Annotated in this window: 48 protein-coding genes and 1 pseudogene; 17 read left to right on the forward strand and 32 right to left on the reverse strand. The window is 69.9% G+C overall.

The annotated features are described in order from the left end of the window. Positions 1-100: 100 nt before the first annotated feature. A complete protein-coding gene (locus ACZ7SW_RS40730) occupies positions 101-946 on the reverse strand; it encodes a LuxR C-terminal-related transcriptional regulator (RefSeq protein ID WP_470235702.1) in 846 nt (281 codons plus the stop codon). A 91-nt stretch (positions 947-1,037) separates the two neighbouring features. Here ACZ7SW_RS40730 and ACZ7SW_RS40735 point away from each other — a divergent pair, with 91 nt between their 5' ends. Together ACZ7SW_RS40735 and ACZ7SW_RS40740 are read left to right on the forward strand one after the other, a co-directional pair. Next, positions 1,038-2,666: an AMP-binding protein gene (locus tag ACZ7SW_RS40735; RefSeq protein ID WP_470235703.1), complete on the forward strand. Its 1,629-nt coding sequence runs from the start codon at positions 1,038-1,040 to the stop codon at positions 2,664-2,666. A 31-nt stretch (positions 2,667-2,697) separates the two neighbouring features. Continuing rightward, positions 2,698-3,582 carry an SDR family oxidoreductase gene (locus tag ACZ7SW_RS40740; RefSeq protein WP_470235704.1) on the forward strand — a complete coding sequence of 295 codons (885 nt, stop codon included), beginning with the start codon at positions 2,698-2,700 and terminating at the stop codon, positions 3,580-3,582. Here the strand turns inward: ACZ7SW_RS40740 and ACZ7SW_RS40745 are convergent. Genes ACZ7SW_RS40745 through ACZ7SW_RS40785 form a run of 9 tightly spaced genes read right to left on the reverse strand, consistent with a single transcriptional unit; the run spans position 3,579 to position 11,500 of the window. Beyond that, a complete protein-coding gene (locus ACZ7SW_RS40745) occupies positions 3,579-4,175 on the reverse strand; it encodes an SMI1/KNR4 family protein (protein WP_470235705.1) in 597 nt (198 codons plus the stop codon). The two genes, ACZ7SW_RS40740 and ACZ7SW_RS40745, sit on opposite strands and share 4 nt — an antisense overlap. Before the next feature lie 18 nt (positions 4,176-4,193). Next, the gene (locus ACZ7SW_RS40750; protein ID WP_470235706.1) at positions 4,194-4,778 is read right to left on the reverse strand and encodes an SMI1/KNR4 family protein; all 585 of its coding nucleotides are present in this window, start codon (positions 4,776-4,778) and stop codon (positions 4,194-4,196) included. A 53-nt stretch (positions 4,779-4,831) separates the two neighbouring features. Further along, positions 4,832-5,797 (reverse strand): NAD(P)H-dependent flavin oxidoreductase, encoded by a 966-nt coding sequence (locus ACZ7SW_RS40755; protein ID WP_470235707.1) that lies wholly within the window; start codon positions 5,795-5,797, stop codon positions 4,832-4,834. Beyond that, positions 5,794-7,371, reverse strand: coding sequence for an AMP-binding protein (locus ACZ7SW_RS40760; RefSeq protein ID WP_470235708.1), 1,578 nt, complete (start codon positions 7,369-7,371; stop codon positions 5,794-5,796). Before ACZ7SW_RS40760 ends, ACZ7SW_RS40755 begins: the two co-directional genes overlap by 4 nt. Then, on the reverse strand, positions 7,368-8,108 hold the full coding sequence (locus tag ACZ7SW_RS40765) for an enoyl-CoA hydratase/isomerase family protein (protein ID WP_470235709.1): 741 nt from the start codon (positions 8,106-8,108) through the stop codon (positions 7,368-7,370). Before ACZ7SW_RS40765 ends, ACZ7SW_RS40760 begins: the two co-directional genes overlap by 4 nt. Then, the gene (locus ACZ7SW_RS40770; RefSeq protein ID WP_470235710.1) at positions 8,108-9,298 is read right to left on the reverse strand and encodes a CaiB/BaiF CoA transferase family protein; all 1,191 of its coding nucleotides are present in this window, start codon (positions 9,296-9,298) and stop codon (positions 8,108-8,110) included. Before ACZ7SW_RS40770 ends, ACZ7SW_RS40765 begins: the two co-directional genes overlap by 1 nt. Beyond that, positions 9,295-10,011, reverse strand: a complete 717-nt coding sequence (locus ACZ7SW_RS40775; protein ID WP_470235711.1) for an enoyl-CoA hydratase/isomerase family protein — start codon at positions 10,009-10,011, stop codon at positions 9,295-9,297. Before ACZ7SW_RS40775 ends, ACZ7SW_RS40770 begins: the two co-directional genes overlap by 4 nt. A 21-nt stretch (positions 10,012-10,032) precedes the next feature. Continuing rightward, positions 10,033-10,953, reverse strand: a complete 921-nt coding sequence (locus ACZ7SW_RS40780; RefSeq protein ID WP_470235712.1) for a hydroxymethylglutaryl-CoA lyase — start codon at positions 10,951-10,953, stop codon at positions 10,033-10,035. Positions 10,954-11,008: 55 nt separating this feature from the next. Next, positions 11,009-11,500: a MarR family winged helix-turn-helix transcriptional regulator gene (locus ACZ7SW_RS40785; RefSeq protein ID WP_470235713.1), complete on the reverse strand. Its 492-nt coding sequence runs from the start codon at positions 11,498-11,500 to the stop codon at positions 11,009-11,011. 97 nt (positions 11,501-11,597) lie between these two features. Between ACZ7SW_RS40785 and ACZ7SW_RS40790 the strand changes: the two genes are divergently transcribed. The 4 genes from ACZ7SW_RS40790 to ACZ7SW_RS40805 all read left to right on the forward strand — a co-directional run bounded on the left by ACZ7SW_RS40790 (position 11,598) and on the right by ACZ7SW_RS40805 (position 19,025). Beyond that, positions 11,598-12,935: an MFS transporter gene (locus ACZ7SW_RS40790; RefSeq protein WP_470235714.1), complete on the forward strand. Its 1,338-nt coding sequence runs from the start codon at positions 11,598-11,600 to the stop codon at positions 12,933-12,935. A 134-nt stretch (positions 12,936-13,069) separates the two neighbouring features. After that, positions 13,070-14,506, forward strand: coding sequence for an LCP family protein (locus ACZ7SW_RS40795; RefSeq protein ID WP_470235715.1), 1,437 nt, complete (start codon positions 13,070-13,072; stop codon positions 14,504-14,506). Between the two features lie 271 nt (positions 14,507-14,777). Next, entirely contained in the window at positions 14,778-18,662 is a 3,885-nt protein-coding gene (locus ACZ7SW_RS40800; protein ID WP_470235716.1) for a Pls/PosA family non-ribosomal peptide synthetase, read from the forward strand. A gap of 57 nt (positions 18,663-18,719) precedes the next feature. After that, complete coding sequence (locus ACZ7SW_RS40805) at positions 18,720-19,025, forward strand: hypothetical protein (RefSeq protein ID WP_470235717.1); 306 nt, start codon at positions 18,720-18,722, stop codon at positions 19,023-19,025. A gap of 200 nt (positions 19,026-19,225) precedes the next feature. Here ACZ7SW_RS40805 and ACZ7SW_RS40810 read toward each other — a convergent pair whose 3' ends face one another. Next, the gene (locus ACZ7SW_RS40810) at positions 19,226-20,416 is read right to left on the reverse strand and encodes a CaiB/BaiF CoA transferase family protein (RefSeq protein ID WP_470235718.1); all 1,191 of its coding nucleotides are present in this window, start codon (positions 20,414-20,416) and stop codon (positions 19,226-19,228) included. After that, positions 20,416-21,606: an acyl-CoA dehydrogenase family protein gene (locus ACZ7SW_RS40815; RefSeq protein WP_470235719.1), complete on the reverse strand. Its 1,191-nt coding sequence runs from the start codon at positions 21,604-21,606 to the stop codon at positions 20,416-20,418. Before ACZ7SW_RS40815 ends, ACZ7SW_RS40810 begins: the two co-directional genes overlap by 1 nt. Before the next feature lie 118 nt (positions 21,607-21,724). Here ACZ7SW_RS40815 and ACZ7SW_RS40820 point away from each other — a divergent pair, with 118 nt between their 5' ends. Together ACZ7SW_RS40820 and ACZ7SW_RS40825 are read left to right on the forward strand one after the other, a co-directional pair. Beyond that, the gene (locus ACZ7SW_RS40820) at positions 21,725-22,465 is read left to right on the forward strand and encodes an IclR family transcriptional regulator (protein ID WP_470235720.1); all 741 of its coding nucleotides are present in this window, start codon (positions 21,725-21,727) and stop codon (positions 22,463-22,465) included. Between the two features lie 145 nt (positions 22,466-22,610). Continuing rightward, entirely contained in the window at positions 22,611-23,927 is a 1,317-nt protein-coding gene (locus tag ACZ7SW_RS40825; RefSeq protein ID WP_470235721.1) for an MFS transporter, read from the forward strand. Here ACZ7SW_RS40825 and ACZ7SW_RS40830 read toward each other — a convergent pair. Together ACZ7SW_RS40830 and ACZ7SW_RS40835 are read right to left on the reverse strand one after the other, a co-directional pair. Further along, positions 23,920-25,092 (reverse strand): polysaccharide pyruvyl transferase family protein, encoded by a 1,173-nt coding sequence (locus ACZ7SW_RS40830; RefSeq protein WP_470235722.1) that lies wholly within the window; start codon positions 25,090-25,092, stop codon positions 23,920-23,922. The two genes, ACZ7SW_RS40825 and ACZ7SW_RS40830, sit on opposite strands and share 8 nt — an antisense overlap. After that, positions 25,089-25,688: an OmpA family protein gene (locus ACZ7SW_RS40835; protein WP_470235723.1), complete on the reverse strand. Its 600-nt coding sequence runs from the start codon at positions 25,686-25,688 to the stop codon at positions 25,089-25,091. Before ACZ7SW_RS40835 ends, ACZ7SW_RS40830 begins: the two co-directional genes overlap by 4 nt. A gap of 394 nt (positions 25,689-26,082) precedes the next feature. Here ACZ7SW_RS40835 and ACZ7SW_RS40840 point away from each other — a divergent pair, with 394 nt between their 5' ends. Both ACZ7SW_RS40840 and ACZ7SW_RS40845 read left to right on the forward strand, forming a co-directional pair. Next, positions 26,083-26,715, forward strand: coding sequence for a DUF998 domain-containing protein (locus ACZ7SW_RS40840; protein ID WP_470235724.1), 633 nt, complete (start codon positions 26,083-26,085; stop codon positions 26,713-26,715). Continuing rightward, positions 26,712-28,727, forward strand: a complete 2,016-nt coding sequence (locus ACZ7SW_RS40845) for a glycosyltransferase (protein ID WP_470235725.1) — start codon at positions 26,712-26,714, stop codon at positions 28,725-28,727. The genes ACZ7SW_RS40840 and ACZ7SW_RS40845 overlap by 4 nt, the downstream gene beginning before the upstream one ends. Before the next feature lie 91 nt (positions 28,728-28,818). Here ACZ7SW_RS40845 and ACZ7SW_RS40850 read toward each other — a convergent pair whose 3' ends face one another. From ACZ7SW_RS40850 to ACZ7SW_RS40865, 4 genes are all read right to left on the reverse strand, one after another. Continuing rightward, positions 28,819-32,091 (reverse strand): GH92 family glycosyl hydrolase, encoded by a 3,273-nt coding sequence (locus ACZ7SW_RS40850; protein ID WP_470235726.1) that lies wholly within the window; start codon positions 32,089-32,091, stop codon positions 28,819-28,821. Between the two features lie 601 nt (positions 32,092-32,692). Beyond that, positions 32,693-33,895, reverse strand: coding sequence for an ATP-binding protein (locus tag ACZ7SW_RS40855; protein ID WP_470235727.1), 1,203 nt, complete (start codon positions 33,893-33,895; stop codon positions 32,693-32,695). Next, positions 33,892-34,563 carry a two-component system response regulator CseB gene (gene cseB, locus ACZ7SW_RS40860; RefSeq protein WP_470235728.1) on the reverse strand — a complete coding sequence of 224 codons (672 nt, stop codon included), beginning with the start codon at positions 34,561-34,563 and terminating at the stop codon, positions 33,892-33,894. The genes ACZ7SW_RS40855 and cseB overlap by 4 nt, the downstream gene beginning before the upstream one ends. An 8-nt stretch (positions 34,564-34,571) precedes the next feature. After that, positions 34,572-35,105 (reverse strand): hypothetical protein, encoded by a 534-nt coding sequence (locus ACZ7SW_RS40865; RefSeq protein ID WP_470235729.1) that lies wholly within the window; start codon positions 35,103-35,105, stop codon positions 34,572-34,574. A gap of 153 nt (positions 35,106-35,258) precedes the next feature. Here ACZ7SW_RS40865 and ACZ7SW_RS40870 point away from each other — a divergent pair, with 153 nt between their 5' ends. Continuing rightward, a complete protein-coding gene (locus ACZ7SW_RS40870) occupies positions 35,259-36,416 on the forward strand; it encodes a DUF418 domain-containing protein (RefSeq protein WP_470235730.1) in 1,158 nt (385 codons plus the stop codon). Positions 36,417-36,452: 36 nt separating this feature from the next. On the opposite strand, the gene ACZ7SW_RS40875 is transcribed toward ACZ7SW_RS40870, so the two are convergent. From ACZ7SW_RS40875 to iolC, 6 genes are read right to left on the reverse strand one after another with little or no spacing between them, the layout of a single operon-like run. Next, positions 36,453-36,914, reverse strand: coding sequence for an MFS transporter (locus tag ACZ7SW_RS40875; RefSeq protein ID WP_470235731.1), 462 nt, complete (start codon positions 36,912-36,914; stop codon positions 36,453-36,455). Further along, positions 36,908-37,813: an MFS transporter gene (locus ACZ7SW_RS40880; protein ID WP_470235732.1), complete on the reverse strand. Its 906-nt coding sequence runs from the start codon at positions 37,811-37,813 to the stop codon at positions 36,908-36,910. Before ACZ7SW_RS40880 ends, ACZ7SW_RS40875 begins: the two co-directional genes overlap by 7 nt. A 43-nt stretch (positions 37,814-37,856) precedes the next feature. After that, on the reverse strand, positions 37,857-39,716 hold the full coding sequence (gene iolD, locus ACZ7SW_RS40885) for a 3D-(3,5/4)-trihydroxycyclohexane-1,2-dione acylhydrolase (decyclizing) (protein WP_470235733.1): 1,860 nt from the start codon (positions 39,714-39,716) through the stop codon (positions 37,857-37,859). Next, complete coding sequence (iolB, locus tag ACZ7SW_RS40890) at positions 39,713-40,519, reverse strand: 5-deoxy-glucuronate isomerase (protein ID WP_470235734.1); 807 nt, start codon at positions 40,517-40,519, stop codon at positions 39,713-39,715. Before iolB ends, iolD begins: the two co-directional genes overlap by 4 nt. Then, positions 40,516-41,382 (reverse strand): Cgl0159 family (beta/alpha)8-fold protein, encoded by an 867-nt coding sequence (locus ACZ7SW_RS40895; RefSeq protein ID WP_470235735.1) that lies wholly within the window; start codon positions 41,380-41,382, stop codon positions 40,516-40,518. Before ACZ7SW_RS40895 ends, iolB begins: the two co-directional genes overlap by 4 nt. Further along, complete coding sequence (gene iolC / locus ACZ7SW_RS40900; RefSeq protein ID WP_470235736.1) at positions 41,379-42,326, reverse strand: 5-dehydro-2-deoxygluconokinase; 948 nt, start codon at positions 42,324-42,326, stop codon at positions 41,379-41,381. Before iolC ends, ACZ7SW_RS40895 begins: the two co-directional genes overlap by 4 nt. Before the next feature lie 90 nt (positions 42,327-42,416). Here iolC and ACZ7SW_RS40905 point away from each other — a divergent pair, with 90 nt between their 5' ends. Beyond that, positions 42,417-43,181, forward strand: coding sequence for a GntR family transcriptional regulator (locus tag ACZ7SW_RS40905; RefSeq protein ID WP_470235737.1), 765 nt, complete (start codon positions 42,417-42,419; stop codon positions 43,179-43,181). Positions 43,182-43,200: 19 nt separating this feature from the next. Here ACZ7SW_RS40905 and ACZ7SW_RS40910 read toward each other — a convergent pair whose 3' ends face one another. Then, complete coding sequence (locus ACZ7SW_RS40910) at positions 43,201-44,013, reverse strand: enoyl-CoA hydratase/isomerase family protein (RefSeq protein ID WP_470235738.1); 813 nt, start codon at positions 44,011-44,013, stop codon at positions 43,201-43,203. Positions 44,014-44,086: 73 nt separating this feature from the next. Next, a complete protein-coding gene (locus ACZ7SW_RS40915) occupies positions 44,087-44,962 on the reverse strand; it encodes an HTD2 family dehydratase (RefSeq protein WP_470235739.1) in 876 nt (291 codons plus the stop codon). 216 nt (positions 44,963-45,178) lie between these two features. Between ACZ7SW_RS40915 and ACZ7SW_RS40920 the strand changes: the two genes are divergently transcribed. Then, positions 45,179-45,856, forward strand: coding sequence for a GntR family transcriptional regulator (locus ACZ7SW_RS40920; RefSeq protein WP_470235740.1), 678 nt, complete (start codon positions 45,179-45,181; stop codon positions 45,854-45,856). A gap of 9 nt (positions 45,857-45,865) precedes the next feature. Here ACZ7SW_RS40920 and ACZ7SW_RS40925 read toward each other — a convergent pair whose 3' ends face one another. After that, positions 45,866-48,649: an FAD-binding and (Fe-S)-binding domain-containing protein gene (locus tag ACZ7SW_RS40925; protein ID WP_470235741.1), complete on the reverse strand. Its 2,784-nt coding sequence runs from the start codon at positions 48,647-48,649 to the stop codon at positions 45,866-45,868. A 54-nt stretch (positions 48,650-48,703) separates the two neighbouring features. Here ACZ7SW_RS40925 and ACZ7SW_RS40930 point away from each other — a divergent pair, with 54 nt between their 5' ends. Continuing rightward, the gene (locus ACZ7SW_RS40930; RefSeq protein WP_470235742.1) at positions 48,704-49,435 is read left to right on the forward strand and encodes a FadR/GntR family transcriptional regulator; all 732 of its coding nucleotides are present in this window, start codon (positions 48,704-48,706) and stop codon (positions 49,433-49,435) included. Between the two features lie 48 nt (positions 49,436-49,483). Then, positions 49,484-49,806 (forward strand): annotated as a pseudogene (locus tag ACZ7SW_RS40935) (DUF3140 domain-containing protein). 739 nt (positions 49,807-50,545) lie between these two features. Here the strand turns inward: ACZ7SW_RS40935 and ACZ7SW_RS40940 are convergent. The 5 genes from ACZ7SW_RS40940 to ACZ7SW_RS40960 form a co-directional block, all read right to left on the reverse strand. Beyond that, a complete protein-coding gene (locus ACZ7SW_RS40940) occupies positions 50,546-50,851 on the reverse strand; it encodes a MoaD/ThiS family protein (RefSeq protein WP_470235743.1) in 306 nt (101 codons plus the stop codon). Beyond that, positions 50,848-51,963 (reverse strand): WD40/YVTN/BNR-like repeat-containing protein, encoded by a 1,116-nt coding sequence (locus tag ACZ7SW_RS40945; RefSeq protein ID WP_470235744.1) that lies wholly within the window; start codon positions 51,961-51,963, stop codon positions 50,848-50,850. Before ACZ7SW_RS40945 ends, ACZ7SW_RS40940 begins: the two co-directional genes overlap by 4 nt. A gap of 32 nt (positions 51,964-51,995) precedes the next feature. Next, positions 51,996-52,793 carry a helix-turn-helix domain-containing protein gene (locus ACZ7SW_RS40950; protein ID WP_470235745.1) on the reverse strand — a complete coding sequence of 266 codons (798 nt, stop codon included), beginning with the start codon at positions 52,791-52,793 and terminating at the stop codon, positions 51,996-51,998. A gap of 162 nt (positions 52,794-52,955) precedes the next feature. Further along, positions 52,956-53,108 carry a 2Fe-2S iron-sulfur cluster-binding protein gene (locus ACZ7SW_RS40955; RefSeq protein WP_470235746.1) on the reverse strand — a complete coding sequence of 51 codons (153 nt, stop codon included), beginning with the start codon at positions 53,106-53,108 and terminating at the stop codon, positions 52,956-52,958. Positions 53,109-53,293: 185 nt separating this feature from the next. Next, entirely contained in the window at positions 53,294-53,869 is a 576-nt protein-coding gene (locus ACZ7SW_RS40960; RefSeq protein ID WP_470235747.1) for a CGNR zinc finger domain-containing protein, read from the reverse strand. A gap of 83 nt (positions 53,870-53,952) precedes the next feature. On the opposite strand from ACZ7SW_RS40960, the gene ACZ7SW_RS40965 reads away from it, so the two are divergent. Both ACZ7SW_RS40965 and ACZ7SW_RS40970 read left to right on the forward strand, forming a co-directional pair. Next, positions 53,953-55,107: an epoxide hydrolase family protein gene (locus ACZ7SW_RS40965; protein ID WP_470235748.1), complete on the forward strand. Its 1,155-nt coding sequence runs from the start codon at positions 53,953-53,955 to the stop codon at positions 55,105-55,107. Between the two features lie 211 nt (positions 55,108-55,318). Further along, positions 55,319-56,617, forward strand: a complete 1,299-nt coding sequence (locus ACZ7SW_RS40970; protein WP_470235749.1) for an alpha/beta hydrolase — start codon at positions 55,319-55,321, stop codon at positions 56,615-56,617. Positions 56,618-56,628 lie beyond the last annotated feature (11 nt).

The following is a 56,628-nucleotide window of genomic DNA, read 5'->3' on the forward strand; positions in this document are numbered from 1 at the left end:
GGCCCCATCGAAACCGAAGCAGCACGCCGCCCAGCCCAAGACCACGACGACTAACCACCCAGGTTCCGCAACACCCTCTCAGGGTTCCCCTCACGGACGGCTATGGCAGCAGGTTGGCCCGGCGGGCGGCGTTGACGGCTTGGAGGCGGGTCTTCGCGTCCAGCTTCCGCATCGCGTTGCGCAGGTAGCTCTTCACCGTTTCCGCCCCCAGCCCGAGCGCCTCGGCGATGTCCGCGTTGGTTTGCCCGGCTGCGGCTCCGGCCAGGACGTCCAGCTCACGCGCCGACAGCGTCGGTTGCGGACCTTCGGGAGTGCCGCCAGCGAGTGAGCGGCAGACGGCGTCCAGACGGTCGCGCAGGTCCGGGTCGTCGAGGGAGGAGACGATGCGACGGAGCTCGGCGTGGCTTTCCCGGACCGTCTCGCGGTCGGCCGGTTCGCCGGACGCGACGTCCGGGACGGGGGCGAGCAGCTCCAGCCGACGGCGCACCTCGGCCCGGATCGCCAGCTCCTGCTCCAGGTCACGGGCCACTTCGACCATCGCGGCGACCGAGCGGTCGCCGAAACGGACGTGTTCGCGGACCGCGCCGTAGAGGACTGCCCGGACGGTGCGGGACACGATCACCGGCACCGCCATTACCGAGCGCACACCCTCGGCCTGCACGGCGCGGTCGAAGTGGTGGCTGATCGCTTCGCTGGTGTAGTAGTCCGGCAGCACCACCGGTTTCCGCACGCCGATCGCGCGCCCGCCCAGGCCCTTGCCCTCCGCGACGACCAGGCCGAGCAGCGACGTCGTCGAGTTCCCGACCAGCTCGGTCATCCGCAGCCGGCGACCGTCGGCGACCACGCCGCCGAAGGACAGCGGGACCTGCGCGGCTCCGCGCAGCCGCACCAGCGCGCGACGGACCTCCGCGACGTCCTCGGCCGGGCCGGGATCGGTGACGGGCATCGGGGCGTCACCCCTTTTCGGGGGTAGTGGGCCTGCTGACGTGCGGTGATAGTACCGCCGACACCGGCCAACGACGACCGTGGAGCACGCTGTGAGCCCTGAGCGGACCACCTTCGACCTGCTGCAGACCTACGCCGCGCCGGACGCGGACGCGACCCATCTGCTGTGCGGACGCCATCCCGCCGACGCTGTCGCGTTCACCCTCGTAGAGGCCGACCTCAGCAGTCGCGACCTCACGTACGGCCAGCTGGAGGCCGCTTCCGCCCGGTTCGCCGCCGCGCTGGCCGCGCACGGCGTGCGTCCCGGCGACCGGGTCGCGACGCTCATGGGCAAATCGGCCGAACTGGTCACCGCGTTGCTCGCGATCTGGCGGCTCGGCGCGGTCCATGTGCCGTTGTTCACCGCGTTCGCGCCGCCCGCGATCGCGCAGCGGATCGTCGGCAACGGGACCCGCGTAGTCGTCGTCGACGCTGGTCAGCGCGCCAAGCTCGACGTCAGCGAGGACCTGCCCGCCGATCCGTCGCGGATCGTCGTGACGACCGGCGAAGCGTCCGGCGGCGATCTGTCGTTCGACGCGTTGCTGGACGAGCCGCATCCGCTGCCCGACCCGGTCGCGGTCGGCGGTGACGGCACGCTGGTCGAGATCTTCACCTCCGGCACGACCGGCACCCCGAAAGCGGTGCCGGTGCCGCTGCGCGGGCTCGCCGGGATCCACTCCTACCAGGAGTTCGGCCTCGACCAGACCGACGAGGACGTCTTCTGGAACGCCGCCGACCCGGGCTGGGCGTACGGGCTGTACTTCGCCTTGCTCGGCCCGCTCGCGACCGGACGGCGCAGCCTGCTGCTGCACGCCGGGTTCAGCCCCGAGCTGACCTGGCAGGTGCTCGAACGCTTCGGCGTCACCAACTTCACCGCCGGCCCGACCGTGTACCGCGCGCTGCGCAGCTCCGGCCTGCCGGTGCCGAACGGTCTGCGGCTGCGGCACTGCTCGTCGGCGGGGGAGCCGCTGACGCCGGACGTCGTGACCTGGGCCGAGGAGATGCTCGGCTGCCCGGTGCGCGACCACTACGGCCAGACCGAAACCGGCATGGTCGTCGGCAACGCCTGGCATCCGGCCCTGCTCGCACCGGTCAAAACCGGGTCGATGGGACGGCCGCTGCCCGGGTTCGCCGTCGAGGTCCTGAAGGCGGGCAGCGACGAGATCGCGGAGGTCGGCGAGACCGGCCGCGTCGCGATCGACGTGTCTGCCAGCCCGCTGATGCCGTTCTCCGGTTACCGCGACGCTCCCGAGCGGACCGCGGAACGCTTCAGCGCCGACGGCCGCTGGTACTACACCGGCGACATCGCCGCCCGCGACCGCGACGGCTACCTGGCTTTCGGCTCCCGCGACGACGACGTGATTCTGATGGCGGGCTACCGGATCGGCCCGTTCGAGGTGGAAAGCGCGCTGGCGCAGCACGAGTCCGTCGCGGAAGCCGCGGTGATCGGCGCGCCGGACGAACTGCGCGGGGAGCTGGTGGTGGCCTACGTCGTGCTGAACCCCGGCGTCGAGGGGTCGGACGAGCTGGTCGACGAGCTGAAGCAGACGGTCAAAACCCGTCTGGCGGCGCACGTCTACCCGCGGCGGATCCACTTCGTGGCGGAACTGCCGAAGACGCCGAGCGGCAAGATCCAGCGATTCGCGTTGCGGGGCCGGGAGCTGAGCACCGCTTCGAGCTGAGTTTTCCGACGGCCGGTGGCACACTGGCCCGATGCCGCCTGATCTGCACGGCCGGGTCGCCCTCGTCGCGGGGGCGACCCGCGGTGCCGGCCGGGGAATCGCCGCCGCGCTGGGCGAGGCCGGGGCGACCGTGATCTGTACCGGACGCAGCAGCCGCAGCGGACTTCGCCGTTCGGATTACGACCGGCCGGAGACCGTGGAGGAAACCGCTTCGCTGGTGTCCCAGCTCGGCGGAGCCGGCGTCCCGTTCGTCGCCGATCATCTGGACCACGACGACGTCCGGCGGCTGGCCGCTTTCGTCGAGTCCGAGTACGGGCGGCTTCACTTGCTGGTCAACGACATCTGGGGTGCGGAACGGCTCAAGGGCGGTCCGGCGGACTGGAACACGCCGGTGTGGGAGCACGACCTTGACGCGGGGTTGCGGATACTTCGGCTGGGCGTGGAGACGCATCTGGTCACGTCGCATTTCCTGCTGCCGCTGGTGATTCGCGAGCCGGGCGGGTTGGTGGTCGAGATTACAGACGGCACTTTGGCGCATAATGCGTCGCGCTATCGGATCTCGGTGTTTTACGACCTGGCCAAGGCTTCGGTGAATCGGCTGGCCTTTTCGCAGGGACATGAGCTTGCGGGTTATGGCGCTACGGCTGTCGCGGTGACGCCGGGGTGGCTGCGATCGGAGATGATGCTCGACGCCTACGGGGTGAGCGAGGAGAATTGGCGCTCGGCTTTGGAGGCTGGGGCTCCGGCGGGGTTCGCTGAGTCGGAATCGCCGCGGTACGTGGGGCGCGGGGTGGCGGCGGTGGCGGCTGATCCGGTGCGGGAGAGGTGGAATCAGCGGTCGGTGAGTTCGGCGGAGCTGGCGCGGGAGTATGGGGTGACGGATGTGGATGGGCGGCAGCCGGACAGCTGGCGTTAGCGGTATTCCTCGTGGGGCAGCCATTCGCCGTTTCCCAGATGGGTTGACGGGACCCGGAAGCTCGGCTCCTCGTAGCCGAGGTCCATGCAGAGGATGTTGTCCGCGCCGGTGCGGGTGAGGACTTCCCGGATGACCTCGACCATTCCGCCGGGGTGCTCGTTCCATTCGAACGAGCCGCGGTCCCAGAAGACCACGGGCCAGCGGTTGGGGTCTTCGGAGCTGGTCCGCCAGAAGAACACGCCTCCGCCGGTGTCGTTGGCCCAGGGGAGGAGGCCGCCCGGTTCGGGGAACAGCCGGTAGTTCGTGCCCTCCAGGAAGTCTCCCCACGGGGAGACGAAAGACTCGAGCACGCCGTGGATTCTGTCGCGGATGAATGTGCTCAGGTCGACGCGAGCGTCGATGGGGTTGGTGAAGTTCACGGCGTTGCGGAAGCAGCCGGACGGGAACCGGGACATCAGGGCCTTGCAGTCGTCGGGAAAGGCGACGCCGACGGCTTGTTCGACCTCGGCCCAGTCCCGGCCTTGGCGGATTCCCCCGGTCCAGCCGGAGATCCGGGCGAGTTCGTCGATCGAATGTCTCCGCAGGTGGTCCATGTCTTCTTCCCCGTGGGGTCAACGGTATTCGGCGGCGGGCAGCCATTGCCCGTTCCCCAGGAGCATCGACGGGACCCGGAAAACGCGCGGCAGTTCTTCGAGCGGCCAGTCGAAGATGTTGTCTTCTCCGGTGGAGGCCAGGACTTCCCGGAGGACCTCGGTGATCGGTCCCGGGTGCTCGCGCCACTGGCCCATGCCCCGACCGTAGTAAGCGACCCGCCAGCGGTTCGGATCCGCTGGCTCGGTGATCCAGCAGAGGAACCCGCCTTGCCCGTCGTGGCCCCACGGCAGGAGCCCGCCTTGCTCGGGGAAGAGCCGGTAGTCGGCGTTCTCCAGGTATCCGCACTCTTCATCGGCCAGGATGTCCAGGATTCCGAAGACTTGCTCCCGGACGAAATAGGGGTAGTCCGTGCGCGCGTCGATCGGATTGGTCACGACGATCGCGTCGCGGAAAGCGCCGGACGGAAACCGGGAGAACAATTCCTTGTAGTCGTCCGGAAGCACGGTGCCGATGTCCTGCTCGACGGTGCTCCAGTCCCGGCCCGGCTGAATGCCTCCGGTCCACCCGGTGATTTCGACGATCTCCTCGATCGGTTGGCTCACCTGTGCATCCTACCGGAATTCGATCACCGGCAGGATTGCGCTGAACGGAGCAATCAAGACCCTTCAAGCTGAGGCAATCGCCCCACTGCCGCCGCATACTCTGCGGTGATCCGCGAGACGATCTCCGCTGCCGGAAGGACTTCCGTGATCAGCCCAGCCGACTGACCGGCCTCCACCTTCCCCGTAGCGACATCACCGTGCAGAGCTGCGTCCTTCAACGACGATGCCTGGAAAACCTTCCGCCGCAAAGACTCCTCCGCGCCGGAAGTCTCCAGCTCCGTCATCCGAGCGGTGAAATCATTCGACAGTGCACGGATCACGCCCAACCCATGTCCCACCGTCCGGGTGTCATCGACGCCCGCGGCAACAACTGCCTCCTGATAGGAACGATGCACAGTCGCCTCGGAACTCGCCAGGAAGCGGGTCCCGAACTGGGCCGCACCAGCGCCAAGGGCCAGCATCGCGGCCAGTCCGGCGCCATCGGCGACCCCGCCGGAAGCGATTACCGGAACCGAAGGCGCTGCCGAGACCACGGCACGCACCAAAACCTGCGTGGTGACCATCCCGGGCGGCGGATGACCGCCAGCTTCGGCGCCGACTACCACCAATCCGTCGACACCGGCGGCAGCGGCTTTCACAGCATGCGAGACTCCGGCGACGACGTGCAGGCACCGGGTCCCGACGGCGTGGAATCGGTCCAGGTATCGGCGAGGGCCGCCTTGGGAGGCGATCAGTACCGGCGGGCGGTGGGAGAGCAGGAGGTCGATGACCTCGTCGGCACCGGCTCGGTACAGGGGCAGGTTCACTGCCCACGGACGGCCCGTCCCGGCGGCCATTTCGTCCAGTACCCGGGCCAGATCGGGCAGGCGCATCGGACCGGCGGCGACGACGCCCAGGCCGCCAGCATTCGACACCGCCAAGGGCAACGCCGAGGACGACGAAGCCCACGACATCCCGGCCTGGATGATCGGCAGGTCCAAGCCCAGCAGGTCGGTGACAGAAGTACGCAGCCGGCTCATGAGTTCTCCAGCAAAGCTCGGGCATAGCGAGCCAATTGGTTCTTCCGCACCTTCGCGCTGGCGGTCATGCCGATGGCCTCGAAACCGTCCACAATGCGCAGGTGTCGCGGGACTTTGAACCCGGCCAAGCGCTCTTTCGCCCACAAAAGCAGGTCGGCTTCCGAAATGTCCGGCGAGGTGAGGACGACAAACGCGAAAGGCACTTCGATCAATCGCTCGTCCGGAACTCCGACGACCGCGGCCTGGCGGACGGCGGGGTGGCGGTGCAGCACGTCCTCGACATCCGCGGGCGCGACGTTCTCCCCGCCGACCCGGATGATTTCCTTGGTGCGCCCGGTGAAATGGAACCGGCCGGAATCGTCGAGCAGGCCGACGTCCCCGGTGGACAGCCAGCCGTCGGCGTCGATGGTTTCGGCGGTGCGCACGGGGTCGTCCAGATAGCCTTGCATGACGTTCCAGCCCCGGACCAGGACGGAGCCGGGTTCGCCGGGGGCGCAGTCGCGGGTGTCGTCCAGGGCGCGGATGCGGATTTCCACGCCTGGTTCGGGGGCCATGGCTCCGGAGGCGCGGATCTCCTCCGGTTCCCACCAGGCGGATTGGGCGACGTTCGGGGAGGCTTCGGAAAGTCCGTACCCGGCAACGCATTCGCGCGCGCCGAGTTCGTCGATGACCCGGCGCACGACGGTCGGGGACGCGGCGACCCACGCGCCGCGCAGGGAAAGGCGGCGGTGCGGGCGGTCGGGGTGGTTGAGCAGGAGCAGGGCGATGGTGTCGTTGCCGGAGAAGTGCGTGCACCGCTCGGTTTCCAGCAGCCGCAACGCTTCCGCTGGTTCGAACTTCGGCATCGTCACTAAGGTGGTTGCGTGCTGGAGGGAAGCCAGCACAGAAAGGGTGCTTCCGGCGACGTGGAAGAACGGGCGCGCTGAGTGGAATCGGTCGCCGGGGCGCAGACCCAGGCGGGCACCGGAAAAGAAGGCGTCGGCGCACATGCTCCGGTGGGTCAGGAGGACGCCTTTGGGGCGCGAGGTCGTGCCGGAGGTGTATTGCACGAGAAGGAGATCGTCCGGAGTGGCAACGGGTTCCGCCGCGATTCCAGCGCCCGCGGCCAGGAAATCGGTCCAGCTGTCTTGGCCCAGGATGATGATCCGCTTCAAAGAAGGCAGAGACGCACAACCGGGTTCAATACCGGCGTCAGAGAACAGCGCAGGGAAGTCGACGTTCAAGACGCGCTCGGCGGCGAACAGAGTGCTGACGCCAGCATGGGCGAGCGTGTAGTGCACCTCGTCCGCGGTGAAGCGAGTGTTGACGGGCACGACCAGCGCGCCCAGGGAACCCAAAGCCAGGAACAGCGTGACCCACTCGGGCGTGTTGCCCAGGCAGAGCCCGACCCGGGTGCCCCGGCCGATTCCTGAAGCGGCCAAGGCACCGCGCACTCGGGCAACGTCAGAAGCCAGTTCCCGGTAGGTGATCCGGGCCTCGGCGGTGACGACGGCTTCGACATCGGGAGCCAGGAGCACGGCCCGCGCGAGGGCGTCCTGGACGGTGAGCGGGCAGGCGGTGCGCAGGTCGGTCATCGGGTCTCTCCAGTGAACCGGGCGACGCCGTCGCGCCAGCTGCCGTCGGCGAGGTTCTGTTCGATGGCGGACATTTCGATCCGGATGCCGCGGTCCAGGTCGGTCTCCGAACCCAGGTCGACGGCCCGTTTGGTCAGGGCGATCGCGCCGGACGGGGCGGCGGCGATGGCGGCGGCGACCTCGGCTCCGGCGGCGGCCAGATCGGGGACGACGCGGTTGACCAGGCCGAGCGAGGCGGCTTCCTCGGCGGACAACGGAGTATTGGTGAACAACAATTCCTTGGCCCGGCGTTTCCCGATAGCCCGCTGGAGCCGCTGCGTAGCGCCGACGGTGCCCCAATGCGGTTCAGGGAAGCGGAAAACGGTGCCCGAGGCGGCAAGCGCGAAGTCAGCGGCGAGGGTGATCTCACCGCCGGAGCCGACGACAGTCCCGTGCACCAGCGCGACAACGGGACAGCGGCAGGCCTCGATCGCCGCGTAGGCCGCGAAGGACGCGACTCGGCGGCGACGGACCCACGCGGCGTCCTTGCCGGTCCGTTCCTTCAGATCGGCACCGGCGCAGAAGACCGGGCCGGCACCGCTGAGCAGCACAACCCGGGCATCTGAGATATCAACGGCGTCGAAAGCGTCCTTCAGGGCATGGCACATCGCGAGATCCACGGCATTGCGCGCCGACGGACGGGCCAGTTCGACGCGGGCGATTCCGTCGGTGACGTCCAGCGTCACGCGTTCGTTCATCAGATCACTCCCGCGGCCCGCAGGCCCTCGATCTCGCCGTCCGACAGCCCCGCCAAGTCGCGCAGCACGACGTCAGTGTCCGCTCCGAGCACCGGCGGCGTTCCCGGTGCCGGGGCGTCTCCGGAAGTCTCGCGCAACGGCGTGCGCAGCGCTGGGAACGAGCCTTCGACAGGATGCGTGAACTCGCCGACGACGCCCCGCGCGACGGCATGCGGGTCGGCCAGCGCCTCGCGGACCGAACGCACCGCGCCAGCGGGGACATCCGCGGCCTGAAGTTCTTTGACCAGCTGATCCCGGTCGTGCTGGGCGATCGCCCCGCGCAGCGCCTTCATGACGCGCGCGCGGTGTTCGACCCGGCCCGCGTTGTGCTGCAACGAAGGATCAGCGGCCAAAGCGGACAATCCGAGCACTGTGCACAGTGGAGTCCAATGCTGGTCGCTGCCGCTGATGTGCAGCCATTCGCCGTCCCCGGCCTGGAACGCCGCCGACGGCACCCGCCCCGGATGTTCGGTCCCGGTGCGGACAGGGTCCTCGCCGAGCGCGAAAAGCCGGGCGGCGTTCAGGGCGTGCAGGCTCAGCTGGACGTCCATCATCGCCACGTCGAGGTGCCGGCCGCGACCGCCGGACGAGCGCCCGGCGAGCCCGGTCAGCACGGCGATCACCACCCACAGCCCGGACGTCAGATCCGCCACCGGCACGCCGGTTTTCGCGGGCGGACCAGCGGGATCGCCGGTCATCGCCATCACCCCGGACAGCGCCTGGAACACCGTGTCGTAGCCCTTGCGGTGCGCGTCCGGCCCGGTCTGGCCGAAGCCGGTCGCGGACACCAGCACGAGGCCGGGGTTGTCCGCGGCCAGTTCGGCGTAGCCGAGGCCGAGCCGGTCGAGCGTGCCGGGCAGGAAGTTCTCCACGACGACGTCGGCGCGCGCGGCCAGTTTCCGGACGACGTCGCGCCCGCGCGGGTCCTTCAGGTCCACAGTGACCGATTGCTTGCCGCGGTTGAAGGCGAAGAAGTACGCGCTTTCGCCGTGCGGCAGCCGGGGTTCGAAGCCGCGGGTTTCGTCGCCGGAGCCCGGGCGTTCGACCTTGATCACGGTCGCGCCGAGTTCGGCGAGGATCTGGGTGGCCAGCGGCGCGGCGAGGACCCGCGAAAGGTCCAGCACGGTGACCCCGGCGAGCGGGCCGGTCATGAGCGGAACCCGCGCATCAGCGCGTTGACGTCCTGGCCGGCGCGCATCGCGGCGTCCGTCGGCAGGTCGGCGACCCGGTAGAAAAGGTCTTTCGCGGCGGCGAGCGCGCGGGGTTCGACCGAGGCCCAGCGCTGCGCGATCGCGAGTGCGGCGGGCACGATCTCGGAAGGTTCGACCACCTGGTTCACCAGCCCATACGACGAGGCCTCCGCGGCGGTGAGCAACCTCCCGGTGCTGACCAGCTCGAACGCGAGCTTGCGGCCGAGATGCCGGACCAGCCCGGTCATCACCAGCGCGGGCACGATCGAATGCTTCAGCTCGGGATACCCGAACTTCAGGTCCGACCCGGCGACCACCAGGTCCGCCCCGATCGCCAGCCCGGCGCCGCCGCCGACAGCCGCCCCGCGGACCGCGCTGACCACCGGGACCGGCAGCTGCTGCATGCGCGTCTGCAGCCGGGCGGTGAGCGCGGCGCGTTCGAGAACGGCTTCCGGCTGACTCGGTGTGAGCGACGAGAACTCGTTCAGATCGGCACCGGCGCAGAAGCCCCGTCCGGCACCGGTCAGCACGACGGCGCGGACGCTGGGGTCCCGCCCGGCTTCGTCCAAAGCGGTGTCGAGCGCGCGGGTGAGAGCGGTGTCGAGGGCGTTGAGCTTGTCCGGCCGGTTCAGCGTGAGGACGCGGACGGCGTCGTGGTTTTCGGTCAGCAGCACAGGTTTCTCCCCAAAGAAAGGTCAGGCGGACGCGAAGCCGGCGCGCGCGACCATGCTGTGGAGCGGTCGGCCGAGCGCTTCTTCGCAGGCCGCGGACGCCGCGGCGAGCTGGTCGAGATCGAGGCCGGTGTCGACGCCCATCGCGGCGAACAGGCTGGCCAAGTCCTCTGTGCACACGTTGCCGGTGAGCCCGGCCCCGTAGCCGATCTTCGCCGGGTGCCCGCCGACGCCGCCCATCGCGGAATCGAAGTGCCGGCATCCGGCTTCCAACGCGGCGACGGCGTTCGCGATCCCGGTTCCGCGCGTGTTGTGCAGATGCGCGACCAGCGGCAGGCTCGGGTTTTCTCGCGACAACCGGGTATACAGCGCGCGCACCGAACCCGGGGTCGCGACCCCGGTGGTGTCGCCGAGGGTCACCAGGCTCGCGCCGAGATCGGCGAAACGCGCGACGTCTTCGGCCACCCGGCCCGGGTCGACCATGCCCCCGAACGGACAGCCGAACGCCACCGAAACCACTCCGACCAGGCGAAACCGTCCGTCGGCGAGCTTGACCATCTCGGTCACGCGCTCCCATTGCCCGGCGCGCGTGGTGCGCAGGTTCCGTTCGGTGTGCGCCTCGGTGGCCGACACCAGCAGGCTCAGTTCCTCGGCGCCGTGCCCGGCTTGGAGGTCGGCGAGCGCGCGTTCGACCGCACGCGGGTTCGGGCAGGTCGCCTTGAACGCGACACCCGGGCTCCGGTCGATCCCGGCGAGCACCTCGGAGGCGTCGGAGAACCCGGGGACCCGCGCGGGGTGGCTGTAGCTGGTCGCCTCGATCCGGCGGAAACCGGTGCGCGCGAAGGAGTTCAGCAGCGCGATCTTCGTCGCGGTCGGCACGGGCTCCGGCTCGTGCTGCAGCCCGTCGCGGGCGAAGCACTCGCAGATCGTGACGGCGTCGGACATCCTGGGCCCACCTCCTCGTCGGTGGTTCCAGGAGTACGCGAGGGTGTTGATAAAGTCAACACTGCTCGGCGGACGGGTGAGCCCGCTCACTCTCCTCGACGGCCAGCGCGTGCTCGGCCAGTTTGTCCAGCGCGCGGTCCAGCACCCGGGCCTCCTCGCCGGTGAGGGTGGCGAGGAAGTCCGCGTCGCGCTCGTTGGCGGCGGTGATCAGGCCGCGGTACACCCGGGTGCCCTCGGCGGTCAGCGCCAGCTGCGACGTGCGCCCGGACCCGGCCGTGCGGTTCACCAGGCCGCGCTCGGTCAGCCGGCTGACCACGCGGCTCATCTGCGCTTTGTCCAGTCCGGCGCGGCGCGCGAGCCGGTTGAGCGTGAGCGTCGGGTCGGCCGCGATGAGCGCGATCGCGCGCCATTCGCCGAGGCTCACGCCGAAGTCCCGCCGGTAGCGCACCGCGGCGCTGCGCGACATCGCCGACGACGTGCGCGAGATCCGGTAGGACAGCAGTCCGGAGATGGGGACCAGTTCGTGTCCGTCTGCGCGTTCGGCCATGGCCGGACATCGTAGCCGTTACCCGATGGGTGTTGACAAACTCAACACTCGATGCGGAGACTGCCACTCGCCCGATCCGGACGAAGGAGTCTCAGCCGTGGCCGAACCATCCGCAGTCACCGGCGCTCCGGCAACCGCCGCTGTCGACCGCAAAGCGACCTATCGCACGATCGCCCGGCGCGTCATGCCGCTGCTGGTGCTGTGTTACGTCGTGAGCTACATCGACCGCACCAACATCGGGATCGCGCAGCAGGGCCTCAAACGGGACCTCGGCTTCGGGCCCGCGGTGTACGGGCTCGGCGTCACGCTGTTCTTCGTCGGCTTCATCCTCTTCGAAGTCCCGAGCAACGCGCTCCTCGCCCGGATCGGCGCGCGCAAGACGCTCGCCCGGATCATGGCCACCTGGGGCGTGATGACCGTGGTGACCCTGTTCGTGCACAACGAGATCATGTTCTACGCCGCGCGCTTCCTGCTCGGCGTCGCGGAAGCCGGGTTCTTCCCGGGCGCGCTGTATCTGCTGTCGCTGTGGTTCCCGTCGTCGCGGCGGACGCGGATGACGGCCGTGTTCTTCATCGGCATCCCGGTGTCCGGCGCGCTCGGCTCGGTGATGTCGGGCTGGATCATGCACTCGCTCGGCGGCGTCGGCGGGCTCGCGGACTGGCAGTGGCTGTTCCTGATCGAGGGGATCCCGCCGATCCTGCTGGCCGGGCTCGTGCTGCTCTTCGTCACCGACGGTCCGGAGCAGGCGAAGTGGCTCACTCCGGAACAGAAAGCCGCGGTGCGCGCCGACCTCGAGGCAGACCGGCGCGACAAGGGCCCGGCGACTGAGAAGCACAGTGGATTGCTGCTCGCCCTGCGCGATCCGAAGGTCTGGATTCTCGGCCTCTGCGCGTGCGGCGCGTACACGCTGGCGAACGCCGTCTCGTACTGGACGCCGCGGATCATCGCCAACGCCGGGGTCGGCAACGTCCTGAACCTCGGCTTCTTCTCGGCGATCCCGCCGCTGCTCGGCATCGTGGTGATGCTGCTGGTCGGCCGGCACTCCGACCGGACCCTGGAGCGGCGCTGGCACGCGGCGACGAGCTGGATCGTGGCGGCGTTCGCGATGCTGGCGATCTCGGTGTCCGGCGGCAGCGTCGTGGTGGTCATCCTGCTGCTCGCGGTGATGGCCGCCGCGCACTACTCGGGACTGACGGTGTTCTATTCGATCCCGTCGATCTACCTGACCGACCGGGCGGCGGCCACCGGGATCGCGGTCGTGACGTCCATGGGTTCGTTCGCCGCCGCCGCTTCGCCGTCGCTGCTCGGGTTCATCGAAGCCTCGACCGGCAGCCTGTCGCTGGGGCTGCAGATCAGCGCCGGCATCGTCCTGCTCGCCGTCGTGGTGCTGCTGGCCGGCGTCCGGCCGGGCGATCTTCGCGAACGGCGGCGCTGACCCTCCAAAGTGTGCCGTTCCGCACGCGGCCGCCCGTTCGACCTCGGCGGACTGCCCGGACGGTCTTCTCTCTCATCGCTCTCACAGGGAACCCGGAGTAGACCGGGTTCCGCCGGAGGGAGGAGCGGTGGGCGATGGAGCGCGCGAACGGGCACTGGGCCGAGCGGATCGGCGTGGTGGCGCTGGTCGCCGTCCTGCTGGGCGGGGCCGCCTACGGGTGGGCCGAGCTGCGCGCGCTGCTGTCCGGGGTCACGACGTCCACCGCGCTCGACGGGCAGGCCCGGCCGGGCGGGGACACGAACATCCTCGTCATGGGACTCGATTCGCGGCTCGACGAGCGGGGCGAACCGCTGCCCGCCGAGCTGTACGAACAGCTGCACGCGGGAGACCAGAGCGTCGGCGGGTACCACACCGACGTCCTGATGCTGCTGCACGTCCCGGCAGACGGCGGACATCCGACGGTCATCTCGATCCCGCGCGACGACTACACCGACTTCGCCGGCTGTCCGGACGGAGTGTGCAAGGGCAAGATCAAGGAGGCTTACGGGTACGCGTTCGCCGCGGAGGCCAAACGTCTTGCCGCGCAAGGCGTCACCGAGAAGGCGGCTCGCGAACAGAGGTCCCGGGACGCCGGCCGCGCGGCAGAAGTCGCGACGGTGCGCCAGTTCCTCGGAGGGGTCGCGGTGGACCATTTCGTCGAGGTCACCCTTGTCGCGTTCTTCCAGCTCGCCCAGGTCGTGCAGCCGATCACGGTGTGTTTGGCCGAGCCCGCGCGCGACAGTTATTCGGGAGCGGATTTCCCGGCCGGGCAGCAGCGGATTTCCGCGGCGCAGGCGCTCGCCTTCGTGCGGCAGGCCCGCGATCCGGCGCACGAGTTCACCGACCTGGACCGGGAAAGGCGCCAGCAAGCGTTTCTCGTTTCGCTGGCGCATCAGCTGAAAGAAGGCCGGGTGTTCGGCGACCCGGGGAAACTCGGCCAGCTGGTTTCGGTCGCGAAGCAGAACATCGCGATCGATTCCGGGCTCGACCTCAATGCGCTGGCCCGGCAGGCGGAAACGTTCGCCGGCGGGGATCTGACGCTGGCGTCGCTTCCGGTCGAAAGGTTCGAAAAAGACGCACGGGGCGAAGACGTCGACATTGTCGATCCGGTGAAGATCCGCGCCGCCGCGGCCCGGTTGCTCGGCCGGACGGTCCCGCCGCCGCCTGCCGCGACGGCCGGGCCCGCGGTCGACGTGGTGAACGCGAGCGGCCGTGAGGGCGCGGCCGCCCGGGTGCTGAAGGCGCTTCCGTCGCGGGGATACCGCGCCGGGCACACGTCGTCCAGCGCGCGGCACACGCACCGCACCGTGGTCCGGTACGGGCGCGGGGATTCCGCGTCGGCGGCGAAACTCGTGGCCGCGCTCGGCGGCGGGTACGCCGTGGGCTACGACGGCGCGCTGGCCGCGGGGGAGCTGAAACTGGTGCTCGGCGCCGATTTCCGGGAAACGGCCGACCAGGTCGACCCGGTGCCGGTCTCCCCGGTTTCGCCCGCCGACGAATTGTCCGGAGGCGGGGTGCCGTGCGTGCGGTGAACGGGAGAAGCACAACGATCCTGTGAACCCGTTGAGAACGAATTCCTAAATTAACTCTCCCGAGTGACCTCGGCGGTGAAGTGCCCGCTAATGTCCGGGACGGGGTGACGAGCCGCACAGCCGCGGCCGGGGGATTGCCCGATATCCGTTCTTGTTCCGATTCCAGTGCCTGAGAACGGCACTGCTGCTTCAGCCCGGCCTCACGCCGCCCATTGTTGAGTGGCCATCGGCCGGTTTCGTGAATCCTGTTCTCCTGGAAAGAGGTTTTCCTGTGACGCTGGACGCGGATCGGGCGCGCACGGTCGCGCCCGAGAGGCTCGCCGAAGAGGCGACTGCGGTTTACCGGGCGGGTCCGACGCCTGCCGCGCGCACGCTTTACGACATTTTCGCCGAAACGGTGCGCCGGCACCCGCACGCACTCGCCCTGGACGACGGCGCCGAGCGGGCGACGTACCGCGATTTCGCCGCACAGGTCGAAGAACTCGCCGGACGCCTTCGCGCGGCCGGGGTCATGCCGGGCGACCGGGTCGGCATCCGGATGACTTCCGGCACCGCCGCGCTGTACCGCGGCATTCTGGCCGTTCTCGCCACCGGCGCGGCCTACGTTCCGGTCGACGCGGACGATCCGGCCGACCGCGCCGAGACAGTGTGGACAGAAGCCCAGGTGAGCCTGGTCCTGACCGACGCGGGATTGCCGCCCTCGCGCGGACCGCAGTGGCCGCGAGTCCGTCCGCAGCCGCAGGACGACGCCTGGATCATCTTCACCTCCGGTTCCACCGGCAAGCCGAAAGGCGTCGCGGTCACCCATCGCGCGGCCGCGGCCTTTGTGGACGCTGAGGCCCGGTTGTTCTGCCGGACAAGGCCGCTCGGCCCGGGCGACCGCGTGCTGGCCGGGCTGAGTGTCGCGTTCGACGCGTCGTGCGAGGAGATGTGGCTGGCGTGGCGGCACGGCGCGTGCCTGGTCCCGGCTCCGCGCTCGCTCGTCCGCGCGGGAGCGGACCTCGGGCCGTGGCTGGCCGAGCGCGGCGTGACGGTCGTGTCGACGGTGCCGACGCTCGCCGCGCTGTGGCCAGTGGACACCCTGGCCGGCGTCCGGCTGCTCATCCTCGGCGGCGAAGCGTGCCCGCCGGAGGTGGTGACCCGCTTCGACGACGGCAGCCGGGAGATCTGGAACACATACGGCCCAACGGAAACCACGGTTGTCGCGTGTGCGCAGCGGCTGCGCGCGGGCGAGCCGGTGCGGATCGGGCTGCCGCTCGACGGCTGGGAACTCGCGGTCGTCGACCCGGAGGACCCGGCGGGCATCCCGGTGCCGTGGGGCCGCAGCGGCGAGCTGGTGATCGGCGGCGCCGGCCTCGCGCGGTACCTCGACGCGGCGAAGGACGCGCAGAAGTTCGTGCCGCTGCCGGGTCTCGACTGGAGCCGCGCCTACCGCAGCGGCGACTTGGTGCGCGCGGTGCCGGAGGGGCTGGAGTTCGTCGGCCGCGCGGACGGTCAGGTCAAGATCGGCGGACGGCGCGTCGAACTGGGCGAGATCGAAGCCGCGCTGCGGGCCTTGCCGGGTGTCGCCGCCGCGGCGACGGTGGTGCGGCGCACGGACAGCGGCGCGCAGGTGCTGGTCGGGTACGTGGTGCCGGAAGGCGAGAGCCTCGATCGCACTGCCGCGCGCAGCCTTCTGCGGGACCGGCTGCCCGCGGCTTTGGTGCCACGGCTGGCGTTGGTGCCGGACCTGCCGGTGCGCGCGTCGGGCAAGCTCGACCGTGACGCGTTGCCGTGGCCGCTGGAAGAACCGACGACCGCGCCGGTGGTGCCGTCCGATCCGAAGCTGGCCTGGCTGTTGCAGGTGTGGAGCGAACACCTCGGGACCTCCGCTGGGCCGGACGACGACTTCTTCGATCTCGGAGGCTCGAGCGTGACCGCCGCGCGGCTCGTTTCTGTGCTGCGCGAGCGGCATCCGACGGCGGCAGTGTCCGATGTGTACTCCTGCCCGACGCCGCGCGAGCTGTACGAACGCCTCGCCGGAGAGCCGGTCGAAACTGTCGCGGTGGAGGAGCCGCGGGTTCCCGCGGTTCGGGGCAGCGGATGGTGGCAGGCCGCGGTACAGCTGGTTTTGCTGGCCTTGTCCGGAACGCGGTGGCTGCTTTCGGTGTCGCTGCTCGGCTCGCTGGCCGCTCTGGTACTGCCGTTGCAGTGGCTGCCGCACATGTCGTGGTGGGTCCTCGTACCCGCGTGGCTGGTGCTGCTGAGCCCGCCGGGACGGATGCTGCTCGCCGCGGGCGGCGTGCGAGTGCTGCGCGGAAAGCTCGAGCCAGGGGAGTACCGCCGCGGCGGCATTGTCCACATGCGACTGTGGACCGCCGAGCGGTTCGCCGCCGTGGTCGGTCCGCCGGGAGTCGCCGGAACGCCGCTTGCCGCGCCTTATGCCCGGCTGCTCGGCAACCGGGTCGGCCGCGGCATCGATCTGCACTCGCCGCCGCCGGTGGGCGGTCTCGCCGAATTCGGCGACGGATGCGCGATCGAGCCCGAGGCGGACCTGGCCGGATGGTGGCTGGACGGTCCGGTGCTGCGGATCGGCCGCGTCCGGGTCGGTGCCGGTGCCCGGGTCGGCGGTCGCAGCACGTTGCTGCCGGGTACGGACCTCGGTGCCGGATCGGTGCTGCTGCCGGGCTCGACGCTCGACACCCGCGTGCCGGACGGCGCGGTCTGGGGCGGTTCTCCGGCCGGACCGTCGGGCGAGCGCCCGCCGCGGCCGACCGTGGCGGCACCGCGGGCGAAGCGGTATTCGCTGGCCTTCGCGCTCGGTGGCACGCTGCGGTCGCTGTTCATGTTCGTGTCCGCGATTCCGCTGATCGTGGTGGCACTGCTGCTGATCCCGGCGGCGGACGATCCGCGCACCGCCGGGCTGGCGATCCTGCCGTGGACGCCGTTGCTCGTCTTCGCCGGAATCGTGGTGTACGCCTTGACGATCGTCCTGCTCGTCCGGCTCGCCAGCCTGGCCGTGCGGCCGGGAACCTATCCGGTGCTGAGCCGCGCGGGCTGGGCGGCCTGGTTCGTGCACGAACTGCTCGAAATCGCGCGGCGGCAGCTGTTCCCGCTCTACGCCGCGCTGGCGACCCCGGTCTGGATGCGGCTGCTGGGCGCGCGGATCGGCCGCGGCGTCGAACTGTCCACTGTGCTCAGTCTGCCGTCGCTGCTTCGGGTACGAGACGGTGCGTTCCTCGCTGACGACGTCCTCGCCGCACCGTACGAACTCGACCGCGGCTGGGTCCGGCTGGGCGTTTCCGAGGTCGGGGAGCGCGCGTTCGTCGGCAACTCGGCAGTCGTCGGCCCGGACCGGACGCTGGGTTCGGGCTCGCTCGTCGGCGTCCTGTCCGACACCCCGGCGGACGTCCCCGACGGCACGTCCTGGCTCGGCCGGCCCGCGCTGGAGCTGCGGCGGACCGCGGACACCGTCGACCCCGCCCGCACGTTCGCGCCGCCGCGCCGGTTGAAGCTGGCCCGCGCGCTGGTCGAGTCCTGCCGGATCGCGCCGCTGCTCATCGCGGGTCTCCTCGGACTCGCCGTGTCCACGGTCCTGGCCGGAGTGGACGTCGCGGACGGCTTCTGGGTCGCCGCCGCCGTCGCCCCCGCTGTGTTCGTCTCGGCCGGTCTTGTCGCCGCGCTGCTGACGACGCTGATGAAATGGACACTGGTCGGCCGGTTCAAGCCCGGCCGGCATCCGCTGTGGAGCGCGTTCGTGTGGCGGAACGAGCTGTACGACACGTTCGTCGAGACGCTCGCGGTCCCGTGGTTCGCCGGATCGTTCCTCGGCACGCCGGTGCTGAACTGGTGGCTGCGGACCCTCGGCGCCCGCATCGGCCGCGGCGTCTGGTGCGAGAGCTACTGGCTGCCGGAAACGGATCTCATCCACCTCGGCGACGGTGCCGTGGTGAACCGCGGCTGCGTGCTGCAGACGCACCTGTTCCACGACCGCGTCATGCGGCTGGACCCGGTCCGCCTCGGCCCCGGCGCGACGCTCGGCCCGCGGGCGTTCCAGCTGCCGGGCAGCGGGGTTTCCGACGGCGCGACGGTGGGGTCGGGGTCGCTGGTGATGGCGGGGGAGACGGTCCCGCCGCGCACTCGGTGGCGGGGGACGCCGGTCCGTCCCTGGCGGTGAAGCCCGGTGGGCGGTTCTGCCGAGCAGAGCCGCCCACTAACCGGGGAGGACTATGGATTGCCGGAACTCTTCGGCGACAGCCGCCAGCGCTCGGGGCTCTACGGACTGGACGGCAGCTATGACGACTACTGCACGTTCCTCCTCGGCCTCGACTTCGGCAACGACAGACAGTTGCTCACCGGCTTCAGGGAGCCGCTCGTTCCGCGCGTCGGCGGCGGCGACCATCTCACCTGGGACTCGCTGGTCCTGCACCTCGCGTTCCCGGACCGCACCGAGGGCTGGCGCGACGAAGCCGCCTGGACGAGTTCTTCGAGAAGCGGGCCGAGCGCGGCGGGACAGCGGCGATCTTCGACGAATACCTGACCTGGCGACTCAGCGGCGCACCCCGAGCTTCACCGGCACTCCGACCCCGCGATACCCGTCCCGCTCGACACCATCTCCTGGTGCCGTACCCGCGGAGCGTTCGTCGCCTTGCGATGTCGTGCACTGGGGCACGCCGGTGCGGCCCTGGCGGTGAAATCTCGTGGGTGCCCGGTGCCCGGTCGCAGGCACCCACGAGACGGCTAGCTTCGCGGAAGGTCGGTGTGCGCCGCTCCGCTTTCGAGCGCGGCATCGACCTCCGTGACGGAAAGCCCCGCCGCCGCAAGGACTTCCCGCGTATCTGCCCCCGGCGGCCGAGGCGAATCAGCGGCACTGCCCGGCGTACGGCCGAGCTTCACCGGCACCCCGACCCCGCGATACCCGTCCCGCTCGACCACCATCTCCCGGTGCCGCACCTGCGGAGCGTTCATCGCCTCCGCGATATCGTGCACCGGAGAAGCCGGAACTCCCTTAGCCAGCAACATCTCCGCCAACGAGTCCCGTTCGTACCGTCCGATCAGGACACTCAGCTCGGCCCGCAACGCACCTACATTGCGGACCCGTTCCGCATTCGAAGCAAACCGCGGATCAGAAGCCAGCCCAGGCGCGCCAAGCACTTCGGCAAGCGCCGCGAACTGCCGGTCATTCCCCGCACCGACGAAGAACAGTCCGTCCGCCGTCGAAAACGTCTCATACGGCGCGATCGACGGATGTGCCGAACCCGTCCGCCGCGGCACCGCGCCGTCAGCGAGCCAGGCGGCGGAATGCGGATGCAGCAAGCTGATCACCGTGTCCAGCAAAGAACAATCGACAAGCTGCCCGAGGCCGGACCGTTCCCGTTCATGCAGCGCGAGCAGGATCCCGGAGAACCCCAGCACCCCGGTCACCACGTCGACGACCGGCACCCCGATCCGCAACGGCGGCCCGTCGGCCTCGCCGTTCACGCTCATCAACCCGCCGTACGCCTGCAAGACCGCGTCATACCCAGGCAACCCGCCGAGCGGCCCGTCGGTGCCGAATCCCGTGATCCGGCAGTGAATCAGCGCCGGATACTCCGCCCGGATCGTCTCGTCCGGCCAGCCCCAGCGCGCGAGCGTGCCCGCCTTGAAGTTCTCCACCACCACGTCCGCGCCCGCGAGCAGCGTGCCGAGCAGCGAACGACCGTCCGGACCGGACAGATCGAGCACGATGTTCTTCTTGCCCCGGTTGAGATTCGCGTAGTAGGCGCTGGTCCCCTCCTCGAGAAACGGCGGCCCCCAGCCCCGGGTCTCGTCCCCGGCGGGCGATTCGACCTTGATCACCTCGGCCCCGTGATCAGCCAGCATCTGCGTGCAGTACGGCCCCGCCAGCACCCGCGACAGGTCCAGCACCCGCAACCCGTCGAGCGCGCCCATCAGTACGACCTCGGCAGCCCGAGCACGTGCTGGGACACGTAGTTCAGCACCATTTCCTGGCTGATCGGCGCGAGCCGCAGCAGCCGAGCCTCCCGGAAGTAGCGCTCCACGTGGTACTCCCGCGCGTAGCCCATCCCGCCGTGGGTCTGGATCGCCTGGTCGGCGGCCTGGAACCCGGCGTCCGCGCACAGCCATTTCGCCATGTTCGCCTCCTTGCCGGCCGGCAGGCCGTGGTCGTAGCGCCAGGCGGCGTTGCGCGCCATCAGCTCCGCCGCGTCGAGCCGGGTCGCGGCCTCGGCCAGCGGGAACGCCAGCCCCTGGTTCTGCCCGATCGGACGGCCGAACACCTGCCGTTCCCCGGCGTACCGGACCGCGCGCCGCAACGCCGCGCGACCGATGCCGAGCGCTTCGTGGGCGAGCAGGATGCGTTCCGGATTGAGGCCGTCGAGCAGGTACCGGAAGCCCTTGCCTTCCTCGCCGACGCGCGCCGATTCCGGCACTCGCAGGCCGTCGATCAGCACCTCGTAGGACGACACCGCGTTGCGGCCGAGCTTCGGGATCGCGCGCAGCCGCACCGCGTCGGACTCGATGTCCACGACGAACAGGGACATGCCGTCGGTCGGCTTCTCCACTTCGTCGCGCGGCGTGGTGCGGGCGATCAACACCATTTTCTGCGACTGGCCCGCTTTGGTGATCCAGACCTTCCGGCCGTTCACGACGTAGGAATCGCCGTCGCGGCGGGCGAAAGTCGAGATGCGCGTGGTGTCCGTGCCCGCGTCCGGTTCGGTGACGCCGAAGCAGACGTGCAGCGAACCGTCGACCGCGCCGGGCAGGATCTCCTGGCGCATTCGCTCGCTGCCGTGCTTGACGATCGTGTTGAGCCCGAAGATCGTCAGGTGCATCGTGCTGCACCCGTTCATCCCGGCCCCGGACGCGGCCACTTCCTCCAGCAGCAGCGCGGCTTCGAGAATGCCGAGCCCGCCGCCGCCGTACTGCTCCGGGATCGCCATGCCGAGCCAGCCCGCCGAGGCGAACGCGTCGTAGAACTCGCGCGGGAACTCGGCGCGCTCGTCGCGCTCGGCCCAGTACTCGTCGGGGAACCGGGCGGCCAGCTCGCGCACGGCGCGCCGGATGTCCTCCTGGTCTCGGGTCAGCTGGAAGTCCACAGTGCTGCTCTCCATCATGCGCATATAAGAACGCTGAGTTCGGATATACGTTCAACGTAAGGCGGCGCGCGCTTCGGGTCAAGCGCCGCCCAGGGTGGATGTCGCGATAGGGTTCGTATCTGCGAACGCAGGGGAGGCCGCCGTGACCGAGTCGACTGCCAAGGCCCACCGGACGGTCGGGCGGGTCACCAGCATCCTGGAGTGCGTCGCGCGGCAGCCGGGGATGCGGCTGCACGAGCTGTCGGTGGCTCTCGACGCGCCGAAATCCTCGGTGTTCGGCCTGGTCAAAGGGCTGGTGTCGACCGGCTACCTCGTCGAGGCCGACGGCAGCTACCGGCTCGGCCCCGCGCTGGGGAACCTGCTCACCGGCGGCCTGCCCGGCATCGCGACCGCGGCCCGGCCCGCCCTGGAGGAGCTGCGCCGCCGGTTCGGCGAGACGGTGATGCTCGGCGCCGCGGTCGGGGATTCGCTGATCTACGTGGACGCGGTCGAGTCCGAGCAGCCGATCCGCTACTCCGCGCCGCTGCGCACGCGACGGCCCCTGTACCCGCCGAGCGCGGGCAAGATCTTCCTCGCGTACTGGTCGGCGCGCCGGCGCGAGGCGTACCTGAAGTCGGTGCTCCCGGACGCGGAGCGAGTGCGGGCCGCGATGGAGGAACTCGACACCGTCCGCGCCGAGGGCGTCGCGCTCAACCGCGGCGAAACGCTGCCCGACGTGAGCGCGGCGGCGCGGCCGATCCTGGTCGACGGCGAGGTGGTCGCGGCGATCGCGGTCGCGGGCCCGACCACGCGGATTTCCGAACGCCTTCCCGAGATCGGGGAGGCCCTGGCCGGGATCACGGCGGCGGTCGTGAAGCGCTGGGAAGCCGCGCGCCAGGGCTGAGCCCGAATTCCCGAAGACTCTTGACCGGTGTGTTCGCGGTCTCTTAGCATCCGGATATACGCATCAAACGTTCCCAAATACGCACGCAACGGCGCGCGCCGGCTGGCTTCCGCTCGCCTGTGCCCCAGTTCCGGAGAGCAGGACCATGCCCAGTGTTGTGCACGACAGCGTCGGAACGACCCGGAAAGCCCCGCGCGGGGTCGGGCTGGCGGTGATCGTCGGCTCCGCGCTCGAGTGGTTCGACTTCTACCTCTACGCGTCGATGGCCGCGCTGGTGTTCGGCCACGTCTTCTTCCCGCCCGGCAACGACGCCGCCGCGACCATGGCCTCGGTCGCGACCTTCGCCGTCGGGTTCCTGGCCCGGCCGATCGGCGGCATCGTGTTCGGCGCGCTCGGCGACCGGATCGGCCGCAAAAAGGTGCTGTCGTGGACATTCGTGCTGATGGGCGTTTCCTCGGCCGGGATCGGATTGCTGCCGAGCTACGCGAGCGCCGGGCTTCTCGCGCCGGTGCTGCTCGTGGTGCTGCGGCTGTTGCAAGGGCTGGGCGCCGGGGCGGAATTCGGCGGTGCGATCGCGGTCGCCTACGAGCACGCTGATCCGCGCAAACGCGGGCGGCAGGGTTCGTGGCCCGCGCTGGGGGTGAACGTCGGGTTGCTCGTCTCCTCGCTCGCCGTCGCCGGACTGACCACTTTGGACAAGGAGTTCCTGCACGGTTTCGGCTGGCGGATCCCGTTCCTGGCCAGCTTCCTGCTCGTCGGCGTCGGGCTGTGGGTGCGCCGCCGGGTCCCCGAAACGCCGGAGTTCGAAAACCTGGTGCGGAGCAGGAAAAACCGGCCGCGCGGCTGGGCGAACCGGCCGCTGGTGAAGTTGTTCCGCAGCGACTGGCGCGCGCTGGCGGTGGTCATGGTGATCACCATCGGCTACAACGGCGTCAGCTACGTGTTCAAGACCTTCTCGCTCGCGTATCTGACGAATTTCCGTGGTGTACCGGCGAATATCGGCGCGCTGGGAATCAGCATCGCGAGCGGGACGGCGATCGTGACGGTGCCGATCGCCGGCTGGGTCAGCGACCGGATCGGTGCGAAAAAGGTCGTGGTCGCCGGCGCGGTGGCGACCGGATTGCTGGCGTTCCCGTTCTTCTGGCTGCTCGACACCGGCACCAGCTGGTTCATCTGGCTCGGCCTGGTGCTGGCGACCGGCATTGTGGTCCCGGCGATGCTGTCGGCGCAGGGCGCGTTCCTGGCCAAGCAGTTCCCGGCCGAGGTCCGCTCGACCGGTCTCGGCACCGGCCGAGAGGTCGGGGGAGCGGTGTCCGGCGGGCTCGCGCCGCTGGCCGCGCTGGCGATAGTGGAAGCGTCCGCGACGCACGCGACCTGGGGTGTTTCGCTGCTGTTCGTCGCGGGTGCGTTGTGCATCGGATTCGGGGCGCTCGCCGATCAGAGCCGCGGCGCGCTCAACTGAGCCGCGGCCACCGGGTGCGGGTCTTGGGCAATTCCGGGCCGTAGACGGCTTCGGCGACAGAACGCTTCAGGTTCGCGCAGTGATGCAGGACGTGCGCCGGAAACCCGGTGCCGGAAGGGCGTTCCGGCGGCTTCTCGGCGCCGGCGGGCGTGAGCGTCCAGCCGGAACCGAGGTCGATCAGGCTCCGGTGTTTCGTGGTGTAGTACTCCGGCGAAACGTCGATCGCCACGCCGGTCGCGCCCGCCGCGGCGGCGACCAGGTGCAAGTGGAAGCGGCTGGAGATCCACGTCTGCCCGGCGGCGAGCGGAAGGCCGCGGTGCCACACGTCGCGGAACGGGTGGAACTCCGCGCCGGGAAGTTCGTGTTCCAGCAACGCGAAAACCTCGCGGTCGACGCGCGGAATCCCTTCCACCACAGCGAGTTCTCCCGGTGGCAGCCGCCACGCGCGCACCAGGTCGAGCACCTGCGCGGCGAGTACGGACGGCCGCTCGGCGCCGATGTCCGACTGCACGCACAGGACGAACTCCCGCGAGGTGGGCGTCGTCGGCGGGTGCGGGTCGAGGAAGACGTCGTCGCAGGTCCGCTCGACGCCCGCGACGCCGTGCAGGAGTTCGGCGGACGGATCATCGCGGACGTCGACGACGTCGAACCGCTCGGCGAGCGCGCGCAACAGACCGGCCGCGCCCGCCGGGAACGGGACGAAGCCCTGTCCGGTCATCGCCGAGCGGGCTCCGGAACGCTGTGCCGCGGCGGCGGCCCCGGCGACCAGTCCAAGGTGCCGGGGCCACAGCGCGTTGACATAGCCGCCGCCGATCAAATGCACGACGTCGAGCCGGCCGAGCAGTTCGATGCCCGCGTCCCAGCGCGGTGCACGACCGGGGTCGTGCACCGCTGCCTGCACCCAGGACGCGACTTCCCACGGATCGTCCGACGGCGCTTCGCCGCACAGCCGCCACAAGGTGTCTGTGCAGCGCAAACGCGGATGCAGGTCGCCGAACAAATGCTGGGCCGGTCCCGGCGAATGCGTGTCGAGCCAGACTTCGGCGTCCGGTTCGGTGCGGGCCAAGCGGCGAATCCAGGCAGCGGCGATCAGTTCGTCGCCGAAGTTCGGATATCCGCTCGGTCCGACGAGGTAAAGCCGGCGGGGGGACGGGGCACGAGTCACGAAGCGACGCTGAGCTGCGTGTCCAACGCCTGTTCGCCCTGGGCCTTCTCGCTTCCGCTCGGCTCGGCCTGCACGCGGTCCTTGGCGACGCCGTCGCCTTCGAGCGCGGCGGAGATCGCCTGCGCGCGCTCTTCGGAAAGCTTCTTCGCCTTCTCCGCGTCCGGGTAGCCGGCGTGGGTCTCGACCTTCAGTTTGACATCGTTGCCCTGCATGGCTTTTGCGATCGCGGCGAGGCCTTCCTTGGCCTTGCCGGTCAGTTCCGCCTTCTCCGGCTCGAACTTGATCGGCGAGGACTGCGAGGCCTGCTGGATCGCGGCGGTGACCGCCTGCGCGGCCGGGCTGTTCTGCCCGGCGGCTCCGTCCTGGCCCGGCGCGCCGTTCTGGCCGGACGCGCCGTTCTGGCCCGGTGCACCATTCTGGCCGGACGCGCCGTTCTGCCCGGCGTCGCCGGACTGCGCGGCCCCGCTGGCCTGCGCGGTGTTCTGCCCGGACGCTCCGGATCCGGACGAGTCGTTCGATCCGCCCGACCCGCACGCGCTGACCAGCGCGACGACGGCTGCGGCCCCGACGACCGCCTTGACGAGTGCCCTCTGCATGGGAATTGCGCTCCTTCGGCTGGGTTCGCCGGGATCTGAACACGGGGCCCCGGCGGCGGCAACCGCGGCGCACCCGGCGATCGCGCCGAGCGGCCGCGCGGTTTCGCGCCGTCAGCAGGGCGGGGGCGGCGCCTCGCGGCCTCGCCCGCCCGGACTGACATCCACCCGGGTGAGGGACCCGGAAAGTCCACAAAGGACAGTAAGATCCGGGTGCGCCGGTCGGTGTATAACGTCCTATTCAGCTGGCCTCGCGGCAGCACGCCCGGCCGCGCCGACGGCGAACCGGAGGCACGCGTCCGTTCCGATCCGGGCAGGAAAGGCTCCAGGGCCGGCCGCCGATTCCAGGGGTGCATCTCAGGGTGTTCCCCGATGTCGAGGTGTCACAGCCGCCAGCATGCTGATCGATGTGACCCTCATAACGCGGAAGGCCAGGGCGACGGCACCCGCGATCGCCGCCGCGGCCTTGGCCTTCTCGCTGGTGCCGATCCTTCTGCTGCACGTGGTGGCGGCGGGCACGATCGACCCGGTCCGCGACGTCATCAGCGATTATGTCTTCCCGCCCGGCGGGGCGGTGCTCCTGGCGGCGGCTTCGCTCGGGCTGGCGGGCGCGTCGCTGGCGGTCCGGCACGCGCTGCTCAGGCAGGGGTTGCCGAAACGCGGCCCGGAGTCGGTGCTGATCGCGTTGTGGGCGGCCGGGCTGGTCATCGCGACGTTCTTCCCGACCGACCCGACCGGCGTGGAGACGTCGTTTTCCGGTGCGGTGCACCGGTATGCCGGTGCGGCGATGTTCGTGTGCCTGCCGCTGGCGGGATGGTTGCTGGCGCGTCGGCGGACGGACGCGAAGGCGGTGCACTGGCTTTCCCTGGCCTCAGGTGCCGCTTCGCTTGCCTTTTTGCTGGCCCACGCACCGCTGCTGGAGCAGTCCGTGCCCGAGTTCCTGGGGTTGTTCGAACGCGTGCTGTACGCCCTGCTCTACGCACAGCTTTTCGCCGTCACCGCGATGGCCCGAGCCGAGGTGGCCTCATGACGATCATCGCCATCGTGCTCGCCGTGCTCGGCGCGGTTTTCTTTTCCACTGGCGCACTTCTGCAGCACGGCGTCGTTACCGGACTGTCCGGCCGGCCGCGGATCGGGGAGTTGCTCCGCGCGCCGCGCTGGCTCGGCGGGCTCGCCCTGCTCGGTTCGGGGGCGGGCGTGCACGCGGTCGCGCTGGGGATGGCTCCGCTGACCGTCGTGCAGCCGGTCGGGGTGATTGCCGTTGCGATCACTGCGATTCTCGACCGGCGACGGCGGGATCTGCCCGCGGTCGCGGTCACCATGCTCGGCGTCGGGACGTTCGTGAGCGTCGCCGCGGGCAGCACCACGAGCACCTCGGTCGGCGCCGACGCGCAAACGCGGGCGGCATTGCTGGTGCTGGGGGTCGTGGCGCTGCTGACTTTGCTCGGCGCGATTTCCTCTCGGCCGTCGATCCGCGGACTGTGTTTCGGCGCGGCCGGCGGTGCTGCCTACGGCTTCGTCTCGGTATTGATGCGAGCGGTTTCCCTTGAAGTTCAAGAGGGTGCCGTCGACTTCAGCACCGCGGTGTCGGTCGCCGCGATGGTGACGGCGCTGCTGGTCGGCGGCTGGCTCGTGCAGTTGTCCTATCGGTGCGGTCCGCCGCACCTCGCCGTCGCGTGCCTGACCGTCGTGGATCCGCTGGTCGCGGTGGGTCTCGGCGCCGGGGTGCTCGGCGAAGCCACCCACCTCGACGCCACGGCGACCGCGGTCGCGCTGACCGCGGCGGTCCTGGCGGTCGGCGGCGTCGCGGTGTTGAGCCGCAGCAGTTCTTCTCCTGTCCATTCCACCAGATCGGAGCACCCTGTGAACGACGACCGGGCTTTGCGCATCGTGGTCGCCGCCGAAACCTATCCGCCGGACGTCAACGGCGCGGCGCAGTTCGCGTACCGGCTGTCCACCGGACTCGCCGGCCGGGGACACGAGGTGCACGTGATCACTGTCGACCCGGAGGGCCCGGCGCGCACCGAAAGAGACGGCGACGTGGTGGTGCACCGCGTCCGGTCGCATCGCACCCCGTTCCACCGGACCTTCCGGATCGGCCTGCCGTGGGAGGTGAGCAAGGACGTCTCTGCACTGCTGGAGGAGCTGCAGCCCGACCTTGTGCACGTCCAGGCGCATTTCGTGGTCGGCCGGTACGTGCTGAAGCACGCCGCCGCGATGGGAATCCCGGGAGTGGCCACTAACCACTTCATGCCGGAGAACCTGTTCGGTCACGTGCGAGTGCCGACGTGGCTGCGCGGTGCGGCTTCGCGGTGGGCGTGGCGGGACCTGACGCGAGTGTTCTCGTCGGCCCGGGTGGTGACTGCGCCGACGCCGCGGGCGGTAGAACTGTTGCACGACAACGGGTTCCCGAAGCGTGCCATCCCAGTGTCGTGCGGCATTGACATCGACCGTTACCGGTTGCGGAAGGTTTCGCGGACGTCCGACGATCCGACAGTGTTGTTCGTCGGGCGGCTTGACGAGGAGAAGCGCGTCGACGAGCTGCTGCGCGCGGTCGCGCTCGTGCCTGGCCTGCACGCGGAGATCGTCGGCGACGGTTCGTGCCGGGCGGGATGGGAAAAGCTGGCCGGTGAGCTGGGGATCGCCGACCGGGTCCGGTTCCGCGGGTTTGTGTCCGAAGAGGACTTGCTGGACGCCTACGCGGCCGCGGATCTCTTCTGCATGCCGGGCGTCGCCGAACTCCAGAGCCTCGCGACGATGGAGGCGATGGCGGCGGGGAAACCCGTGGTGGTCGCGGACGCGATGGCGTTGCCGCACCTGTGCCGTCCGGGATACAACGGCTGGCTGTTCGAACCGGGCAACGTGGGGGAGCTGGCCGAGCGGCTGCATGCCATCGTCGCCGATCCGGCGACTCTGGCACGGATGGGAACGGCGAGCGGCAAGATGATCGCCGGGCACGCGCTGGAGTCCACTTTGGATTCTTTCGAAGCCTGCTACGCCGAGGCGATGGGCCGCGTCACGGCCGTGCCCGCGGCCGCCTGAGGCTTGGGGGGACTGGGGACTGGGGACTGGGGGATGGCCGGGTTCGCCGGACGAAGGGGAGGGATCCGGCGAACCCGGCCGAGTTCTGGTCTCAGGCGAGCGTGAGCGCGTAGAGCTGGACGCGCGGGTCATCCGGCAGGCTCACCGACTGGACGGTTTTGGCGCCGTCCGCTGCGGCGGCGATGCCGAACAGCCGCACCGGCGGACCGTCGATGCCGCTGCCCGCCTTGATCCGGTGCGCCATGTCGAGCACGACAGTCGTGCCGGACGGGGTCGACCCGGCCCAGTCGCCGAACGTCACCGGGAGGTCCGCGCTGGATCCGTCGCTGTAGTGCACGGTCAGCGAAGTGGACACCGGACCGTTGTGCGACGAGCCGATCAGCTGGACCGCTTGGTGCTTTCCGGCGGGCAGCAGCAGCGATTGCCCGCGTGCTTCCACGAAATTCGCCGCGGTTCCGGAGGGATCAGGCGCTGCGTAGGAAACTCCATTGTGGACAAAGGTGCCAGCTGGCGGCATCAGGTCAGCGTCGTAGCTCCAGCCGCTGCCGTCGAAGTTGCCCTCCGTGGACGCCGCGACGGTCGCGGTCCCGTCATGGTTGCGGTCGTGGCTGAGATCGACCGCGCACTGAGTCCCGGACGTAGTCGCGCACACTGTCGGTTCCCGGACCTCGATGCCCGCAGTGCGGGTGACGGTATTCGCTCCCGGCCCGGAGGCCTTGAGCTGCACCGAATACGTGCCGACTGGCGTGTTCGCCGGTACGGTCACTGTGACCGGTGCGGTCTTCTGCGTCGGTAGCCTGAAGGACCACAGCAGCTGCAGCGGTTCGGTCTGCACTCGCCAGCCGGACGGTGCCGAGGACGTCACGAAGACCGGCTGCGCTCCGGGGTTCTGGCCGAGTACGTCGAGATTCAAGTGGACAGTCTGCGCTTCGGATTGCTTTGGCAGAACAACGGAACTCGGCCGCAGCGTCGCATCCACGTGTCGACGCAGATCACCGGCCGACTTGTTCACCGACGGCGGTTCCGTGCCCGGCTGCGTGCCCCAGTTCGACGGTGCCGCGCCGACTTGGTAGGCGAGCTTGCCGCCGTGCGCGACCGCGGACCAGTCGAGCCAGGTCTGCCGGACGTCCCGGCCGTTGAGCGAAACGCGTTGCACGTAACGGTTAGCGTCGCTCGCGCCGGGCGCGGTGACGGTGAGCGTGCCGCCTTGCTTGCCCTCGTACTGTCCGATCCGGACGGTCGCCGATTCGAACTGAGGACTGGACACGGCGAGGAAGTTCGCGCCGCTCATCGTCGGGTACAGGCCGAGCGAGGAGAAGACGTACCAGGCGGACATCGTGCCGAGGTCGTCGTTTCCGGTCATGCCGTCCGGGCCGGTGGTGAACAACGTCATCGCCGCGCGGACGACGGTCGCGGTCTTCGCCGGCGCGCCGACCCAGTTGTACATGTACGGCGAAAGCAGGTCGGGTTCGTTGTTGGGGTTGTAGGTGGCCTTGGCGTAGTAGTCGTACGGGCTCGCGATCCAGTCCTCGCGCGCGGTGCCCGCCGGGTCCTTGAGCAGGTTGTCGTAGGCGAAGAAGGAGTCGAGCCGCTTTTCGGTCGCCTGCTTGCCGCCCATCAGCGCGGTGAGCCCGGCGGGATCCTGCGGAACCAGCCATTGGTACTGGTAAGCGCCGCCCTCGTGGAACTGGTGGTCTGCGTCGACCGGGTTGTACGGCGTGAGCCAGGTGCCGTCGGCGGTGCGGGGGCGGAACTGCTTGTCGGCGGCGTTCCAGACGTTGCGGTACCACTGGCCTCGCTCGGCGAACATGCGCGCGTCGGCCTGGTGGCCTAACCCCTTGGCCATCAACGCGAGCGCGGCGTCGGCGGCGGAGTACTCCATGGTCGCCGAGGTCGGGTGCTCGCAGTCGTTGTCGCCGCCCTTGGCCGCGCAATCCTTGCCGAGCGTGAGACCGCTCGGAATGTACCCGCGGTCATTGTAGTAACTCACGCCGGAGCGGCCGTTGTACGGCGAATCAGCGGGCGGGGTGCTCGTCGCGTTCTTCTTGAGCAGCCCGTACGCCTCGTCCTCGTGCCCGGCTAACAAACCCTTCGACCAGGCTTCAACGAGGAACGGAGTCACCGGGTCGCCGGTCATGATGTTGGTTTCGCTGCCCGCCAGCGCCCATCTCGGCAGCCAGCCGCCGTCTCGGCCGATCGACAGCACGGACAACGCGACGTCTCGGGCCACCTGCGGTTCCAGCATTTCGAGCAGCTGGTTCTGCGGGCGATAAGTGTCCCAAAGGGAGAAGTTCTGATACGGCGTGTATCCGTTGGCACGGTGGACTTTGCCGTCGAAACCGGCGTAGTCGCCGCTGATGTCGCCGGCCAGGTTCGGGTGCAGTTGCGCGTGGTAAAGCGAGGTGTAGAAGGCGGTCTGCCGTTCGGCGGTGCCTCCGCTGATCTTGATCGCGCCGAGCCGGTCCGCCCACTGCTTGCGCAATGCGGTGCGGGTGACGTCGAAGTCGTAGCTGTCGCTGGTTTCTTTCGCGAGGTTGTCCCGCGCGCCAGCGAGACCGGTATAGGAGAGCCCCACCTTCAGGACGACGTCATGGTCGGTGGCAGCGTCGAAGCTGACCCACGCGCCGTTGCCGCCAGTGCCTGCGGCGTCACGGCTTCCGGCGGTGCGTGCGTTGCCGCGCCAGGTGCCGTAGGAGGCGAACGGGCGGTCGAAAGTGGCGGTGAAGTAGACGGTGTGCTCGTCGTGCCCGGCGCAGAAGCCGCCCGCGCGCACGCGACCCTCGATGGTCCGGTCGCCGACGACGTGGATCTCGGAATCCTTCACGGACTGGTTCGCCTGGCCGGTGTTGAACAGCACGTTGGCCTGGCCGGTCGACGGGAAGGTGTAGCGCTGCCAGCCGGTGCGCGGGGTGGCGGTGAGTTCGGCGTTGACGCCGTACTTCTTCAACCCGACGCGGTAATAGCCGGGTTCGGCCTTCTCGTCGTCGTGGCTGTACTCGGATTTGTAGGAGTTCTTGTCGACCGAGTCGACGGCCCCGGTGGTCGGCATGACCGGCAGTTCGCCCATGACGCCGCAGCCGACGCCGGAGAGGTGCGTCTGGCTGAAGCCGTAGATCGAGTTCTGCTGGTAGTCGTAGCCGCCTTGGCCGCCGGTGTCGGGGCTGACCTGGACCATGCCGAAGGGCGCGCTGGCTCCGGGGAAGGTGTTGCCGAAGTTCTGCGTGCCGACGAACGGGTTGACCAGAGAAACCGGATCCGCCGTGGCCGCCGTGCTTGCGGCGGCCCCGTTCGTGCCGGACAGCAGCCCGGCCACCACGAAGCCCGCCGCCGCGACCGCGGCCACCCGTCTCTTCTGCGACCACATGGACGCGCTACCTCCAGGGCTGACAACGTTGTCATCGTGCGAACCGGTGCGGAGGCGACCGGCTGGTGAGCAGCTTGTCATCCCGGAGGGGGTTTGAGAAGGCCGACAACGGGACAGCTTCCGGTTCGCGTTCCCGGCCAGCCGTCCGGGAGAGGAGCCCTCCCGGGCCTCGCCCACCGGCGCTTGGGAAGTCGCGAGGGGGCCTGTGGGGACTTCGCTTGTCGGTGCCGGGAATCGTCGGCACCGGGACGCCGGGAAGTGCCTTCACGGACTTGGCCCACTGGCGCTTGGGAAGTCGCGAGGGGGCCTGTGCGGACTTCGCTCGTCGGCGCCAGGAATCGTCGGCACCGCAAAGCTGGGAGGGGCCTTCGCGGACTTCGCCCATCGGTGCCCGGAAGCCGGGAGGGGCCTTCGCGGACTTCGCCCACCGGCAGCGGGAAGCCGTGATGGGCCAGCACAGACGTCGCTCGTCGGCACAAGGAAGCCGTGAGGGGACCTTCACAAGGACTTCGCCCGTCGGTGCCGGAAAGCCGTGAAGGGAACCCTGAAGGACTCTGATTCCCTCGGGGTTCCCCTCACGGACTCCGCCTCCCTCACGGAATCAGCGCCCCTCGATGTCCCCCTCAAGGCCCGGCCGCTCCGGCAACCGCAGCACCGCCCTCGCCCCGCCATCGGCAGGGTTCGCGAACTCCAGCTCCGCCCCCAGCACCCGCGCCTGCGCGACCGCGATCGTCAGCCCCAGCCCGTGCCCACCCCCGCGCGCGTCCGCGCCGGTCCGGAACCGCGCGGGCCCTTCCCGAAGCAGTACCTCCGGATACCCGGGCCCCCGATCACTGACCACCACACACCGACCGGACACCTCCACCGTCACCGGAGGGGCCCCGTGCTTGGCCGCGTTCGACAGCAGATTCGCCAGGATCCGCTCCAGCCGCCGGGGATCCGTCCGCACCTGTACCGCGGCCGGAGCCACCGCGTCCGGCACCCGCCGCCGCACGAACTCCGCGAGGTCGATCTCCGCCAGGTCCGCCCGCTCGGCCGCGGTGTCCAGCCGGGCCACCTCCAGCACGTCCTCCACCAGCGATCGCAGCGCGGCGACCCGGTCGCGGACCAGCTCCGCGGGACGTCCGGGCGGCAGCAGTTCGGCGGCGGTCACCAAGCCGGTCACCGGCGTCCGCAGCTCGTGCGCGATGTCCGCGGTGACCCGTTGTTCCGCGGCCAATCGCGCCTGCAACGCATCCGCCATCGCGTCGACAGCCTGGGCGAGGTCGGCCGCTTCGTCTCGCGGGCGTGGGCCGATCGCGTCGCGCACCCTGGCCGGAGCGCCGTTCGCGACGTCCCGGGCAGCGTCGGCGGCCCGTCGGAGCCGACGCGCCATCCCAGCGCCGAGTACGACTCCCAGCAGTGCCCCTGCGACGGTGACGACAGCGGAACCGGCCAGCAATTCCCGGTCCAAAGTGGCCAGTGCCTGCGTTTGCGCCGCGTAACTGGCCCGCACCGAGACGACGTGCCCGCCAGTTTCGGCGGCTGCCCACAAAACCGGTCCGTCCAAATAGGTCGCTCGGTTGCCGCCGCGGACGGCGTCGCGCAGGGGAGCGGGCAGTGTCGGATCGTCGAGCTGACCGTCCACCCCGGGGTTGCGCAGCAGCAGCTGGATCCATTCGTCCTGCGCGTGCCGCGCCTGCTCGGCTTGCGTGCGCGCGAATTGCTGGTGCACCAGCAAACTCAACGTCAGCGCGACCGCGGCCGACACGAGAGTCACCGCCGCGGTCAGCCGCCACCGCAGCGTGGCCGGGAAGAGCTTCACGGCTCGGCGCGGAGCTTGTACCCGAAGCCCCGCACGGTCTGCAGCCGTTCCTGGCCGATCTTCACGCGCAGCCGTTGCACGTGGACGTCGACCACTCGCGTATCGCCGCCCCACGCGTAATCCCACACGCTGGCCAGCAGCGTGTCCCGGCTCAGCACGATGCCGGGCGATTCGGCGAAGCGCAGCAGCAGCCGCAACTCGGTCGGAGTCAGGTCCACCGGCTCACCGGCCCGGCGCACGTCCAGCCCGGCGCGGTCGATCTCGAGGTCGCCGAAGCGGACGAACGCGTCCTCCTCGGGCCCGGACCAGCCGCTTCGCCGCAGTACCGCCTGGATCCGCGCGATCAGCACCGCGGTGTCGAACGGCTTGGTGACGTAGTCGTCGGCACCGGCTTCGAGGCCGAGCACGACGTCGACCGCGTCGTCCCGGGCGGAGACCATCAGCACCGGCGTCCGGCTTTCCTCGCGGATCCGCCGGCACAGGCTGACGCCGTTGAGCCCGGGCAGCATCACGTCGAGCAACGCCACGTCCGGCGGCCGCGCGCGGAACTGTTCGAGCCCGGCGAGCCCGTCCGCGGCCGTCGAGACCCGGAACCCGGCGCGTTCGAGCGCGAGCTGCGTCGCTTCGCGGATCACGTCGTCGTCCTCGACGAGCAGTACCTGCGTCATGTCCCCTCTCACTCCGGCGAGAAACCGTTGCCGGTCCAGCGGTAGCGGGCGATCCCATTGTCCGGCCCGGTCGCCGACATCGTGGCGAGGCGCCCGTCGAGCACGGTCAGCAGGGCGCCGGAGTTCTCCAGCTTGAACAGCTGTTTCCCGCCGATGGTGTAGACGTAGCCGCCGAGATACGCGCTGACCGGCACGCCGGTCGCGCCGCTGCTCCCGGTGCCCGGAGCGCCGACCGCGGCGCACGGGTACACGTTCACCACGACGTCGACCTCTCCGGTCAGCTCGTGGTAGGCGGTGCTGACGGGATACGACCCGGCGATCGGACCGTACTGGCACGGTCGCAACGCCGCTTTCGTCCTGGCGCTGACCGTCGGATCCGCCCGCAGCAGAGCGATCGCGTCCACGGTCGGGCCGCGCGGGTTGTTCGCCGGTGCCGGGGCTGCCGCCGCCGATGGTGCTGGGCCGGCGACGCGCACACCGTCCACATCGGAGCAGGCGGTGAGCGACAGCACCGCAATCGCCGCGATCGCTGTCCTCCGCATGCTTCGCACAGTAGCCATTTTGCCGTCCGCGCGCTGCTCGGGAAGCGCTGTTACCAGACCGATGGGTTTCCTCCGGCCAGCTGCGACGCGGTTCGCGGCCGGTGGTGATCCGCGGTTCCTACCGTGGCGGGGAATCGACCAGGGAGGAGTCCGATGAGGACGGAAACGGTGCGGGACCCGGCGGAGACCCGGGTGCCGAAGGGACGGTTGCTGGGCGTGGACGCGGTCCGGGCACTGGCGATCGTCGGGGTGTTCATCGAGCATTTCTTCGCGAGCGGCTGGCTGCACGCCGGCCCGCCGAACGCCGCCCCGGGATTCCTGACGTGGCTGAACGTGCAGACGTCGTCCCGGGCGATGAGCCTGTTCGTGCTGCTGTTCGGGCTGTCCGCGGCGTTGATGACCGGCGGCGCGACCCCGTACGCCGGGAACGAGCGGTGGCGCGCCCGCGGCAGGCTCGCGGTCCGGGCGGTGGTGCTGTTCCTGCTCAGCCTGGCGATCGACGAGTACGGCATGTCGGTGATCGAGTACTACGCGGTGCTCCTGCTCCTCCTGCTGCCGCTGACCCGGCTGCGCGCGCGGACGTTGTTCGTTCTTTCCGGAATCGCCGTCCCGGCGGTGACGCTTTACGCGTTCTGGGTGTTCAACGACCATTCCGACTGGCTGCGGACCGGGTCCGAAACGGCGAGCGGGCTCGCGATCCTCGGGCATCCCGAGCAGTGGGGCGAGTTTTTCAAGGGAATGGTGTTGTTCGGCGGCGGCTTCCAGGTCGCGTACGGGCTGCCTCTGGCGCTGGCGGGCATGGCGATCGGCCGCCTCGACCTTCGTGCGCACCAAGTCCGGATTCGCTTGCTGTACACCGGTTTCGTGCTCGCCTCCGCGTCGATCCTCGGTTCGTGGATCGCCACCTACCCGCTGGGCGGAGCCGACGCGATCGCGACGACCCCGCCGCCCGCGATGCCGTGGCAGGTGCTCCTGGCGATGCCGCCGGACGGATCGCTGTACGCCACCAGCCCGCTCGGCATCGTGCTGATGATCGGCGTCGCGATGGTGTTGCTCGGCGGATTGCTGATCGCACTGGACCGGCCGCTCGGCCGTCGTGCGCTGTGGCCGCTCGCTGCCGCCGGCGGGATGGCTTTTACCTGGTATGCGGCACATTTCGCGGTCTTGAAGCTGGTGCCGAAGCCGTATTCCTTCGTGTTCCTGGTAACGGTGGTCGCGGTGATGCTGGCCGTGTCGGTGGCGTGGCGGCATTGGCGCCGCCGCGGTCCGCTGGAATGGCTGGTGCACCGGGCGACCCTGCTCGTGCCCTGATCGCGGTACCGGTCCGTGAAGGGAACCCTGAGGGAATCAGAGTCCCTTAGGGTTCCCCTCACGGACCGTCGAGGGAGGGCGGGTGGCCAGCCGGGTGCAGCCGACCGCCGCGGCGTAGCCGAGGGCGACCACTGTCATCGGGACGCTCAGCGACATCGTCGAGCCCGCGGTGAGCAGCGTGCCGAGCACCGCGGTTCCCAGCGCGCCTCCGGTCTGCCGGGCGGTGTTCAGGACCCCGCTGGCGAGCCCGGTGTGCTCCTCGGGCGGTGTCGACATCGCGATCGACGTCATCGCGGGCATCGCGATCGAGCAGCAGCACAGCACTACGCCGCCCGCTGTCACCAGTGGCAGGGAATCGGCCGCCGCCAGCAGGATCGCACCGAGACCGGCGAGGCTGAAGCCGGTCAGCATCGGGACGCGGGGGCCGAAACGCGCGGTGAGCCGTCCGCTGGCCGTGGCTCCGATGCCGATCGCGATGGTGAGCGGGAGCGTCAGCATGCCGGTCGCGAACGCGGATTGGCGGAGCGGGCCCTGGAGGAACAGCGACAGGCAGAGCCTCTGCCGTAGAGGCAGAAATTGAAGAGCAGCCCGGCCGTGCTGGCGGCGGAGAACGGACGGGACGAGAAGATCGCCAACGGCAGCATCGGATCGCGCCGGCGCCGCTCCGCCAGGATGAACGCGAGCCCGGTCAGCAAGCCGACGGCGATCAGCGGGACAGCCCAGCCGGACCGGCCGACCTGGATCAGCCCGCCAGCGAGCGCGGACAGGGCGACGGTGCCGAGGACGAGGCCGTACGGGTCGAGGCGACGGTTCCGCCGCGGCGGCGATTCGACGACGTAACGGCAGGTCAGCGCGATAGCGAGGGCGGCGAACGGAACGTTGACCCAGAAGATCGCCCGCCAGTCGGCCAGCGCGATGAGCACCCCGCCCGCGACCGGGCCGGTCGCGAGGCCGATGGCCGCGATGCCGCCCCAGAGGCCGAGCGCGTGCGCCCGCGCCCGTGGTTCCGGGAACTGCCGGACGATCAGCGCGAGCGAGCACGGCAATAACGCCGCCGCGCCGACGCCCTGCAGCGTTCGCGCGACGATCAGCACCGAGATGGTCGGGGCCAGCGAACACAGCGCGGACCCGACCCCGAACACGACCGTCCCCAGCACGCACACCCGCCGCGAGCCGAAACGGTCGCCGAGCGATCCCGCGGTGAGCATGCCGGCGGCCAGCGCGACGGTGTAGCTCGCGATCACCCATTGCTCGCCGCCCAGCCCGCCGCCGAGGTCGCGCCGGATCGCTTCGACGGCGACGTTCACGACGGTCGCGTCGAGCTGGACGATGAAGAAGGGCAGGCACAGCGCGATCAGCGCCAGGCGTTGCGTGCGTGCGGAGGTTGTTGCGGTCACGGGACAAGGGTGGCCCGGGAATGGTTCGGTGCGGGCCGAAGCGTCAGAGGTAGTGCCGTTGGTTCCGCTTCTCCTCGGTATATGTCTCGTAGGCCGCGCGAGTAGAGTCCAAATCGGACACTTCGCTCACCGGTACTTCCCACCACGCCGAGCCCGGCGGGTTGGGTGCGAGCGGATCAGTCTCCACGTGCACCACCGTCGTCACCGGATTGGCCTTGGCCTGCTTCAAAGCCGCCCGGAACTCGTCCACAGTGGACGCGCGCAGGACGGTCGCCCCGAGACTTGCCGCGTTGGCCGCCAGGTCGACCGGCAGTACGTCGCCCTCCAGCAAACCGTTGTCGGACCGATACCGGTAGGACGTGCCGAACCGTTGCGAGCCCAGCGATTCCGACAGCGAACCGATCGAAGCGAACCCATGGTTCTGCACCAGCACGATGATCACCTTGAGCCGTTCGGCGATCAACGTGACGATTTCCTGCGCCATCATCAGATACGAGCCGTCGCCGACCAGCACGACGACCTCGCGGTCCGGCGCGGCCAGCTTCGCCCCGAAACCCGCGGCGATCTCGTATCCCATGCAGGAGTACGCGTATTCCACGTGGTACGCCTTGGGATCTCTCGCCCGCCACAGCATCTGCAGATCGCCGGGCATGGAACCGGCGGCGTTGATCACGACGTCGCTGTCGTCGAGCGAGCGGTTCAATGCGCCGAGAATCTCGGTTTGCGCGGGCAGGGGAGCGTGACCGAGGTCGAAGCAGGCGTCGGCGGTGCGGTTCCATTCATCGGCGAGCTGGCGTGTCCGCGCGCGGTAGGCGGCGGAGACCTCCCAGCCGGACAGCGCGGTCGACAAGGCTTCCAAGCCGCGCCGGGCGTCGGCAACGACCATCTCGGCGGAGTGCTTCGCGGCGTCGAACCGGGCTACGTTGAGGTTCACGAACCGCACGCCCGGGTTGCCGAAGACGGTGTGCGAAGCGGTGGTGAAGTCGCTGTACCGGGTACCGATTCCCAGTACGACGTCGGCTTCCGCGGCCAGTGCGTTCGCGGCGGAGGTGCCGGTGGAGCCGAGACCGCCGACCGCGCACGGGTGGTCCCACGGCACCGCGCCCTTGCCCGCGTGGGTGTCGGCGACCGGGATGCCGGTAGCGGAGGCGAACGCGCGCAGTTCCGGCCAAGCCTCGGAGTACACGACGCCGCCGCCCGCGACGATCAGCGGCGCCTTCGCAGCACGGAGCAGTTCCGCGGCGCGGGTCACGGCTTCCGGCGCGGGCACCGGGCGGTCGACGTGCCAGACGCGACGGCGGAAGAAGTCGTCAGGCCAATCGCAGGCTTCGGCTTGGACGTCTTGGGGCAGTGCGAGCGTGACGGCGCCGGTTTCCACCGGATCGGTCAGCACGCGCATCGCGGCGAGGGCGGCCGGGATCAGCTGTTCGGGCCGGGTGATCCGGTCGAAATACTTCGATACCGGGCGGAAGGCGTCGTTCACCGAGACGTCTCCGCGGCGCGGGTCTTCCAGTTGCTGCAGCACCGGATCCGGACCCCGGCCAGCGAAAACGTCGCTCGGCAACAGGAGCACGGGCAGCCGGTTCGTGGTGGCCAGTGCGGCCCCGGTGATCATGTTGGTCGATCCGGGACCGGTGGACGCGGTGCAGGCGAACGTCTGGAGCCGGTTGCGCATTTTCGCGAATGCGGTCGCGGCGTGCACCTGGCCCTGTTCGTTGCGGGCGAGGCAGTAGGGGAAAGTCCCGGTGTGCGCGGCTTGCAGCAGTGCTTGTCCGAGTCCGGCGACGTTGCCGTGCCCGAAAATCCCGAAGCAGCCGGGAATCAGCCGGTGTTCGACGCCGTCGCGTTCGGAGTATTGGTTGGCCAGGAACCGCACCAGGGCTTGCGCGGTGGTCAGCCTCATCGCGGGCCTCCGAACGGCAGCCGCGGATCGACGTCCTGGGATTCCCAGGTCTGGCGCACCCACGCGTGCGCGGGGTCGTCGCAGATCAGCCACGCCCGTTCGGGGCCGGGACCGGCCATCACGTTCAGGTAGTACAGGTCGTAGCCGGGCGCGGCCATCGACGGGCCGTGCCAGCCGTGCGGGATCAGCACGACGTCGCCGCTGCGGACCTCTCGCAGCAGGTCGATCGGCCGCTCGTCGGTGCCGTAGACGCGCTGGTAGCCCATTCCGCCGCCGGCGACCTCGAAGTAGTAGATCTCCTCCAGTTCGCTTTCGCCCTCGCGCGCCTCGTCGTGCTTGTGCGGCGGGTAGGACGACCAGTTGCCGCCCGGGGTGAGGACTTCGCAGACGAGCAATTGGTCGGCGTCGAAGGTGTGCGGGAGACAGTAATTGTTGACCTGGCGGCTGCAGTTTCCCGCGCCGCGCAGTTCGGTCGGCACACCGTCGGCGGGCCCGTATCGCGCGGGCAGCCGCTTCGAGGTTTTCGCCGAGGGCAACGCGAACCGTCCTCGGCCGGTGATCGTCGCTTCGGCATCCCTTGGCAGGTAAGCGAAATCGGTGACCGCGTCGAATACGCAGGGACGACCGGCCAGCTCGAACGTCTCGCCGTCCACCGAGACCGAGCAGCTGCCGGACAAGGGGAGCACGAGCGTTTCCGCGTCTCCCGTGGCGACGGTTTCCATACCGTCGAGTTCGAGCACGCGCAAGCCGGAGTAACCCCACCCCGCTGATTCGGGAGTGATCACGAGACTGAACCGGTTCATAGCAACCCCACCGCCGTATCGACTGCCTTGGCCACGTCGCCGTCGTGCGGATAGAGTAGCGAACGGCCGACCACCAGACCCTGCACTGTCGGCAGCGCGAGCGCTTCCTGCCAGGACGCGAACGCCGCGTCCGGGTCGGTCACCTCGCCGCCGAGCAGCACCGCGGGCAGCGTCGAGGCGGCCAGCACCCGCTCCATCTCGGCGACCACCGGCAGCTTCAGCCAGGTGTAGGCCGACGACCGGCCGAGGCCGGACGCGATCGTGACGGACCGGATGACCGCCTCGGGGGAGAGGTCGTTCTTGATCTTCCCGTCGACCCATTCGGACAGGAACGGTTCGACCATCGCGAGCAGCTTCCGGTCGGCGAGCGAGTCGACGGCCTTCGCGGTGTTCTCCAGGACGCTCGGCGTCGCCGGGTCGGCCAGGCAGATCCGGGTGAGCATCTTGCCGCCGTCGAACCGCATGCGGGCGATGGTTTCCGCGTCGTAGCAGGCGAACCGGTCGTCGATCTCGAAGCTCGACCCGGCCAGCCCGGTGCGGTTCATCGACCCGAGCACTGTCTTGCCGTCCAGCACGCCGAGCAGCAGCAGATCGTCGATCACGTCCGGGGTCGCGAGCACGCCGGTGACGCCCGGGCGCTCCAGCGCGAGACACAGCCGCTCCAGCAGTTCGCCGCGATCGGCCATCGCCAGCGGGTCGGAACCGACCGCGTTCGCGCCGCGCGCGGGATGATCGGCGGCGATGATCATCGCCGCGCCCTTGTCGTTGAACGGCGATTTCGCCCGCACCCGGTTCGCGGCCGCCTCGGCGATCGCGTCCGGATCGTGCACCCGTTTGGCGACAATCCGTTCGACCGTGTTCATTCCGTCCCTCCGAGCCTGCGCAGTACCTGGTCCTCCGTCGGCATCGCGTCCGAGCAAGCGAGTTCCCCGGCGACGTGCGCGCCCGCCGCGTTCGCGAACCGCATGATCCGCTCGATGTCCCAGCCCGACAACAGCCCGTGCACCAACGCGCCGCCGAACGCGTCACCCGCGCCGAGGCCGTTGACGACCTCCACCGGCACCGGCGGCACCTCCGCCTCGCCAGTGTCGTCCACCGCGAGCACGCCCTTCGGTCCCTGCTTCACCACCGCGAGCGAGATACCCTTGTCCCGTAACGCTTTCGCTGCTTCCCGAGGTTCGCGCCGCGCCACCGCGGTATCGCATTCGTCGAGATTGCCGACCGCGACCGTCGCGTGTTCCAGTGCCTGGCCGACCCATTCGCGGGCCTGCTCGCGGGACTCCCAGAACATCGGCCGGTAGTCGAGGTCGAGCACGGTGATTCCCTTGCGGCCACGGGCTTCCAGCGCGGCGAGCGTGGCCGAGCGGCTCGGTTCCTGCGACAGCCCGGTCACCGTCGCCCAGAAGACCTTCGCCGAGCGGATCGCGTCCAGGTCGAGGTCGCCGGGGGAGAGGTCGAGGTCGGGGGCTTTGGGGAAACGGTAGAAGTAGAGCGGGAAATCGTCCGGCGGGAAGACCTCGCAGAACGTGACCGGGGTCGGCAGCCGCGGCGAGGTCCCGACGAACCGGTCGTCCACGCCGTACCCGGCGAGCGCGCGGCGCAGGAACCGGCCGAACGGATCGTCGCCGGTTTTCGTGAACACCGCGGCGCGGCGGCCGTACCGGGCGGCGGCGACCGCGACGTTGGTGGCGCTCCCGCCGAGGTATTTGCCGAACGAGGTGACGTCCTCCAAGCCGACGCCGGTCTGCAGCGGATAGAGGTCCACCCCGATCCGGCCCATCGTGACGAGGTCGAACCCCGTGGTCATCGCGTCCTCCTCGCAGGCTGTGCCCCGACCGTGCCCCGTGGCCGAGGACTTTGTCAAGACATACGGACATACGCGAGGTAGGCTTCGGCGATGAGCACCAGTCCGGCCTGGGACCCGGTCCGCGGGATCGCGGTGGACCCGGCGAGCCCCGAGCCGCTGTACTTCCAGGTCGCGCGCCAGCTGCACGCCGCGATCGACGACGGCCGGCTCCCCGCGGGGTCCCGGCTGGCGAACGAACTGGACCTCGCGGCGGGGCTGCGGCTGTCGAGGCCGACGGTGCGGCAGGCGATTCAGTCGCTGGTGAACCAGGGCCTGCTGGTGCGCAAACGCGGCGTCGGCACCCAGGTGGTGCGCACGAAGGTCGCCCGGCCGCTGCGCCTGAGCAGCCTGTTCGACGACCTCGCCGGACTGGGCGAGACGCCGTCCTCGCGGGTGCTGGTCAACCGCGTCGAACCGGCCGATGCCGAGACCGCCGCGCTGCTGGAGGCGCCCGAGCTGCGACGGGTCCGCCGGGTGAAGCGAATCCGCTCCACCGGCGGCGAACCGCTGGCGATCATGAACAACTTCCTCCCCGACGGCGTGCTCGACGTCGATGACGCCGAATTGCGCTCGGACGGCCTGTACCGGCTGCTGAGGCGGGCCGGGATCCGGTTGCATTCAGCGCAGCAGAGCATCGGCGCGCGGCTGGCGACTGAGGAAGACGCGGAACTGCTGGAGGAGACGCCGGGTGCGGCGTTGCTGACCATGCAGCGGACCACGTACGACGAAACCGGCCGGGTGGTCGAGTACGGCTGGCACGTTTACCGGGCGTCGCGGTATTCGTTCAATCTCCCGCTGACGCACGGTCCACAGTAGAAATACCTCGACCGTCCGCTTAGGACTCGTGCACCCGGCTGAAGTCCGGCTTCCGCCGCTCGCGGTGCGAGGCGAGCCCCTCGCGGACCTCGGGACCGGCGAAGCCGTAGAACTCCAGCGCCAGCGAGGAGTCGAAGATCGCTCCCGCGAGCTGCCGGTACCAGAGGTTGAGGCTCTGCTTCGTCCAGCGGATCGCGTTCGGCGCGCCGTTCGCCAGTTCGTGCGCGATCTCCCGCGCGGTCGGCAGGAGCCCGGCCTCCTCCTCGACGCACAGCGACACGAGCCCGATCCGCTCGGCCTCGGCTCCGGTCATCGGACGGCAGGTCATCAGGTAGTACTTGGCCTTCGCCATCCCGCACAGCAGCGGCCAGCACACCGCCGCGTGATCGCCCGCCGCGACGCCGAGGCGGGTGTGGCCGTCGATGATCTTGGCGTTGGCGGCGGCCACGGAGATGTCCGACAGCAGCCCGGCGACCAGGCCCGCGCCGACGGCAGGGCCGTGGATCGCGGAGACGGTCGGCTTCGAGCAGTCGATGACGTTGTAGACGAGGTCGCGGGCCTCGCGCATGGTGCGCGAACGGGCCTCGAAGTCGTTCGCCAGCTTCTCGACCAGGTCGAACGATCCGCCCGCGGAGAATCCCTTGCCTTCGCCGCGCAGCAGGACGGCCTTGACCTCGGGGTCGCGGTCGAATTCGCGCCAGATGTCGGCGAGTTCGCCGTGCGCGTCCTCGCTGACCGCGTTGAGGTGCGGCGCGTCCAGGACGAGTTCGATGACGCCGTCCTCGTCCGGCCCGTCGACCCGCAGGTTCTCGAACTGCGCGTAGCGGCTCATTCAGTTTCCCTCCGTCGTCCGGAACACCTGCGTCACAATGCCATCGGTGCGAACACCGCCGCCAGGGCCGGGGTCACGGACCTTCCGGGGAGAGTTCGACGGCGAGGCTGGTGCTCAAACCGGACGGGCCGAGGAGATCGAGCGTGACCGAACGGGCGCCGGGGCTCGCCCGCAGTTGCGCGGGCTGCCCGCAGAACAGCGGCGCCTGGTTGCGGTGGCTGATCCGGCGCACCCGCGAGGCGGGGGAGTCGAGCCGCAGCACCTCGGCGAGGGCGAGCGACATCAACGGCCCGTGCACGACCAGGCCGGGATAGCCTTCGACCCTCGTGGCATACGGCCAGTCGTAATGGATGCGGTGCGCGTTCGCGGTAGCCGCGGAGAACCGCATCAGCAGCGTCGGATCGGTGACGAACTCCCAGGTCTGCCCGTCGGTGCGGCGGAAGGGCGACCCCGCCGGCTCCAGCGCGGCGGCGGTTTCCGGGACCGCGGGCGCGACAGGCGGCCCGGCCTCGCGGTAGAGCAGGTCCTGGCGCTCCTCGACGTACGGCGTTCCGTCCATTCCGGACAATTCCGTGCGCACCTGGGCGATCGCCAGTTTCCCGGATCGGCCGGACTTTTCGGTGACAAAGTCCACAATGGAGCGACGGCGCACGGTCTCGCCGACCTTCGGCGCGCGGTGCACCACGACCTCGCCCCCGCCGACCATCCGGCGCGGCAGGTCGATCGGCGGCAGGAAGCCGCCGCGCACCGGATGGCCGTCGAGACCGAGCAGCGACGACACCGGCCAGCGCGGGAGCGCGACCCACTGCCACAGCGGCGGCAGGTCGTCGCCTTCGCCCGGTGCGGGCAGCCCGTTGTCGAACAACGCCGCCAGCGCGGCGACCGGGCCGGGTTCGAGCACTTCTTCGCTGGTGACGGCGTACGGTTCCCAGGCTTCCGGTTCGGACATGGGTTCCTCGGATCTGGTTTCGGGCGAGGCAGTCGGCTGAATACTTTATCAGGAATTACCCGGTGTCCTGTGCGGTTCTTCGCGGGTGCGCTGCGCTGTTCATCGAGGTATTCGCGGCATCTGGCCGGTGGCGCGCGGCCGGTGACGAGTCTCGAGCAGAGCGGCTTATGTAATACTTTATCTGTGGACACATCCGCCAGAGGGGAGGCCGGGGCGATGCCCGAAACCACGGGCGCGGGACCGCGCCGCGGCGGTCCGGCGAACCTGAAAGCGCTGGCCGCGCACGAGATCCGGCGACGGGTCTTCTCCGGCCAGCTGCGCGCCGGGGCGAAGATCGACCAGGAGGCGCTGGCGGACGAACTCGGGATCAGCAAGCTGCCCATCCGCGAAGCGTTGATCACGCTCGACCACGAGGGCGTGGTGGAGCACATCGCCCGCCGGGGCGCGTTCGTGGCACGGATGACGCGCGACGACATCCGCGACCACTACCGCGTGTTCGGCCTCGTTTCCGGCCTGGCCGCCGAGCGCGCGGCGAAGAACCTCTCGCCGGAAAGCCTGCAGGCGTTGCACGATCTGGCGGACCGGATGGAGTCCGGGGTGGACCGCGCCGAACAGGAGCGGCTGAACTTCGAGTTCCACCGCCGGATCAACTACGCCGCCGATTCCCGCCGGCTGGTCTCGATCCTGGGCATCCTGGCGAAAACGGTGTCGCACGGGTTCTACGAGGCGCACGAGGACTGGCCGGAAAAGGCGCACGACGACCACCGGAAGATCCTGAACGCGCTCAGCGCCAGGTCGGCTTCGCGGGCTCGGTCCATTGTGGAGAAACACTTCTCGGACGGCGGCGAGCGCGCGGTCGCCTTGCTGGAGAAGCAAGGCTTCTGGGACAACTGACTCCGGGCGTCAGCGGCGCTTCAGCAGCTGTGCCAAGTGGACACCGCGCACTCCGGCCAGCTGATCGGCTTGCGTGCGGCAGGAGAAACCGTCGGCGAGGAACACGGCGCCCGGGTTGTCCCGCAAGGCCGGGAGCAGCGCATTCTCCGCTACCGCAACGGAAACGTCGTAGTGCCCGCGTTCCATGCCGAAGTTCCCGGCCAGACCGCAGCAGCCCGAGAGAGCGTGCAATTCCGCTCCGGTGGCCGCGAGCAGGGCTTGGTCGGCCTCGAAGCCCATCACCGAGTGATGGTGGCAATGCGGCTGCGCGACCACTGTGACGCCGGACAAGTCGGGTGCTTGCCAGTCTTCTGTCTTGGCGAGCAGCTCGGCGAGAGTGGTGACCGCGGCGGAGACCGTGGCGGCGTCCGGATCGCCGGGGAACAGGTCCAGCAGATCGGATCGCAGGACGGCGGTGCACGACGGTTCGACGCCGACGATCGGGAGCCCGGCCTGTGCGTAGGGGCGCAGCGTGTGCACCAGATCGCGGAGCTTCCGGCGAGCGGTGTCGAGCTGACCGGTGGTGATCCAGGTGAGCCCGCAGCACGGCCGTCGCGGCGGGACGAGCACGCGGTATCCGGCTTCGGCGAGCACCGCCGCCACCGCTTCGGCGACCTCGGTGTCCATGCCGTCGGAGAAGGAATCCGCCCACAGCACGACTTCCGGCCCCTCCTCGCGGATCCGTCGCCGGGACCGGGTGAAGGGCTGGCGGGCGAACCTCGGCGCCCGGCGGCGAGTGTCCACTCCGGACAGTGCTAACAGGACCTTCTCGACCGGACGGAGCGACAGCAGGGCGTTGACGACGAGCGGGCCGAGCACCGGGATTCGGTGCAGCAGGCGGATCCAGTCCGGCAACCGGCCCAGCGTGTAATGCGATACCGGACGGATCTTGTGCCGGTATTTCCGGTGCAGAGCTTCGGATTTGTACTGCGCCAGGTCCACTCCAGCCGGGCAGTCGCTGCTACAGGCCTTGCAGGACAGGCAAAGATCGAGCGATTCACCCACCGCGTCGTCCGACCAGCCCGACACCAGCGAGCCGTTCGCGACCTCCTGCAGCACCCGGGCACGGCCGCGCGTGCTGTCCTTCTCGTCGCGAGTGGCCAGATAGGACGGGCACATGAAGCCGCCGGCCGACCGGTTGTCAGCGCGGCATTTCCCGACTCCGACGCAGCGGTGCACGGCGCGGGTGAAGTCGCCGCCGTCGTGCGCGAAGGAGAACCCGCCCGCGACGACCGGGAGCGGATGTGCTTGCGGGCGGCGGAGATCGGCGTCGAGCGGGTGCGGCCGGACGACGACGCCCGGGTTGAGGAGGTCCTCGGGATCGAAGAGGTTTTTGACCGCGCCGAACAGTTCGATCGTCTCGGCCGAGTACATCTTCGGCAGCAGTTCGCCGCGCGCCCGGCCGTCGCCGTGCTCGCCGGAGAATGAGCCGCCGTAACCGACGACCAGATCCGCGGCGGCGGCCATGAACGCGCGGAACACCGACGCGTCGCGTTCGAGCGGCAGCCCGAGCCGGACGTGCACGCAGCCGTCGCCGAAGTGGCCGTAGGGGAGTCCTTCGAGACCGAATTCGTCCAGGAGAGCGTCGAAATCCCGCAGATACGCGCCGAGCCGTTCGGGCGGGACTGCGGCGTCTTCCCACCCAGGCCACGCCTGCTCGCCGGTCGGGGTCCGGCCCGCCAGCCCGGCTCCGTCCTCGCGGATCCGCCACATCGCGGCGGCCTCAGCGCCCTGGGCCAGCACGACGTGGTCGAGCGCCTGGGAATCCGCGACGAGCCGCTCGGCGTTGTAGCGTGCCTCGGCTTCCGTCTCGCCGCCGACCTCGATCATCAGCCAGCCGCCGCCGTCCGGGAGCGCGGGCACATTGCCGCGATGGTGGCGCACGAGATCGACCAGCCGCGCGTCGAGCCCTTCGACGGCGAGCGGCCGGTGCGGCAGCAGTCCGGGCACGACGTCGCCGGCCGTCGCCATGTCCGGGTAGCCGAGCACGACCAGCAGCCGCGCGGGGGAGATGTCGACCAGGTCGACGGTCGCCTCCAGCGTGACCGCGAGGGTGCCTTCGGTGCCGACCAGCGCGCGGGCGAGCGACCGGCCGTTCTCCGGCAGCAGGTGTTCGAGCGAGTAGCCGGAAACCTGACGGCTGAACCGGCCGAATTCGGTGCGCAGCAAGCTGAGCCGGGTCCCGATCAGCTCGGCGAGGCCCGGCACCGCGTCGGACGGACCAGCGGTGAACTGCCGTCCGGTGCCGTCCACGACGCTCAGCTCGCGGACGTTGTCCGCGGTCCGGCCGTAAGCGATCGCGTGCGGGCCGCAGGCGTTGTTGCCGATCATGCCGCCGAGCGTCGCGCGGGCGTGCGTGGACGGGTCGGGACCGAAGCGCAGCCCGTGCGGCGCGGCGGCGCGCTGGAGGTCGGCGAGGACGACGCCGGGCTGGACGACCGCGGTCCGCGCTCTCGAGTCGAGATCGGCAATCCGGTTGAGGTGCCGCGAAAAGTCGATGACCACGCCCGGTCCGATCGCGTTGCCGGCGACCGACGTGCCCCCGCCGCGACTGGTCAGCGGGACCCCGTGCCGGCGGGCGATCTCGAGGGTCGCGAGGACGTCCTCGGTCTCCCTCGGCAGCACGACCACCTGCGGGACGACCCGATAGTTGGACGCGTCGGCGGAGTACTCGGCGCGACGGCGGACGTCGGCGTGCACCTCGCCGCGGACGTTCGCGCGGAGGTCGGCGAGCAGATCGGTTTCGGTGGGCATCCCGGCCTGAATTTAGGTGTTTGAAACAGTGCCGTCAATCCGTACGCTGACGCGATGACCTCGCGACGGAGGGGACCGCCGCCGGAGCTGGCTCGGGTGCGGCGGGTGAGCGTGGTGGATTCGCTGGTCGAAGAGATGACCCGGAAAATCCTCGGCGGCGAATGGCCTCCCGGTGCCGCGCTGCCGTCGCTGCGGCATTTCGCGGCCTCGGCCGGGGTGTCGATGCTGACCGTCCGCGAAGCAGTCCGGACACTGCAGGCGCGCGGCTGGGTCGAGACGCGCCAGGGGATCGGAACGTTCGTGCTGGAACCTTCGGCGGCCCGGTTCGTCCCGTGGCAGCTGGGCGCTTCGGACGTGACGGAGTATCGCGAGCTGGTCGAGGCCAGGGAGGCGATCGAATCGACCGTCATCGCCTTGGCCGCCCGCCGCCGGACCGCCGCCGAGCTGGCGGTTCTGACGGATTTGGTCGACCGGATGGCGGCGGTTCTGACCGACCGGGACCGTTTCCTGGAGGCGGACGCGGAGTTCCACGTCGCCCTGGCCGAAGCCGCGCACAACCGGATCCTGCTGCGCAGCATGCTCGCGATCCGCCTCCCGCTGCGCCGCCTGACGGCCGACCGGCTCCTCGAGGAACTCACCGAACACGGCGACCTTTCCCGGTCGTGGGAGGACCACCGGACGATCGCGTCAGCGGTCCGGACGGGGGTCGCGGAGCCGGGATGCGCCGCACTGGCGCGGATCGCCGCGCGGGCCAGGTCCTATGTGGACTCGATGCTGCCCGGGTAACCGGGCCACTGACGACGACGCCGGGAGGTGATCGAGGTGGCCGCGCACGTGGACGACGAGCTGTGGACGGAATTCCACCGGGTGGTGAGACCTCGCGGAAGCTGGCCGACTGGCTGCGCACCCGGGAAGCCGCAACGGAGACGGGGCCGCTTCCGGACCAGGTGGGGTCTGCTACCGGCCGTCAGGTGCTGTCGATCCCGGGCAAACGCAAGTCGGACGTGAACGAGAGGGATGTCGAGGTGATGCGCGATGTGGTGGACCGGGTGCACGCCTCGCGCCGGGACGACCTGGAGCCCGTGACGGGGGACGCGGGGTGGCGGCAAGGGCTGATGTCGCTGGGACATGATCCGGTGAAGCGGGTGCGGGACTGATCCGGCCGGGGTCGACGGGGCGTCCGCGCGGGTTGCGGTGTGGCTGGTTGCGGAGCGCTGAGGTTGGGGAGGTTTGTCTCCTGCGGAGGGCCTTGGTCGCTGTTGGAGAGGCTTAATGCGACGTTTGGTGCGGGGGGACGCACCGAATGCGTTGCAAGTAGCGGATGCCAGGTTGGAGCGAGTGGGGCGGGGTCGAGGCCGGTGCTCGGCGGGCTTGGCGAGGTTGAGCCCCGCGCTTGGCGGGCCTGGCGAAGGTTGAGTTCGCTGCGCTTGCGCCCGGTGAAGTTGGCTTTCGCGAGCTTGGTTCCGGGGGAGTCTGGCTTCGTGCTCGCGTCGGCGAGGTCGGGGTTCACGGAGGTGGCTGCGGCAGATCGTGGCTTCGTGCTCGCATCGGCGAGGTCGGGTTTCGCGAGTCTGGCTCTGGCGGAGTGTGGCTTCGCGGTTGCGTCGGTGAAGTCGGGTTCGCGAGTCTGGCTGCGGCAGAGCGTGGCTTCGCGGTTGCGTCGGTGAAGTCGGGTTTCGCCAGCCTGGCCGCAGCGGACCGTGGCTCATGGCCTCCCGCAAGTCAAGCCTCGTCCCCTGTAGCAGCTTCCGCCACGCTCGGCTCCCGGCGGACGCCACTCCGCTGCCGCCATCGGCCCCGGCAAAACCAGCCCAGCCGGTCGTGAGCCCCCGGCCTCGGTGCGCCCCCGGGACGCACCGAGGCCCGGGGTTCTTCCCCTCGGCCGGTGGTTCGTGGTCAGCCGCCCGCCATGGCTCCGATGATCAGGAACGGTTCGGCTCCGGACAGGACCGGGGCGGGCAGTGCGGTGTCCGGGGCGGTGTTCGACAGGTCTTCCTCACAGGCGAAGAACCGGACGAACGCCCGGCGTTTGCCGGTGGTCATGTCGCGGACCGTGCCGCGCAGTTGCGGGTAGGCGCGTTCCAGTGCGTCCAGCAGGGAGTCCCGCGTCGGCGGGTCCTCCACTGGCAGCTGGATCTCGCCCTCGACCTTCGCCAGGCGGCGCAGGTGCGTGGGCAGCTTGACGCGGACGACGGTGGTCATCGCAGGGTCTGCACCTCGACCGAGCACACCGCGGGGAGGTCGCGCACGATCGGGGCCCAGCTCTCGCCCGCGTCGTTCGAGGCGTAGACCTGGCCGCCGGTGGTGCCGAAGTAGATGCCTGCCTCGTCGAGGGAGTCGACGGCCATCGCGTCGCGCAGGATGTTCACGTAGCAGTTTTCCTGCGGCAGGCCGTTGGTGAGCGGTTCCCATTCGCCGCCGCCGGTGCGGCTGCGGTACACGCGCAGCTTTCCCTCCGGCGGATAGTGCTCGGAATCGCTGCGGATCGGGACCACGTACACCGTTTCCGGTTCGTGCGGGTGCACCGCGATCGGGAAACCGAAGTCGCTCGGCAGGTTGCCGCTGATCTCGCGCCAGTGCTCGCCCGCGTCGTCCGAGCGCATCACGTCCCAGTGCTTCTGCATGAACAGCACGTCCGGGCGCGACGGGTGCAGGGCGATCCGGTGCACGCAGTGCCCGACCTCGGCGTCCGGGTCCGGGATGCCCTCGGAGTGCAGGCCGCGGTTGATCGGCTGCCAGGTTTCGCCGCTGTCGTCGCTGCGGAAGGCGCCCGCGGCGGAGATCGCGGCGAACATCCGCTTCGAGTTCCTCGGGTCGAGGATGATGGTGTGCAGGCACAGCCCGCCCGCGCCCGGCTGCCAGCCCGGCCCGGACGTGTGCTTGCGCAGCCCGGTCAGCTCCCGCCAGCTCTTCCCGCCGTCGGTGCTGCGGTACAGCGCCGCGTCCTGCGCGCCCGCGTACACCGTGTCCGGGTCGGTCAGCGACGGTTCCAGGTGCCAGATCCGCGTGAACTCCCACGGCTTCGGCGTTCCGTCGTACCAGAGGTGCTCGCCCGCCCCGCCCTCGTAGACGAACTCGTGGTCGACCTGGTTCCAGGTCTTCCCGCCGTCGTCGGAGCGCTGGATCAGCTGGCCGAACCACGACGTGGACTGCGACGCGTACAGCCGGTCCGGGTCCGCGGGCGAGCCGGCGAGGTGGTAGACCTCCCAGCCGCCGAAGTGCGGGCCGTCGACCTCCCAGCGCGTGCGGCCCTCGTCCGAGGTGAGGATGAACGCGCCCTTGCGGGTGCCGACCAATACTCGAACTCCAGGCATGCTTTCTCCCTGACAACGGGCTGTGACCTGGTTCAACCTAACCTCGCCAGCCGGGAGCCGCCTCTCCATTCTTGCGCTCCCTCCGACGCCAGAGGAGGCAGCGCGACCAGCACCGGAGGCGACCACGCGGGCGCGACGTCCAGCCGGACGTCCTGGCGCAGCGGCACCGGCCCGCCCCGGATCCGCACCGGGCGGGCGGCCGAGCCGACCGCCTGCACGCTCGGCGCGAGCTGCGCGCGCGGATCGCCTGCCGACGGCAGCGCGCAGGCCAGCAGCCGGTAGGTGCCCGGCGGCACGTCGACGAGCGTGAACTCCAGATCCGGCCCGAGCAGCGAGCCGCTGACCGGGACGCCGCGCGCCGACGACCCGGCGAACAGCCCGACGTACACCGCGGGCGCCCCGTCGAGCGCGGCGACCGAGGCCGGGCTCAGCAGCGCGCGGCCGGTGACGGCCCCGCCCGCGCAGTCCGGGCCCGCGACCCGCACCGGCTCCGGCGGGTGCTCGGCGAGCAGCCCGGGCAGCTGCCGGAACCGGTGCGGGCTGACCCCGACCGCCGCGGTGAACCGGGTGGTGAAGGTGCCCGGCGCGGAGAACCCGACCTCGTGGCAGATGTCGACCACCTTCTCGCCGGTGTCCAGCAACAGCTCCTTGGCGAGCTGGAACCGTTGCGCGGCAAGGAATTTCCCCGGCGGCAGGCCGATCTCCCGCTCGAACGCGCGCGCCAGGTGGAACGGGCTGTACCGGACGTGGTCGGCCACGTCCTCGAGCGTGAGCCGCCGGGTGCGTCCGGCGGCCAGGAACCTCGCCGCCTCGAGCACGGCGTCCCGCATGTGCCCACCTCCTCGGATGTGCCGCCATGGTAAATCGGGGGACCGACAATTCCGGGCGGCAGCGGTCGCCGAGGTCGCGGACGACTGTTGAGCGCGGGCAGCCGACGCAGGCGAGCACGTAGCCGTCCGCCATCTGCTGCGGAGCGAGGCTGTTCGGCTGCTTCATCGCGACGTCTCCCGAACGCAGCCGAACAGGCATTCGCCGCAGCGGCCCACGGTGCACGAGTACGGCATCGGCAGGCCCGCAGCGAGGCTGGCGTCGAACAGTGTGCCGCCCGGTTCGACCGTGGCCGCGTCAACGTTCTCGACCGGCATCTTAAGGAAATGCCGTGGCCGAGGAGCGTTTCGCGGCCTCCGTCGAGACGGTCGAGCTGGTTCAGCATGATCGCCGCGCCGGGGCGGCCGATGGCGGCTTCCAGCTCGTCGGCAGTGGTCAATCCGGCCAGGTGCGAAACCGATGTTCAACCGGGATCGGCCGCAGTGGTTGCTCATTCCGGGGGTTACTCGGCTGCTTTGGCGTTCTTGCGCTGGTTGGCGTTGAAGCGCGCCTTCTTCTGCCGGTTCCCGCACGTGTTCATCTCGCACCATCGACGGGTGCGGCTCTGGCTGGTGTCGAAAAACGCGGCCTGACAGGTAGGTGAGGCGCACAAGGCGAGCTTTCCGTCGCGTTCGCCCGAGATGATGCTGATCGCGTCGGCGGCGATCACGCCGAGGGCGTCTTCGACGGCGGTGGCTGAGCTGAGTTGCCAGCGCCGTTCGCCGTCGGGCGTCAGGACGGCCGAGGCGTGGCCCTGAGCGCTGCGGTCGTTGATGACCTTGACGGCGGACGCGGGGAGGGCTTCGTGGAGCGCGGCCGCGGTCGCGGCGGCGTGAATCGATTCCCGCAGTTCCCGGGCGAGTTCGAGCTGGTCAGTCGTGCAGGAGTCCACGGCGAGGCCGCTCACCGCCAGCCAATCGGCGAGCCGCTGCGGGGTGGGAATGCGCTCGACGGCGTCGCCGGAGCGTTCGGTCAGCGTCGCGGTGAAGCTGGTCGCGAGCACGGCGCCGAGGCGGAAGTCAGGGAACGCGGCAGGCATGGAACCAGCTTAGCCGGTTGCGCTCGGACGCGGGCGACTGCTAGAACCGTCTTAGCCGGTTCCACCCTGACCGAGGAGGACTCATGACCGCTCTGACCAGCGATGTGCAGGCATTCGAAGCCCGCGCGACGGACGCCGACCTCGACGATCTGCGGGCTCGGCTAGCCGCGGCGAGGTTTCCGGAGGCCGAGACAGTGCACGGCCCCCGCCGATGGGATCAGGGCGTTCCGCTCGCCGACCTCGTCGATCTCGTGCACTACTGGCGCACCGAGTACGACTGGCGGTCGTTCGAGGAGCGCCTCGACCGGATCGGCCAGTTCCGCACGGTCATCGACGGTCTGGGAATCCACTTCCTGCACCGCCGGTCCCCGCGACCGGATGCCACTCCGCTGATCGTGACGCACGGGTGGCCGGGCAGCGTCGCGGAGTTCGTCGACGTCGTGGACGCATTGGCGGATCCGGACGACCCCAGCGCGCCAGCGTTTCACGTCGTGATTCCGTCGCTGCCGGGTTTCGGGTACAGCGACAAACCGACGACTACCGGATGGGGGACGGAAAAGATCGCGGCCGCGTGGGTAGAGCTGATGGGGAAGCTCGGGTACCGCGAGTTCTTGGCTCACGGCGGCGACTGGGGCGGCAATATCACCACGGTTCTCGCTGGCCGGTTTCCGGAGCATGTTCTTGGCGTACACACGTTGTTCGCCGAGGGACCGCCTGGGTTGCCGACGGACGGGCTGACGGCGGACGAGCGCAGGTGGACCGAGGAGACCCGCCATTTCTGGCGGCATCGCGCGGCGTATGCGAAGCAGCAGGCGACGCGGCCGCAGACCATCGGGTACTCGCTCGTCGACTCGCCGGTCGGGCTTCTTGCCTGGCTCGTGGACAAGTTCGCGGAGTGGTCGGACACTGAGGACAGTCCTTTTGAGACTGTTTCCCGCGATCGCGTTCTGGACGACGTCACGTTGTACTGGCTGACCCGGTCCGGGGCGTCGGCGGCCCGGATCTATTACGAGAGCCACAATTCGCTGGATCCGGAGCTTCGGGTGGACGTTCCGGCGGCGGTCACCATGTATCCCCGGGACACCGAGAAGACCCCTCGGCCTTGGGCGCGGGAGCGGTTCCGGCAGATCGTCCGGTGGCGGGAGCCGGAACGGGGCGGGCACTTCCCGTCGTTGGAAGTGCCGGAGTATTTCGTCCAGGACCTGCGGGAGGGGCTCGCCGCGGTGCTGCGGGGGTGACAAATGGCAGGGGTCCGCCGCGACCTCGGCTGGTGTGGTGAATCAGCAACTCCGATCCGAAGAGGAGAGCTGAATGCGAAAGACCATGCCGATCGCTCTTGCCGCCGCGGCACTGGCAGGGGTGGTGTCGGCGGCGCCAGCGTCGGCTGAGCCATTGCGGTGGGGCGCTTGTCCGGGCGGTGGTCAGCTACCCGGGTTGCAGTGTTCGGCGGTGGCCGTTCCGCTGGACTACCGGCATCCGGACGGGCGGAAGATCGATATCGCGGTGTCCCGGCTGTCCGCGGCGAAGACGGAAAAGCGACGCGGTGTGCTGCTGGTCAATCCCGGCGGTCCGGGCCTCGCCGGGCTGCGCGTCCCGGTGGTGCAGCCGTTTCCGCAGGCGGTGCGGGACAGTTACGACATCGTCGGATTCGACCCGCGCGGAATCGGTTCCAGTGCGGGGCTGACCTGCGGGCTGAACGACGCGGACAAGGCGGTCGCGGCCAATCCGCCTTATCCGCACAATCCGGTGGAGGTGGCGAAATCGGCCGCGCTGGCGGAGCGGATCGCCAAGCAGTGCACCAGTTCGGAGACTGCCGATCTGGTGCCGTTCATCACCACCGCCAACACTGCGCGCGACCTGGACCGGGTGCGGGAAGCCTTGGGCGAGCCGAAGATTTCCTATTACGGGGAGTCGTACGGCACTTACCTCGGGGCGGTGTACACGACGCTGTTCCCGGAGCGCAGTGACCGGGTTGTCCTGGACAGCAGTTTGCCGCCGGAGGGATACGACGTCGAGGCGCTGCGGGCGCAAGGCATGGGGTTCCAGTCGCGGTTCCCCGACTTCGCGAAGCATGCCGCTGAGCACGACCAGGAATACCGCCTCGGTGCCACGCCGGCGGCGGTGACCGCGAAGTACTTCGGGCTGGCCGATCGGCTGGACCGGAGGCCGGAGTCCGGGTTCGACGGGACGGCGTTCCGCGGCTTCACGTCCGGGGAGCTTCGCAATGACAACAGTTTCACAGAGCTTGCCACGTATTGGCATCTGCTCGATACGCGTCAGCCGCTTCCTGGAACGGCCGCGGCCGGAGCCGGTGATCGCGGCAGCTTCCCGGTCGGCTATCTCGGGGTGATCTGCGGGGATTCGCAGTGGCCGACGTCGGTGCGGACCTATCAGCGCAACGTCGAGATCGACCGGACGCGGTATCCGATGTACGGCGCTTACACCGCCGATGTCCGGGCGTGCGCGTACTGGCCCGCGCCGGCGGAGCCGAAGGTGCGGATCACCGGTGACGGACCGGCGAACGTGCTGATGGCGCAGAACCTCCGCGACCCGGCGACGCCGTTGCCCGGGGCGCTGCGCACGCGATGGGCGTTCGGCGGCCGGGCTCGGATGGTCACCGCCGACCAGGGCGGGCACGTCGCTTACGGCGCGGGTGCGAACAAGTGCCTGAACGACACCGCGACGGCTTACCTGGTCGACGGACATTTCCCGGCACAGGACCGATTTTGCCCAGCCGAGCGGTCTTGACCACCGTCTGT

It is taken from the genome of Amycolatopsis sp. NPDC114484, from assembly GCF_055633755.1.

Bases quoted from the DNA above. Each gene is read 5' to 3' on its own strand.
- ACZ7SW_RS40730 (WP_470235702.1), bottom strand. From the start codon at position 946: ATGCCCGTCACCGATCCCGGCCCGGCCGAGGACGTCGCGGAGGTCCGT.
- ACZ7SW_RS40740 (WP_470235704.1), top strand. From the start codon at position 2,698: ATGCCGCCTGATCTGCACGGCCGGGTCGCCCTCGTCGCGGGGGCGACC.
- ACZ7SW_RS40745 (WP_470235705.1), bottom strand. From the start codon at position 4,175: ATGGACCACCTGCGGAGACATTCGATCGACGAACTCGCCCGGATCTCC.
- ACZ7SW_RS40755 (WP_470235707.1), bottom strand. From the start codon at position 5,797: ATGAGCCGGCTGCGTACTTCTGTCACCGACCTGCTGGGCTTGGACCTG.
- ACZ7SW_RS40760 (WP_470235708.1), bottom strand. From the start codon at position 7,371: ATGACCGACCTGCGCACCGCCTGCCCGCTCACCGTCCAGGACGCCCTC.
- ACZ7SW_RS40765 (WP_470235709.1), bottom strand. From the start codon at position 8,108: ATGAACGAACGCGTGACGCTGGACGTCACCGACGGAATCGCCCGCGTC.
- ACZ7SW_RS40770 (WP_470235710.1), bottom strand. From the start codon at position 9,298: ATGACCGGCCCGCTCGCCGGGGTCACCGTGCTGGACCTTTCGCGGGTC.
- ACZ7SW_RS40780 (WP_470235712.1), bottom strand. From the start codon at position 10,953: ATGTCCGACGCCGTCACGATCTGCGAGTGCTTCGCCCGCGACGGGCTG.
- ACZ7SW_RS40785 (WP_470235713.1), bottom strand. From the start codon at position 11,500: ATGGCCGAACGCGCAGACGGACACGAACTGGTCCCCATCTCCGGACTG.
- ACZ7SW_RS40795 (WP_470235715.1), top strand. From the start codon at position 13,070: ATGGAGCGCGCGAACGGGCACTGGGCCGAGCGGATCGGCGTGGTGGCG.
- ACZ7SW_RS40810 (WP_470235718.1), bottom strand. From the start codon at position 20,416: ATGGGCGCGCTCGACGGGTTGCGGGTGCTGGACCTGTCGCGGGTGCTG.
- ACZ7SW_RS40815 (WP_470235719.1), bottom strand. From the start codon at position 21,606: ATGCGCATGATGGAGAGCAGCACTGTGGACTTCCAGCTGACCCGAGAC.
- ACZ7SW_RS40825 (WP_470235721.1), top strand. From the start codon at position 22,611: ATGCCCAGTGTTGTGCACGACAGCGTCGGAACGACCCGGAAAGCCCCG.
- ACZ7SW_RS40835 (WP_470235723.1), bottom strand. From the start codon at position 25,688: ATGCAGAGGGCACTCGTCAAGGCGGTCGTCGGGGCCGCAGCCGTCGTC.
- ACZ7SW_RS40840 (WP_470235724.1), top strand. From the start codon at position 26,083: ATGCTGATCGATGTGACCCTCATAACGCGGAAGGCCAGGGCGACGGCA.
- ACZ7SW_RS40845 (WP_470235725.1), top strand. From the start codon at position 26,712: ATGACGATCATCGCCATCGTGCTCGCCGTGCTCGGCGCGGTTTTCTTT.
- ACZ7SW_RS40850 (WP_470235726.1), bottom strand. From the start codon at position 32,091: ATGTGGTCGCAGAAGAGACGGGTGGCCGCGGTCGCGGCGGCGGGCTTC.
- cseB (WP_470235728.1), bottom strand. From the start codon at position 34,563: ATGACGCAGGTACTGCTCGTCGAGGACGACGACGTGATCCGCGAAGCG.
- ACZ7SW_RS40865 (WP_470235729.1), bottom strand. From the start codon at position 35,105: ATGCGGAGGACAGCGATCGCGGCGATTGCGGTGCTGTCGCTCACCGCC.
- ACZ7SW_RS40870 (WP_470235730.1), top strand. From the start codon at position 35,259: ATGAGGACGGAAACGGTGCGGGACCCGGCGGAGACCCGGGTGCCGAAG.
- ACZ7SW_RS40875 (WP_470235731.1), bottom strand. From the start codon at position 36,914: ATGCTGACGCTCCCGCTCACCATCGCGATCGGCATCGGAGCCACGGCC.
- iolD (WP_470235733.1), bottom strand. From the start codon at position 39,716: ATGAGGCTGACCACCGCGCAAGCCCTGGTGCGGTTCCTGGCCAACCAA.
- iolB (WP_470235734.1), bottom strand. From the start codon at position 40,519: ATGAACCGGTTCAGTCTCGTGATCACTCCCGAATCAGCGGGGTGGGGT.
- ACZ7SW_RS40895 (WP_470235735.1), bottom strand. From the start codon at position 41,382: ATGAACACGGTCGAACGGATTGTCGCCAAACGGGTGCACGATCCGGAC.
- iolC (WP_470235736.1), bottom strand. From the start codon at position 42,326: ATGACCACGGGGTTCGACCTCGTCACGATGGGCCGGATCGGGGTGGAC.
- ACZ7SW_RS40905 (WP_470235737.1), top strand. From the start codon at position 42,417: ATGAGCACCAGTCCGGCCTGGGACCCGGTCCGCGGGATCGCGGTGGAC.
- ACZ7SW_RS40910 (WP_470235738.1), bottom strand. From the start codon at position 44,013: ATGAGCCGCTACGCGCAGTTCGAGAACCTGCGGGTCGACGGGCCGGAC.
- ACZ7SW_RS40915 (WP_470235739.1), bottom strand. From the start codon at position 44,962: ATGTCCGAACCGGAAGCCTGGGAACCGTACGCCGTCACCAGCGAAGAA.
- ACZ7SW_RS40920 (WP_470235740.1), top strand. From the start codon at position 45,179: ATGCCCGAAACCACGGGCGCGGGACCGCGCCGCGGCGGTCCGGCGAAC.
- ACZ7SW_RS40925 (WP_470235741.1), bottom strand. From the start codon at position 48,649: ATGCCCACCGAAACCGATCTGCTCGCCGACCTCCGCGCGAACGTCCGC.
- ACZ7SW_RS40930 (WP_470235742.1), top strand. From the start codon at position 48,704: ATGACCTCGCGACGGAGGGGACCGCCGCCGGAGCTGGCTCGGGTGCGG.
- ACZ7SW_RS40940 (WP_470235743.1), bottom strand. From the start codon at position 50,851: ATGACCACCGTCGTCCGCGTCAAGCTGCCCACGCACCTGCGCCGCCTG.
- ACZ7SW_RS40945 (WP_470235744.1), bottom strand. From the start codon at position 51,963: ATGCCTGGAGTTCGAGTATTGGTCGGCACCCGCAAGGGCGCGTTCATC.
- ACZ7SW_RS40950 (WP_470235745.1), bottom strand. From the start codon at position 52,793: ATGCGGGACGCCGTGCTCGAGGCGGCGAGGTTCCTGGCCGCCGGACGC.
- ACZ7SW_RS40955 (WP_470235746.1), bottom strand. From the start codon at position 53,108: ATGCCGGTCGAGAACGTTGACGCGGCCACGGTCGAACCGGGCGGCACA.
- ACZ7SW_RS40960 (WP_470235747.1), bottom strand. From the start codon at position 53,869: ATGCCTGCCGCGTTCCCTGACTTCCGCCTCGGCGCCGTGCTCGCGACC.
- ACZ7SW_RS40965 (WP_470235748.1), top strand. From the start codon at position 53,953: ATGACCGCTCTGACCAGCGATGTGCAGGCATTCGAAGCCCGCGCGACG.